The organism is Amycolatopsis sp. NPDC003861, from assembly GCF_053605405.1.
Window position 1 is genome coordinate 1 of sequence record NZ_JBSGJD010000050.1, and the last position, 43373, is coordinate 43373.

Genomic DNA, 43373 nt, shown 5'->3' on the forward strand with positions numbered 1-43373 from the left:
GCCGCAACGCCAGCCGCAACGCCAGCCGCAACGCCAGCCGCAACGCCAGCCGCAACGCCAGCCGCAACGCCAGCCGCAACGCCAGCTGCCGAGCCGACCGCCGAGCCGCCGCCGAATCAGCCGCAAAGCCACCCGAGCTGTCCCACTGTCCGGTTGCTCTGCGCGGTGCGCTCCTGGGCGAATTGCCCGGTACCTATCTTTTGTCCCATCCGACGAAAGTCGGTACCGCCTCACCGACCCGCCGCAGCACCCTCGATCCACCGCCGGCCACAACGCCGGCTGGGCCGGTGCCGCCACCCTGGGTGCCGGCTTCGTCCGCGATCGCGAAAGTGAGTTGCCGGCATGCGCAGAACGTCCCCGGGACACCACCTCCTCGCCCGCTCCGCCACCGCCCTCGTGGCCGCCGCCGCGGCCATCGGGTTCAGCGCCGCCGCGAACACCGCCGGCGCCGAGACCATCGAGGGCTACTCCGCCACCGTGCAGCAGGAAGCCGTCGCCTCCCTTGCCGCCGAGGCCGGGATCAGCGAATCCGCCGCCGTTGCCCTGCTGCGGACCCAAGCGACCAGCGTCGGCACCCTGCAGCGCGTCACCGCTTCCCTCGGGGCCCGCGCCGCCGATGGCTACCTCGACGACGCCGCCCAGCCTGTCGTCAACGTGCTCGACCAAGCCGCCGTCGACCAGGCGAAGCAAGCCGGCGCGCAGGCGAGGGTGGTCAAGCACTCCAGTGCCGCCCTGGCGAGCGCGCAGGATGCCCTGCAGACACTGCCCGCGGTGACGCACACCTCCATCGGGCTCGACCCGAAGGCCAACCAGGTCGTGCTGACCGTGGCCGACGCCGCCAAAGGCACCGATGCGCTGCTGAAGGCGGCCGCCTCGCTCGGTGACCGGGTGCGCGTGGAGCGGGTCTCCGGGGAGATGCACACCGCCATCTACAACGGCGAAGCCATCACCGGGGGCGGCACCCGCTGCTCGGCGGGCTTCAACACCAACCGCGGCGGGCAGAACTACCTCATCGATGCCGGGCACTGCACCCGCGCCGTCTCTCAGTGGAACGTCGGCCCGTCGCAGGGGGCGAGTTTCCCCACCAACGACTACGGCCTCATCCGCAACACCACCGGCAGCGCGCCCGGCGCCGTCACCCTGTGGAACGGCTCCACCCAGCGAATCAGCTCGGCCGGCACCGCGACCGTCGGGCAGCGGATCAGCAAGAGCGGCAGCACCACGCACCTGACCTCGGGCTCGGTGCAGCGGACCAACGTGACGGTGAACTACGCCGAAGGCTCGGTGTACCAGCTGATCCAGACCAACGCGCTGGTCAACCCCGGCGACTCCGGCGGCTGCCTGTTCGCCGGCAGCGTCGGCCTGGGCATCACGTCCGGCAAGGGCGGCGGGAGCTCGTACTTCCAGCCGGTCGGCGAGGCGCTGAGCGCGTACGGTGTCACGCTGAACTGAACCGCGGCCGGTGGGGGCGCCGGCCCGGCGCCCCCACCGGTGCGTCAGTCGCGGCGGTGGAAGATGAGCCGGTAGCCGGCCAGGATGACTAGCGCGCCCAGGATGGCCAGGCCCCACGTGCGCAGGTCGAAGAACGTGCCGAGCTGGGTGTGGAACAGCGTCTTGCCGATCCAGCCGCCGACGAACGCGCCGGCGATGCCGAGCAGGATCGTGATGATGCAGCCGCCCGGGTCCTTGCCCGGCATGAGGGCTTTCGCGATCACCCCGGCGATGAGACCCAGTACGATCCAGGCGATGATGCCCACGGGGTTGTCCTCTCGTCCGCTACCTGTTGACGGCACAGGATGGCAGGCAGCGGCCCCGCGGGCGCGCCGAGCCACGCCGACGTGATCCGGATCTCACCGCAACGGCGAACGGCCCGCCCGGGATGTCCCCGGACGGGCCTTTTCCGGCTGCTCAGCCACCGCCGTAGGTGGCCTGCGTGACCGCGAAGACGTTGCGGTTGCCCGCGCCCTCCTGCAGCGACCACAGCAGGTCGGCGGCGGTGTCGTCCTCCCAGTAGGAAAGGCTCTCGCCGCTGCCGACCCAGGCGAAGGTCTGCGAGGCGGCCGACGGCTTCCAGTAGTAGAGCTGCTTCGCACCGGACGACTGGAACCACCAGCGGCCGTTGTGCGAGGCGACGCCGTTGAGCTTGTACCAGGGCAGCTGCAGCGCCTGGCTCGCCGTCGTCGTCGCGGCGAACGTGCCGCCGGCGGCGAACGGGTAGCGGATCGCCCGCGGCGCCCGGTTCGGGTAATCGGTGCAGCCGGAGGAGCAGGTGTACTCGGTCATCACGATCGACTTGCTCACCCGGTCGAGGGAGATCGACGACCACGCGAGGTTCGTCCCCGACGTCGTCTTCGAGGAGATCGTGCCGACCTGCGGCAGGACGTAGGCGTAGTTGTGGGCGTAGTACGTGCTGCCGCTCTGGTGGCCGATCTGGTCGGCCGTGCCGCCGGTGTTCGTCTTGAGGATCTTGCGCATGTCGAACACGCGCATGCCCTTCCCGGTGTCGGCGACGTAGAGGTAGTCGCCGTACCAGGACATGCCGCCGGCGTGGATCGGGATGTCCTTGAAGTCCGGCGCGTCCGCGGTGCCGGTCGGCTCGACCAGCAGGATCTTGCGGTAGGCGTTCGGGTAGTCGGCGTCCCAGTCGACCAGGGTGATCCGGCTGCGCTGCTGGCCGCCGTCACACCCGTCCTTGGTGTACCAGCTGACGGCGACGAGCTGGTGCCCGTCGTAGTTGCCGCCGTTGGCCGTCCCGACGGCGTCGCGGCTGGTGGTGATGCCCTGCGGGTAGTTGGTGCAGTCGGAGTTGTCGCCGCTGTCGAACCGGAACCCGGTCTCGAGCCCGGCGACGGAGAACGACGACGGCAGGGCGGTGCGGTCGTGGTTCGCGTTGTCCATCACGGTGTGGACGGCCGCGGTGCCCAGCTTCGACACCAGGGCGCCGTTCACCGCGTCGAACTGGTTGTAGGTGGCGGTCAGGGTGTATTGGTCGGCGGGCAAGGTCGACGGCGCGGCCGCGGCGGCGGAGGCCGGCGCGGCCGCCAGGCCCGCCAGCACGCCGGCGGCCAGTGCGGCCTTGGCCAGACGGTGGAGTGACATGGGAGCCATCGTGGGACGCGGCCGTACAAGAGTCGTACAACCGCGGGTTAAGACTTTCTGCCTAGCTCATGACGTCCGAACTTCCGATGCGCGAGCCCGCCGGACCGGCGATCGTGGTGTGATCACCGAGTCCGAAGTGGAGTTCGCATGTCCGTGGCATCCGAGACGACGCAGGCCTGGATCCTGCTGGGCGTGGCCGGCGTCGCCGTGCTGGCCTTCGCCGTGCTGTTCCTGGCCGCGCTCGTCGGCATCCTGCGGTCCCCGCTGACCGGCGGGATGAAGCTCGTCTGGGTGGTCTTCGCCTTCTGCGCGCCGTTCCTGGGCAGCGTGCTGTGGTTCCTGTTCGGCCGCCGCGACGCCGCCGTGGCGATCCGGCGGTGATCGTCGCGGACGGACTCGGCAAGTCCTATCGGGACGGTGCCTTCGCGAGGCCGGCCGTGGTGCTGACGGCCGCCGCGGTCGGCGCGGGCCGTCACGGGAGCCTAGGCTGATCACGGTGAAGCGATGGCTGAGCTGGTGGGACGGCCGCCTCCTCCTGCTGGCGCTCGATGTCGCGGTGGCCGCCGCCGTCATCGTCGTGTCGCTGACCGGCGGTGACCCGCGGGACCCGCACCCCGCGCTCTACGTCCCCGCCGTCGTCGTCTCCGGGCTCGCCCTGCTGGCTCGGCGCCGGTGGCCCTTTCTCGTGCTGCTCGTCGCCGTCGCCTGCATGCCCGCCGGGGTGACGCTGATCCCGCTGGTGGTGGCGCAGTACTCGGTCGCCGCCCGGCACGGCGTGAGTGTCGTGACCGGGGTGGCCGTGGTCGTCGCCGGGGTCGCCGGGAACGTGGTGCCGGTGCTGCGGGACCCCGGCAGCTTCACCCTCGTCGTGATCGTGCTCGCCACCTTCGTGCTCGGGCCGGTGCTGGCCGGGCTGTGGATGCACCAGCGCGCGGCGCTGCTGGCCGTGCTGCGCGAACGCGCCGACGAAGCCGAGCGCACCCGGACCCTGCTGGCCGACCGGGCCGTCTTCGCCGAACGGCGGCGGATCGCCCGCGAGATGCACGACGTCGTCGCCCACCGGGTGACCGCGGTCGCGCTGCAGGCCGGCGCCCTTTCGATGCGGGCGCCGGACGAAGAAACCGAGCAGGCCGCCGAAACCATCCGTGCCACCAGCGCGCTCGCGCTCGACGAGCTGCGCGGGATCCTGCGGGTGCTGCGCGACGACGCCCCGGCCGGGGACGCCGGCCCCGGTGTCCTCGCCTCGCTGGAACGCCTCGTCGACGGGGTCGCCGCGAGCGGGGCGCGGGTCGAGCTGGCGCTGCCGGACCCGCTGCCGGTGGTGCCCGGCGACGTCGGCCGGGCCGTGTACCGGGTCGTGCAGGAATCGCTGACCAACGCGGGCAAGCACGCGCCGCACGCCGCCGTCGGGGTCCGGCTCGCGGTCACCGGCGGCCGGCTGGAGGTGGCGGTGACCAACCGGCTGACCCCGCGCGGCAGCGCCGTCCCGGGGTCCGGCTACGGTCTGGTCGGGATGCGCGAACGAGTGGAGCTGGCCGGCGGCGACCTGGAGACCGGGCCGACCGGCGACGGCCGGTTCCGGGTGCTGGCGCGGTTCCCGGTGGGAGGACGGCGGTGACGGTCAAGGTCGTGCTGCTGGAGGACGAGGAACTGGTCCGCAGCGGCATCCGGATGATCCTGGAGTCGGCGGGCGACGTCGAGGTGGTCGCCGAGGACACCGACGGCGTGCGGGCGGTCGAGCTGACCGACCGCCACCGGCCGGACGTCGTGCTGACCGACGTCCAGATGCCCGAGGTCGACGGGCTCGAAGTGGTCCGGCGGCTGGTGGAGCACCCGGCGGCCCCGGCGGTGGTGGTGCTGACGACGTTCGACGTCGACGAGTACGTCTACACGGCCCTGCGCCACGGCGCGGCCGGGTTCCTGCTGAAGGACACCCCGCCGCGCGAGCTGGTCGACGCGGTGCGCGTCGTGGCCCGCGGCGAGGCGATGCTGTCGCCGAAGATCACCAAGCGGCTGCTGGCCGAATTCGCCGCCGGCGGCGGCTCTTCGCGGGCCCGGGCGAAGCTCTCGGTGCTGACCCCGCGCGAACACGACGTGGCCGTCCACATCGGACGCGGGCTGAGCAACGCCGAGATCGGCACGGCGCTGGCGGTCAGCGCGTCCACCGTCAAAGTCCACATCGGACACATCATGGCGAAGCTCGAGGCGGCGAACCGGACCCAGGTGGCGATCCTAATCCACGACGCCGGCCTGAGCTGACCCGCGCCCGCGCCGGTCGAGCACCTTCAGCGACTGTTCGCACCACCGCAGGTTTTCGCGCTCGAACGACAGGCCCCGCATCAGCGTCAGGTACGGGCCGATCCGCTCGGCCTCGGCGAGGTAGTCGTCCTCGAAGCGCCCGTCCAGCAGCCGCGCGCGAAGCCGTTCGTAGCCCGCGATCTTGGCTTCCGCCCGGGCCATCCGCTCGGCCAGCGCCTGCCGGACCGCCCCTTCGTCGCCGACGTCCACCGCCTGCACCTGCACCAGGAGCTCGTCGCGGATCACGCCGGGGCGGGGCGGGCGCGCGGTGAACTCGTTCAGCGCCCGGTACCCGGCGTCGGTGAGCGAGAACAGCCGCTTGTCCGGGCGCCGCTCCTGGTGGACCAGCCGCGCCCGCACCAGGCCGTCGGCCGCCATGCGGTCCAGTTCCCGGTAGAGCTGCTGCGGGGTGGCCGCCCAGAAGTTCGCCACCGAGGCGTCGAACCCCTTCGCCAGGTCGTAGCCCGACGCCTCGCCTTCGAGCAGCGCCGCCATCAGCGCGTTGCGCAGTGCCATGCTCAACTAGTTGAGTGCTTCGCGCTGGATCTGCTCGAACTGCGCCGCCATCGCTTCCGCCAGCGCCTGCGCGGCCGAGAGCGGCCGGACCATCACGGTGAACTCGTCGATCAGGCCGTCTTCGTCGAGGTGCAGGAAGTCGCAGCCCTCGACCCGCACGTCCCCGATCCGGGCTTCGAAGACGAGCGCGTGATCCCGGCCTTCGCCGCCGGTCAGCTCGCGCACGTACCGGAAATCCTCGAACACGCGCAGCACTCCGCGCAGGATCGCGGCGGTGATCGCCTTGCCCGGGTACGGCTTGAACGCGACCGGGCTGCGGAAGACGACGTTCTCCGCCAGTGTCGCGGCCATGGCGTCGGGATCGCGGGCCTCGACGGCCTTGCGGAAGCTGCTCATGCGCACCTCACCTACTCAACTTTTTGACTACCAGGGACAGCGTACCCGTTCGCCTTGGGTGACCGCTCGGCAACGCACAGCTTCACCACAGCCCGGCCACAGCTGCCCTCGCCACGCTGGCCCAAGGCCGGGTCAGGCGGAAGTCAACCGGCCATTACCCACCACGAAGGGACAGGCATGGGAAACGATCACGAGGGACAGCGGGTCAGCCGGCGCCGGCTGCTCGCCGGCGTGAGTTCGGTCGGCTTGGGCGCGCTCGTCACGGCGTGCGCGGGCCAGAGCGCGGGCACGAGCGCCGTCACGACGACGTCCACCGGCGAGACGGTCGCCCTGGAGGCCGTCACCGACGCGGACCTCACCGCCCTGTTCACCGGCGCGCGGACGTGCACCCTCACCGCGTCCACCACGCAGGGGCCGTACTACTTCGACGCCGACAAGATCCGCAGTGACATCCGCGAGGACAAGCAGGGCACGAAGCTGCGGCTCGCCCTGCAGGTGCAGGACAGCGAGACCTGCAAGCCGATCCCGCACGCGGTGGTCGAGATCTGGCACTGCGACGCGGGCGGCCTGTACTCCGGCGCGGAGGCGGCGTCCGGCGGCGGCGGCGGGACCCCGCCGACCGGGACGCCGCCCACCGGAACCCCGCCCACCGGCTCGCCGCCGCCCGGCGGCGGGGACACCGATCTCGTCCCCACCGACGACAAGCGGTACCTGCGCGGCGCCCAGGTCACCAACCAGCGCGGGATCGTCGAGTTCACCACGATCTGGCCGGGCTGGTACCGCGGCCGGACCGTGCACGTCCACGTGATGGTGCACGTCGGCAACGAGAAGACGCTCACGACGCAGCTGATGTTCGACGAAACGCTGAACGCGCGGGTGTTCGCCACCCAGCCCTACGCGCAGCACACCGGCCGGGACACCTTCAACGACGGCGACTCGATCTACCAGCCGAGCATGCTGCTGAAGGTGACCCGGGCCCGGGACGGCTACGTGGGCTGCATCGTGCTCAACGCCGACCCGGACCACGACGGCGTATAACGTCTCACGCCCGCCCGAGCCACTCGGCGAGCGTCGTCCCGGCCAGCCGCGCGCCCGGTCCCGGCAGGAGATCCTCCGGCCCCGGCACCGCCCCGAAGTACGGTGCCCGCGGGTCGGTGACCACCTGCCGCGGATCGGAGCGCGCGGTCAGCACGGTGCGCACCCACTCGTCGAGGCCGAAGACTTCCGGCCCGGCGATCTCGGCGACCCCGCCGGTGGCCGGCCCGGCGGCGGCCCGGCCCACCGCGGCCGACACCTCGGCCGCGGCCATCGGCTGCACGCCGGCGCCGGGCAGGCGGACGACGCCGTCGGTGGTCGAGCCGTCCGCGATGCCGCCGGCGAACTCGAAGAACTGGGTGGCGCGGACGATCGAGAACGGCAGCCCCGATCCGGCGATCAGCTCCTCCTGCGCGACCTTGGCCCGGAAGTACCCGACGTCCGGCTGCCGGTCCGTGCCCACCACGGACAGCGCGACGTAGTGCCGGACGCCCGCCTCCTTCGCCGCGTCCACCAGGTTGGCGGTCGACGTGCGGAAGAAGGCCATCACGTCGTCGTCGGCGAACGACGGCGAGTTCGAGACGTCCACCACGACGTCGGCGCCCTGCAGCACCTCCTTCAGCCCCTCGCCGGTGATCGTGTCCACCCCGGTGCTCGGCGCCGCGGGCACCGCTTCGTGGCCCTGCTCGGCCAGCCAGGCCACCACGTTCCGGCCGATCAGCCCGGTCCCGCCGATGACGACGACCTTCATGTGTCCGTTCCCTCCGTCCGGCGCCGCCCGGTGGCCCCGGACGGCTGCGCATCCCGGAGACGAGATTGCGCGCCGGTCCGTGACAGCGCAGCGGGGTTCGCTCGAACGGAGGAGGGCGCTACACGCCGGCCCGGCGGGGCTCGTACTGCGCGCGCAGGGCCTTCTTGTCCGGCTTGCCCAGCCCGGTCATGGGCAGCGACTCCGCCACGATCACCTGCTTGGGCACGTGCACCGGGCCCTTGCGCTCGCGCACCGCGGCCTGGATCTCGGCGGTGAGCCGCTCGAGGTCGTGGCCGGCGTCCTCGCGCAGGACCACGACCGCCGTCACCGCTTCGCCCCACTTCTCGTCCGGGGTGCCGATCACGCCGACCTGGGCGACCGCCGGGTGCTCGGCCACGACGTCCTCGACCTCGCGGGGGAACACGTTGAACCCGCCGGTGACGATCATGTCCTTGACCCGGTCGACGATGAACCAGAAGCCGTCCTCGTCTTCGCGGGCGACGTCGCCGGTGTGCAGCCAGCCGTCGCGGAAGGTCTCGGCGGTGATCTCCGGCAGGTTCCAGTACCCGCCGGCCAGCAGCGGCCCGGCCACGCAGATCTCGCCCGGCTCGCCCGGGGCCACCGGGTTGCCGTCGGCGTCGAGCAGCGCGGTGCGCAGGAAGGCCGACGGACGGCCGCAGGAGGCGAGCCGGGCGTCGTCGTGGTCGCCCTTGGCGAGGTAGCTGATCGCCATCGGGGCCTCGGACTGGCCGTAGTACTGGGCGAAGATCGGGCCGAACCGGTCGATCGCCTCGCGCAGGCGCACCGGGTTGATCGACGCGGCCCCGTAGTAGACCGTCTGCAGCGAGGACAGGTCGCGGGTGCGCGAGTCGGGGTGGTCCATCAGCGCGTAGAGCATGGTGGGCACCAGCATGGTCGCGGTGATCCGCTGCTCTTCGATGATCCGCAGGGTGTCGGCGGGGTCGAACTTCGGCACGACGACCAGGGACCCGCCCTTGATCAGCGTCGGGGCGAAGAACGCGGCGCCGGCGTGCGAGAGCGGGGTGCAGATCAGGAACTTCGGCGCCTCGGGCCACTCCCATTCGGCCAGCTGGATCTGCGTCATCGTGGTCATCGCCTGCGCGGTGCCCATGACACCCTTGGGCTTGCCGGTGGTCCCGCCGGTGTAGGTGATCGAGACGACCTGGTCCGGCGGCAGCACGGCGGGCGCCAGCGGCCGGGGTTCGAACGTCGCGGCGGCCGCGGTGAGGTCCTTGCCGACGTGGGCCAGCGGCTCCGGCACCGGTCCGATGGTGAGCACCTGCGTCAGGCCGGGGACCTTGTCGAGCAGGCCGAGCGCGCGGTCGACGAAGGCGGGCACCGGGTCGATGATCAGCGTGGTGATGCCGGCGTCGCCGAGGATGTAGGCGTGGTCGTCGAGCGACCCGAGCGGGTGCAGCGCGGTCCGCCGCGAGCCCTGCAGCTGCCCGGCGGCGATGATGAGCAGCACTTCCGGCCGGTTCAGCGACAGCAGCGCGACCGGCGCGCCGGTGCCCGCGCCGAGCGCCTCGAAGGCCTGGGCGTACTGGCTGACCTGCTCGGCGGTCCGGCCCCCGGTCATCGTGGTCTCGCCCAGCACCATGACGGGCTTGTCCCGGTGCCGTTTCAGGGCGGAGACGACCAGGTGGCCGAGGTGGTTCGGATACCGCATCGCCTGCTCGTCCATCCCGGTCCCTTCCACGGCGCCAGACTAGAACACGTTACTGTTCTCGACAAGATACGGCGGTTGGGCGGGGTTTGTCAGCTCGGCGGTGCGGTGGAACAGGTTTCAGTGAGCCCGGAGGGCGCGCCGCAGGCTGCGACGCGCCCTCCGGACCGAACTCAGCCGCGCAGGCGGCCCAAATAGCCGCGGTCCACCGCGACCAGGGACACGCTCACGTACCCGTCGAGCAGGGCCTTCGCGTCACTGTCGGCCTCGTACGCCGGCGACGGCACCACGTCGTAGGACAGCTGGTACGTCCCGTCCGCGGCCGGGACGTACTTCACCCAGCCCGAAGCCACCCGGCTGACCTTCGTCCAGCGCACCGGCGACGCCCCCGCGCCCGGCGCCACGTCCGGCTGGTTGACGTTGACCAGCGCCATGTCCTGCACGAACTTCCACGTCCGGGGCGACGCCAGCAGACGGAGGGTGACGTCGGCCGCGGCCTGGTACGTCTCCGTCGACGGGGGCGTGGCGCCCGAACCCGCGCTGACCGCCAGTGCCGGCAGGCCCCGCTCGATCGCCACCGAAGCGGCGCCGACCGTGCCGGACATGCTGATCGGGAGGCCGGTGTTCTGGCCCGCGTTGATCCCGGAAAGGACCAGGTCCGGCCCGCTCGTCCAGCCGAGCCGCTGCGGCAGGATGCCGGTCAGCGCCAGCTCGGTCACGTCCGCCGGGGTGAGGGACGCGCTGCCCGGGCCGCACGGGGTGGCACCCTGGCACGCGCCCAGCACGAGCCCGTGCCCCGGCGCGCTCGCGCAGTCCGCGGCGAACTCCGCCGGCACCGCCGGTGGCGGCGCGACGGACGACGTGAACGACACGGCCGTGGACCGGCCCTTGCCGCCCTGGACCGCCCACGGGCCGACGATCGCCACGTCGGCTCCGGCCCGGCACAGCGCCTGCCGGAGCACGTAGATGCCCCGCCCGTCCGACCCGTCGGGCTTCCCCGCTTGCACCGAGTCGTCGTTGACCAGCAGAACCTTCTTGCCCCCCAGCGAAACCGGTTGATCGGGCCGCGGGCTGGCTTGGGCGGGCACGGCCAGCGACAGGGCAACCACCGCCGCGACCGCGACGCGCAAAGCCTTGAACCGCATCGCCACCTCCTCATTCGTTCGGAAAACTCAATCGTTCGGAATCGGCGGGGCCAGGGTAGCGAGAACGGCGGTGGCGAGGGGGTGTTTCGGCGGTTTCGCCGGCGAGCCCGCCCCGGACCGGGACGGGCTCGCCGTGGACACTCCTTTGTGGACGGTTACGGCACCGGGGCCGCCTGGGCCCGGGCCACGGCCTCGTCGCGGTCGGGTTGCAGCAGGTAGCCCGCGCGCAGGGCCCGGTCGGCCGCCGCGGTGAACTTGGCGACGTAGGTGGCGTGGTCCGGGTACAGCCGCCGGATCCGGGCCGGCGTCAGCGGCGTGGTCGTGCCCAGCAGCAGACACGCGCCCGGCACGTTGCCGCCACTGTTGTTGGGCGCGTAGGACGCTACCGGGACGTCCAGGTCGGGCAGCCGGACGCCGCCGAGGGCGTTCTGGTCGCCGTCGCGCAGGATGATCAGGTTGAGCAGCATCGAAATCGGTGCCGCCGCCGGCGGGGCCGCGCCACCGCGGGCCCACCGGTCCAGGTAGCGGAACGCCGCGTTTTCCGCATACCGGAAGGTCATGCTGTTGACCGGCTTGTCGCACGTCGTCGGGGCGCCGTCGTTGATGGACCCGTCCCGGGCGTTGGCCGCGTTGTACAGGTTCAGCCCGTACTGGTCGGCGTGCGCGGTGCCGGCCACCTCCCAGGTCCGCACCTGCGCGGTGTCCTGCCGGACCGAGGCCGACGCGATGACGTCGGTCTCCGACTGTAGGACGAACACCGGGACGCCGAGATCGGTGCGGATCTTCGCCGACAGCGGCCCGGCGACGCCGTCGCCGATCGGGGCCGCGAGCGCGGCCCGGCCGTGGATCAGGAAGCCCTGGTAGCTGCGCCGCACCGGCTGGATCGCGTTGGCGAAGGTGGTCAGCCGCAGCGCGGACTGCGAGTGTCCGCTGCCCAGCACGACGGCCGGCGTCCGCCCGCCCAGCAGCTGCGGGTTCGCCCGGACCGCCTGCGCGGCCTGCGAAAAGACATCGTAGGACAGCGCGTCCCCGCTGAGGTTCACCGCGGCGTACCGGGCGGGGTCGAGGCTCTTGAGCTTGTCGGCACCGGCTTTCTGGGTCGTCACGCCGACGTAGGCGTAGCCCTCGCGGATGAAGTGCTCGTAGGACTGTGAGAAGTCCACCGGGATGTCGACGCCGAAGCTGACGTTGAGCCATTCGACCACGACCGTTCCGGTGAACCGGGCGGCGTCGCGCGGCCGCACGACGACCATCCGGGTCGTGTACGGGGTGCCGGTGGAGGCCACGCGCGTGGCCCAGCGCCCGTCTTCGGTCCACAGTCCCACCTGGTCGAACGTGTCGGCCTGGCCGGACAGCAGGTACTCCTCTTCGACGTACCCGCGGGCGGCGAGGTCGAGGACGCCGTGGGCGCCGCTCACCGGCCAGCCCCGCCCGGCGTCCGCGGGCACCGCCGTCACGGTGGGCGCGGCAGTGGACGGTCCGGCTTGGGCGACCCCGGGAAGCACCAAGGACGGCAGGAGCACGGTCAGCAGCACGAGCAGGGCTCTGCGCATGGGTAAACCCTTCTGGTGGGCGACGGCCCGCGAAGCGGCTCCCGGCTCCCCGGACCGTCCACATCGGACACTGAGGCGGCGACCGGCCCGGTCACCGCCGTTGTCTTTACCCGCCGGTAATGGCCGGAGGCAACGTCCGGCCCGCGCACCGGGGGGAATCCACCCGGGATCGCTCAGGGATGTGACAACTCGACGGGCCCGGCACTCGGCGGAAAGCGAATTCACAGAATGTCCTTTCGGCGCCGCAACCTTGCGCATGGGTCGCTCGTTGCGCGACTATCTCGGGACGTTCTGCACGTGCATCCGCACGGCGAGGGGGTGTGGTGACCGAAGTGGCGCCGGCGGTGGCCGGGACGACGGACGTCCCTGGCGACGCGGCTTTGATCGCAGCGGTCCGTGGTGGCGACATCGCGGCCTACGGCGAGCTCTATGACCGGCACCTCGCCGCGGCCCGGCGGGTGGCGGCCGCGATCGCGGCCGATCCGGCGGAGCGGGACGACCTGGTCGCCGAGGGATTCACCCGCGTACTACGGATTCTGCGTTCCGGCGAAGGCCCGGACGAGGATTTCCGGCCGTACCTGCTGACGACCATCCGGAACACGATGATCAGCTGGCGCCGCCGCGACGCGGCCGTCTCGGTGGTGGCCGAGGTTCCGGATGTGACGCCGAGTGCGGGGAGTGACGAGCCGGTCGGCGACCGGCTGCACGCCAACGTCGCCGCGGACGCGTTCGCGAGCCTGCCCGAGCGGTGGCGGGCGGTGCTGTGGCGGACCGAGATCGTCGGGGAGTCGCCCGCGCAGATCGCCGAAGACCTCGGGATGACCCCGAACGGAGTAGCGGCGCTGGCCTACCGCGCCCGGGAGGGCCTGCGCCAGGCCTACCTGGACCAGCACGTCCCCGAAGCGCGGCGGCGCACCTGCAAGAACGTCTCCGCGCAGCTGGCCAAGTTCGTGCGCGACGGCATCTCCGACCATAAGGCGCACCGGATCGCCGCCCACCTCGACCGCTGTGCCGACTGCCGGAGCCTGGCCACCGGTCTCCGGGAGCTCAACGAGGAACTGCCGGCCTCCGTCGCCCCGCTCATCCTGGGTATCCCGGTCGCGACGCACTGGCTCACCGTGACAGCGACCGGGTCCGGCGCCGCCGGCACCGGCGCTTCCGTCCTGTCGTGGGCGACGGCGGCGAAGGTGGCCGCCGCGGGCGCGGCGCTGGTCACGACGGTGACGATCGGCGCGAGCACGTCCAGCGATGCTCCGCCGCCGCTGTCGGGCAGCGAGGGCACGACGACCCAGCCCGTGCGGACCGGGCCGCAGGACGGCCCCCGCGCCGGGCTCCCGCCCGGCGGCGTCGTGCCGACGTCGGGGGCACCGGGGACGTCGGTGCCCGGCGCCACGGACGTGCAGCCGACCGGCGCGCAACCGGGCGAGTCGGCGGGGGCCGCGGACTCCGGGGCCCCGGCCGTGACGAGCACGGACACCGGGAACGGCAACGGCAACAACGGGAACAACGGCAACGGCCTCGGGAACGATCCGGCCGCGAAGGAGTCCAAGAAGGCGGCCAAGGAGTCGTCGAAGGCCGCGAAGTCGTCCGCGAAAGAGTCGCGGAAGGCCGAGAAGACGAAGAACCCCGGGGAGTGACCCGGCGCCGCGTGGCGCCGGGTCATCCCGCTCAGCAGGGCTGCAGCAGCCAGCAGAGCCGGTAGTTCGCCTGGTACGTGGCGCCCGTCGCCGGCGCGACGACGTTCTGCGTCCGCGCCCCGCCGTGTGCCCAGCCGGTGAAGGCGTACTTCATGTTCAGCGGCGGCAGGTTCTGCGGGCTGTTCGCGCTGATCGAGTTGGTCGATCCGGCGATCACCGTCCGGGAGAACGGCGTCCGCTGCTGGGTCCCGCCGACGGTGAGCATCGCCTGGCTGGGACTCGAGGTGAAGTTCAGCGTCACTGTCTTCGGCTGCAGGTCGATCGTCTTGGACCCGGTCCGGCCGGTGGAGTCCGTCGCGGTCAGCGTCAGCTGCAGGTACGACGGGTACTCGTGGTCCGGCGCGACGAACGACCCCGAAGCGACGCCCGGGAAGTCCTGGACGTTGTGGGTGTGGCAGGTGCCGTTGGCCGCGCAGTGCCGGATGGCCAGCCGCCAGGACAGCGCCGAGGGCGGCAGCTCGCCGTCCTGGGCGTCGACGGCACGGCCGGAGAACGGCACCGTCTGCCCGACCGACCAGTTCAGCGTCGCGGCCGGGGTGTCGATGACCGGCACCGGGTCGAGCCCGGCCGGGGTTCCGACGGTCACCCGGACCGTCGTGGTCGCCGAAGCGCCGTGGGAGTCGGTCACCCGCAGCCCGGCGTCGACCGCCGCCGCGGTGGTGTAGGTCCAGGTGGGCTTCGGGGCCGCGGAGTCGTCGTAGGCGCCGTCCGCGTCGAGGTCCCACGCGTAGGACAACGTGTCACCGGCGTCCGGATCGGTCGAACCGGTGCCGTCGAACTGGACGGTCAGCGGCGCCGGGCCGCTGGACGGCGTCGCGGTGGCCGCGGCGACCGGCGGCCGGTTGCCGCTGCCCGCGTAGCTCACCCGGCGCAGTTCCCCGGCACCCAGCGCGACGTAGAAGAGGTCACCGCCGGGACCGGTGAGCACCTGCACCGGCGTGTTGACGCCGGTCACGAACGGCACCAGCTTGCTGGGACTCGGCTGGCCGGAGACCGTCTGCATCGCCCAGATGCAGCCGCGGGAGGAATCGGCGAAGAACAGCGCGCCGGCGTACTCGGCCGGGTAGTTGCTGCCGGATTCGAAGGCGATCCCGCTGATCGAGGAGCCGCCGGTGGGACACGGGTCGGTGGCCACCACCTTGGCGCTGTGGTTGTAGGCGTAGAACGGCGCGGTCTGGCCACCCGCCGAGTACAGCGATTCGCAGCGGTCGAGGTTCGCGCCGTCGTACCCGGCCTGACGGCCGGCGCCTTCGAAGCAGGGCCAGCCGAAGTTCTCGGCCACGGCGTCGCCGGCGTTGGCGACCCGGTTGATCTCCTCCCAGGTGTTCCAGCCGACGTCCCCGGCCCACAGTTCGCCGGTGCCGGGCCGGAACCCGAACCGGAACTGGTTGCGCGAGCCGTAGGCGATGACGCGCCGGGCGTTGGCGTCGGAACTGCTCGCGAACGGGTTGCCGGGCAGGCCGTCACCGGTGTCGGGGTCGATCCGCAGCAGCGCGCCGTTGAGCAGCACCGGCTGCCCGGCGGCGCGGCGCGGGGACTGCGACCGCAGCGCGCCGCCTTCGGCCGACGGCGGGCTGAGGTTCGTGCCGGCCGGCGACGGCGGGTCGGCGCAGGGGTTGCCGACCTGGCCGTAGTCGGCGAAGTTGAAGCTGGCGCCGTCGCCGCCGCCCGCGTACAGGGCGCCGTCCGGGCCGAAGGCGAGCGCGCCGACCGAGTGGCTCGGGTACTGCTGGCACCAGCCGGTGACCAGCGGTTTCTCGCTGACCGCCGTCCCGCCCGGGCCCATCGTGAGCTGGGAGACGCGGCCGGTCACGACGCACCCGGCGTCGGTCGCGCCCGGCGGCGTCGGGCAGGTGTCGCCCCACTTCGGTGCGGTGCCGCCTGGGAGGGCGTCAAGGGTGTAGGAGACGTAGACGTACGGCCGGGTGGGGAAGGCCGGGTCGACCGCGAGCCCGAGCAGGCCGCGGTCCCAGAAGTCCTGGGTCGGCGTGCGCAGGTCGGCGAACACGGTCGCGGTCGGATCGGCCAGGTTGTCGAACACCTTGACCAGACCGCTCTTCTCGGCGACGAACACCCGCCCGTCGGGGGCGAACGCGGCGGCGGTCGGCGAGCTGAGGCCACCGATGGCGAGCGTGTCGCTGAAGCCCGCGGGCACGGCCGCGGCGGCGGGTGCCGCGACGGCGAGCGCCACGGCGAGCGGCACGACCACCCCCGCGGCCAGCGCGCGTCTTGATCTTCGCGAAACCAGGGAACGACGTGGACCCATCACGAACTCCTCCTGCGGCGGGGACCGGACTGGCGCGAACGCCGTCCGGTATGGCGCCCGGCGTCCGAAAGTTGTTACGCCGACGCAAGAAAAACGCACGAACAGCTCAATCCCGTTAAGGGTCAACGACTTGCCGCCGTGCGGCCGTCTGGTTCCAGTGGTAACTCGATCATGGTATCACTGATGATAACGTGGTTAGTATCAGTGTGAACGTCGAGAAGGGGTACGCCATGATCGTCATCACCGGGGGCGCCGGCCAGCTCGGATCGCGCATCGCCGACCGGCTGCTCGCGCGGGTGCCCGCCGCCGAGATCGGGGTCAGCGTCCGCGATCCCCGCCGGGCCGGGGAGCTTGCCGCGCGGGGGGTCCGGGTCCGGCGCGGTGATTTCGCCGACCCGGAATCGCTAGCCGAGGCGTTCGAGGGGGCAACCCAGGTCCTCGTCGTGTCGACGGACAAGGCGGGCGCCGAAGCGGTGGCGCACCACGTCGCGGCGATCGAAGCCGCACGCGCTGCGGGGGCGAAGCGGGTCCTGTACACGAGCCACCAGGCCGCGGCGGCCGATTCGCGGTTCGCGCCGATGGCCGACCACGCCACGACGGAGGGCCGGCTCGAAGGGGCGCCGTTCACCGCGCTCCGCAACGGTTTCTACGCGAGCACGGTGCCGTTGCTGCTGGGTGGGGCGTTGGAGACCGGCGAGCTGGCGGCCCCGGCCGACGGCCCAGTCTCCTGGACGGCGCACGCCGACCTGGCCGAAGCCGCGGCGATCATCCTGGCGGAGGAGGGCCGGTTCGACGGGCCGACGCCGCCGCTGACCGCCCCGGTGGCCCTTGATCTCGAGGACGCCGCCGCGCTGCTGACCGAGCTGACCGGGCGTTCCGTCCGGCGGGTCGTGGTGTCCGATGACGCCTGGGCGGCCGGGTTGGTCGGGCACGGGGTTCCGGCGGAGCGGGCCGAGCTGTTGCTGGGAATGTTCCGGGCGGCTCGTCGTGGTGAGTTCGCCGCAGCCGGGCCGGACCTCGAAGCCCTCCTGGGCCGTCCGGCCACCCCGCTCCGGACCGTCCTCGCCGAGGCTCTCAAGCTATAAACCGGGTGTATAAACTCCGGCTATACACACCGTGTACAGTCGTCGCCATGTCGATCGGACTCACCCTGCTCGGGTTGCTGGAAAACGGCCCCCGGCACGGTTACGACCTGAAACGCGCCTACGACGACCGCTTCGGGCACGACCGGCAGGTGCACTACGGCCAGGTCTATTCGACGCTGGCGCGGCTGCTGAAGCAGGGGCTCGTCGAGGCCGACGGCGTCGAGGTGGACGGTGGCCCCGAGCGGAAGCGGTACGCCATCACCGATGCCGGCGTGGCCGACGTCGCCGGGTGGCTGGCCACGCCCGAAAAGCCCGATGCCTACCTGCACAACACGCTCTACACCAAGGTGGTGCTCGCGCTGCTGTCCGGGCGGCCCGCGGCGGACGTCCTCGACGTCCAGCGGGCCGCCCACCTCGACGCCATGCGCGCGCTCACCCGCCGCAAGACCGGCGGCGACCTCGTCGACCAGCTCGTCTGCGACCACGCGCTGTTCCACCTGGAAGCCGACCTCCGGTGGCTCGAACTCACCGCCGCCCGGCTCGACCGGCTGGCGGAGGCGATCCGATGAGCGAGCTGCTGCTGGAGGCCACCGACGTCCGCAAGGCGTTCGGCCCCACCGAGGCGCTGGCCGGGGCGAGCCTGCAGGTGCGCGCGGGGGAGATCGTCGCCCTGATGGGGCCGTCGGGAGCCGGCAAGTCGACCCTGCTGCACTGCCTGGCCGGGATCGTCCGGCCGGACGCCGGGACCGTCCGCTACCTCGGCGCGGACCTGGCCACCATCTCCGACCGGGCGCGCTCGGCGTTGCGCCGCACCGAGTTCGGGTTCGTCTTCCAGTTCGGGCAGCTCGTCCCGGAGCTCACCTGCCTGGAGAACGTGGCCCTGCCCCTGCGGCTGAACGGCGACCGCGGCCGCGCGGCCGGGCAGCGGGCGCGGGCGATGCTGGCCGAACTCGACCTGTCCGGTGTCGCCGGGAAGCGGCCGGGGGAGGTGTCCGGCGGGCAGGGGCAGCGGGTGGCGGTGGCCCGTGCGCTGGTGACCGCGCCGCGGGTCGTCTTCGCCGACGAGCCGACCGGCGCGCTGGACTCGCTCAACGGCGAGCAGGTGATGCGCCTGCTCACCACGGTCGCCCGCGAGCGGGACACCGCGGTCGTCCTGGTGACGCACGAGGCGCGCGTCGCGGCCTACTCCGACCGCGAGGTGGTCGTGCGCGACGGCCGGACGCGGCAGCTCGAGGTGACCCGGTGATCCGGCGCTGGGGGGCCGATCTGCTCCTCGGCGTACGGCTGGCGATCGGCGGCGGCGGAGCCCGGACCGCGCTGGTGCGGCTCACCCTGATCACCGTCGGCGTCGGCCTCGGCGTCGCCGTCCTGCTCACCGCGACGTCGCTGCCGCAGATGCTCACCGCCCGCGGCGAGCGGTCCGCCGAGCGCACGCCGCTCGCCGCGACCATCCCCGGTGTCGACGCCGTCCACGTCGTCGGCCGCGGCGACGAGTTCCGCGGGCGCGGGATCCAGGGGTACCTGGTGCAGCCGACCGGGCCGCACCCGCCCGCGGTGCCGGGTGTCGACCGGCTGCCGGGGCCCGGCGAGGCCGTGCTGTCCCCGGCCCTGCTGGACCTGCTGCGGTCACCGGAGGGGGAACTGCTCCGCCCGCGGTTCCCGCAGCGGGTGGCCGGCACCATCGGCGACGCCGGGCTGACCGGGCCGAACGAGCTGTACTTCTACCTCGGCTCCGACACCGTCGCCCGGCAGCCGCAAGCCGTTGCGGTGAGCGAATTCGGCCGCCCGCACCAGCGGCGCGCCCTCGAACCGATCGAGCTGCTGCTGGTCGTGCTGGGCGCGACGACGTGCCTGGTGCCGGTGTTCGTCTTCGTCGTCACGAGCACCCGGCTCGCCGCCGCGTCCCGCGACCGGCGGCTGGCCGCGCTGCGGCTGGTCGGCGCGGACCGCGGCCAGGTGCGCCGGATCGCCGCCGGGGAGGCTCTGCTCGCCTCGCTGGCCGGGCTCGTGGCCGGCGCGGGCCTCTTCCTGCTCGTGCGGGCGCTCGTCCCGCGGATCACCGTGTCCGCCTTCCGCGGCGGGATCTTCGCCGCCGACGTCGTACCCGACTGGCGCCTGGGCCTGCCGGCCTTGCTGGCGCTGCCGCTGCTGGCGTGCGCGACGGCCGTCTTCGCGCTGCGGGGAGTCGTCATCGAGCCGCTCGGGGTGGTGCGGCGGGGGACGCGGCTGCGGCGGAAGCTCTGGTGGCGCCTCGTGCCCCTGGTGGCCGGCGGGGCCTTGCTGGCCGGCAAGCCGGGCACCGAGGACATCCGGGACCCGCTGGTGGTCGGCGGGGTGGTGCTCGTCCTCGTGGCCGTGCCCCTGGTGCTGCCGTGGCTGGTCGAGCGCGTCGCGGGCGTGCTCGGCGGGGGTTCGCCCGCCTGGCTGCTGGCCGTGCGGCGGCTCCAGCTGGACAGCGCGACGGCCGCGCGCCTGGTCAGCGGGATTGCGGTGGTGCTGGCGGGATCCATTGCGCTGCAAGGTGTCTACGCCCGCGCCGAAAGCGACCGGCCGGTGGATCGGGACGTCCGGGTGCTGGCGACCGCCTTCGCCACCACGCTCGCCGACGTCCCGGCCTTCGCCACCGCCCTTCACGCCCTGCCCGGACTGGGCGGCATCCCCGTGCAGACCCGCGCCATCCTGTACGACGCCGCGGGCCGGAAAGTCTCCGCCGTCGTGGGCACGTGCGCCGAGCTCGAGGTCGCGGACTGCCGCGACGGTGACGTCTACGCGACGGGCACCGCGGCGCCCGGGGCCTACCGGCCCGCACCGGGGGACCGGCTGTGGTTCTACGACGCCCGGCGGACCGACCCGGCGGCACCTCCACAGTGGACGGTCCCGGCGGGCTACCACGTCACCGGCGGCGCCGGCGAGGCGCCGGCCCTGCTCGTCACGACGGCGGCCCTGCGCACGGCGACGAGCGTCGGGCTGAGCTCGACCGCGCGGATTCCCGCGGCCGGGCCGGACCTGGTGGAGCAGGTGCGCAACGCCGCGGGCTGGACCGGCGTCGTCAGCTCCCTGGGCACCGAACGGGACGGCACCTACGCGCTGATCACCCGGGTGCTGTCGGTGGGCTCGCTCGTGGTGCTGCTGCTCGCGGCGGCCGGCCTGCTGATCGCCGCGGCGGAGCAGCTGCGGGAACGGCGGCGCAGCCTCGCCGCGCTGAGGGCGGGCGGTGTCGGGCGCGGGGTGCTCGCCCGGTCGTTGTTGTGGCAGCTGGCGATCCCGGTGGCGGTGGCGGTGGTCGTCGCCGTGCTCGCCGGGCTCGGCCTCGATTGGCTGCTGCTCACGCTGGTCGTCCACCGCCCGATGGTGGTCGACGTGGCGACCATCGGGCTGCTCGCGGTGACCGCGGCCGCGGCGGTGCCGGCCGTGACCGCGGTGACGTTGCCGGCGCTGTGGCGGACGTCGAGCCTGGAGCACCTGCGGGAGGAGTGAGCCGGCGGTACAACCGCCGTACAAGGCCGGTGTACGGATTTTGGATTGCCGGCTGGCGTACTGCTCCCATGCGAACTCCGAAAGCGATTCTCCTCGCGCTGGCCGTGGCGGCCGGCGTGGTGGCGCTGCCCGGGACGGCGAGCGCCGCCTACAGCGACCCGTTGACGACGACCACCAAGCAGAACCTCGTGTGGCACGCCACGCCGGCCGCCGCGCTCACCGCGCTGGACAACGCGCTGCCGAACGTCAGCCTCAACACCGTGGTCAACGACCCCAGCTACAGCATGACCGGCTGCACCACGGCGGAGAAGGCGTCGCTGCCGAAGGCGCCGGTGGCCACCAAGGCGATGTGCTGGGACGCCGACCGCGCCGGGACGACGACGTGGGTCCCCCAGTCCATCACGACCTCCGGCGACGCCGACGACGACGGGAAGTGGGGCGACGACAAGGTCATCCTGTCCGGCTGGCACGGCACCGACGCACTCAGCACCGCCAACGAGAACCGGTACAACGACGCGCGGATCCAGGCGATCAACTACAACGATCCCGCCAAGCCGTCGTACCGGATGCTGTACCTGGCCGTGCCCAACAGCACCGGCAGCACCTTCGCCGCCGCCGAGGCGCACATGGGCGGGATGGCCTGGTACGGCGACAAGATCTACGTGACCGCCGTGGGCAGCACCTCGACCGCGATCCGGGTCTTCAGCACCAAGCACATCCTGCAGATGACCGACACGACGTCGAACGCGATCGGCAAGACGTCGTCCGGTTATGCGGCCTGGACGTACAAGTACGCGATGATGCAGATCGGCTACTACAGCTACGCCGGCGGCACCTGCACCATGGCTTCCGACACCGCGGTGCCGTGCTTCTCGTCGATGTCGCTGGACCGCAGCACCAGCCCGGCGAGCATCGTGACGTCGGAGTACTTCAAGGAGACGAACCTCCACGGCCGCCTCTACCGCTACCCGATGGGCGAGGACTTCCTGCTGGCGGCCTCGTCCGGCACGGTTCCCGCGACCGAGGCGTTCCGCAGCAACGTGGGCAACGTCCAGGGCGTCCTGTCCAACGCCGGCAAGTGGTACGTGGCCCACAGCTCGGCGACGATCAACGGCCAGCTCTGGGCCCAGACGACGGCGAAGAGCACCTCGGCGACGTGCGGCACCGGCACGACGGCCTGCTGGGCCATGCACCCGGAGGCGCTGACGTACGACTCGTCGACGGGCCTGGTGTGGTCCATGGCGGAGTGGTCCACGGCCGAGTGCGCGGCGAAGAGCCAGACCTGCGGCCGTTCGGTGTTCGCGGTGCCGCTGTCCTCGCTGCCCGCGTGATCCGGCCCTGAAATGCCGCCGCCCCGGGGGAATCACCCCGGGGCGGCCTTCACGCGCCGGGGTGGCCGCAGGCGTAGATGTTCGCCGAGGCCAGTTGTACGCAGGCGGGGCAGGTGTTGACCGGCCGGTCGCGGCGGCCGTAGTACGGGTGGGTGGCGCCGCACAGTGCCTTGATCACGTCCCCCGGGCGCGGGTCCGGGTGGCACCGGGGGCAGTAGGCGTGGGCGGCGCGTTCGACGTCGGCGCTCATGCCACCCGGTTACCCACCCGCCGCCACGTCCACACCGTCCGGCCGCCGGTGAAGCACCAGATCGCGATGACCGGGTCGCAGATCGCGCAGCCGAACGACGAATCGTGGGCGAACGGCAGGATCGGCTGGCCCTTGAGGTGGTGGACGACGTCCCAGCCGGTGTGCAGCAGCCAGCCGATGCCGATGAACGTCCACGAGTCCAGCCCGCGGAAGGCGACGTAGGTCAGCACCGCGCAGAACACCAGCTCCCACGGCCCGAGCGCGCCGCCGGAGAGGTAGGCCGCGCCCGCGCCGCCCACCACCACGGCGTTGAACCGCTGCCGGTGCCGCTCCGGGATCAGCGAGCTGAGCAGGACGTAGGCGAGGCCGATGAGGATCGGCGCCAGGATCTCGAGCACGGAACCCGACGTTAGGAACCGGCCGCCCGGGCGGCCAGTGGCTCGATGGCCAGGGGACGCCGGGATCTCGCCACCGACGATTAACTCAAGCGCTTGACTTAAATTGGGGTACGCTGCGGCCATGACCACGACCGAACCGCTCACCGCGGACAGCCCGATCGGCGACTGGGTCGCCCACCCCGACGGCGGCCCGCTCGTCCGCGCCCTGCTCGCGGAGGCGGGCGTGGACGAAACCGTCCTCGCGCCGGTCCGGCTGCTGCCGTTGCGGCAGCTGGTCGCCCTGAGCCGGGGACGGCTCGCCCAGGACGTCGTCGACGACCTGGTGACCCGGGCCAACCACGGGGTGACCCCGGCGCCCGGGGCCGGCCGGACGGGCTGGCGCGAGCGGATCGTGCCCGGCCGGTTCGAGGGCCGGACGGTCGTGGTGACCGGCGCCGCCTCCGGCATCGGCCGGGCCACCGCCTCGCGCATCGCCCGCGAAGGCGGCCGGGTCGTCGCGGTCGACGTCTCGGCCGGCCGGCTGGACGAGTTCGCCGCGGAGATCGGCTCGCCGGAGCTGGTCGCCGTGGCGGCCGACATCACCGACGAGGACGGCGTCGCGCGGATCCTCGCCGCCGCCGGGCCGCGCATCGACGGGCTGGCCAACGTCGCCGGCGTCGTCGACGACTTCTCCCCGGCCCACGAGGTGCGCGACGAGCTGTGGCGGCGCGTCTTCGCCGTGAACGTCGACGGGACGTTCCGGCTGATCCGCGCGGTCGTCCCGGCGATGCTGGAAGCGGGTTCGGGCGCCATCGTGAACGTCGCTTCGGAAGCCGCGCTGCGCGGTTCGGCCGCCGGGATCGCCTACACCGCCTCGAAACACGCCGTCGTCGGCATCACCCGCAGCTGCGCGTTCATGTACGGGCCGCACGGCATCCGCGTCAACGCCGTCGCGCCGGGCGGGGTCGCGACCGGGATGGGGATGCACGCGGAGCCGTCGGAGTTCGGGCAGGGCCGGGTCGGGCAGTTCCTGGGTCTCGTCCCGCCGATCGCCACGGCCGAGCAGCTCGCGGCGTCGATCACCTTCCTGCTCGCCGACGACGGCGTGAACGTCAACGGTGCCCTGCTGCCGTCCGACGGCGGCTGGTCGGTGCAGTGACCGCGCTGTCCGCGGTGGCGCCCGAACTGCGCGGCCGGGTCCGGCGGGTGCCGCGCCTGCCGCTGCACCGGGCCTGGGTGCGGCGCCTGGTGCGGGCGGGGACCGCGCGGATGCGGCCGCCGTCGCGGCCGGACGTCGCCGTCGAACTGCGTCCCGGCCTGCGCGTGTACCGGCCGCGGACCCCGCGGTCGGACCTCACGCTGCTGTGGATCCACGGCGGCGGCCTGGTCATCGGCGGCGCGGCCCAGGACGACCGGTTCTGCGCCGCGACGGCGGCCGAGCTCGGCATCACCGTCGTCTCGGCCGAATACCGGCTCGCCCCGGAAAACCCGTACCCGGCGGCGCTCGACGACTGCCACGCCGCCTGGACGTGGCTGCGGGGCGACGTCGCCGCGGACCGGGTGGTCGTCGGCGGCCAGAGCGCCGGCGGCGGGCTCGCCGCGGCCCTCGTGCAGCGCTTGCGCGACGAGGGGGAGCGGCCGCGGGCGCAGTGGCTGTTCTGCCCGATGCTCGACGACCGCACCGCCGCCCGGCGCGACCTCGACGGCGCCGGGCACCGGGTCTGGGACAACCGCCTCAACCGCTTCGGCTGGCGCTCCTACCTCGGGACCGAGCCCGGCGCGGCGGTGGTGCCGCTCTACGCCGTGCCCGCGCGCCGCGACGACGTCACCGGGCTGCCGGACACCTGGATCGGCGTCGGCGACATCGACCTGTTCCACGACGAGGCCGCCGAGTACGCCCGGCGCCTGCGGTCGGCCGGCGTGGCGACGACGTTCCACGTCGTGCCCGGCGGCCCGCACGGGTTCGAGGCCTGGGCGCCGTCGACCGGGTTCAGCCGCGGCTACCTGGCCACCGCGCGGGCGTGGCTGGGCCGGTTCCGGTGACGGCGTCCGTAAGGTGGGGGCCGGCAGAACGTCGGGGTGACCGGGTGGGTGGATGAACGTCAAGGCGGATCGCGCGAGTGCCACGCGGGAGAGCATCCTCGTGACGGCGGAGCGGTTGTTCGCCGAGAACGGCGTGCACGCGGTGTCCAACCGGCACATCAGCGAGGCGGCCGGGCAGGGCAACAACGCCGCGGTCAACTACCACTTCGGCACCAAAGTGGACCTGGTCCGCGCGATCGCCCGCAAGCACTTCGGCCGGATCGAGCGGCTGCGCGAGGAGCTGGTCGACGCCATCGAGGGCGACGGCGAGCTGCGCGACTGGGTGGCGTGCCTGGTCCGCCCGTCGACGAGCTACCTGCACGAACTGGGCGCGCCGACGTGGTTCGCGCGGTTCAGCGCCCAGGTGATGACCGACCCGGCGTTGCGCGTGATCGTCGTGGAGGAGTCCCTGTCCTCCCCGGCGCTGGCCCGCGCGGTCGAGGGCCTCGACCGCTGCCTGGACGGCCTCCCCCCGGAAGTCCGCGCCGAGCGCGGCGACATGGCCCGCCAGCTGATGATCCACATGACGGCCGAGCGCGAGCGAGCCCTGGCCGAGGGAACGCCGACCCCGAGGGCGAGCTGGAACGACGCGGGCACGGGCCTGATCGACGCGATCACCGGCCTCCTCCTCGCCCCGGTGACCCCCGCCTCTTAACCCAGCCGGCCGTGTCGTCCCTTCGATCACGCGTGTCGTCCGGTGCGGTTCGTCCGCGCGGATAATTCGGGCGGCCGGAGTTCGTGGCCGGGGACGAACGGCGAGTGCGGAAATCCTCCTAACGTCACCTCGATCGGGCGGTGACGAGGAGGCGGCGGGTGCGGACACTCTTGCGGGGCGGCCGGGTCGTCGATCCGGGGACCGGGTTCGACGGCGTCGCCGACGTGGTCCTGTCCGAGAACGGGATCGAGGCCGTCGGGGCCGGGCTGGAAGCGGACACCGAAGTCGACGTCACCGGGCTCGTCGTCGGGCCCGGGTTCGTCGACCTGCACAGTCACGTGCACTCCGTCGCCGGGCAGCGGCTGCAGGCGATGGACGGCGTCACCACCGCGCTCGACCTCGAAGCCGGCCTGATGCCCGTCGAGCGCGCCTACGCCGAGGCCGCCGCGGCCGGGCGGCCGCTGCACTACGGCTTCTCCGCCTCCTGGGGTGCCGCCCGGGCGCAGGTCCTGGCCGGGATCGAGCCCGACGCGAACATCGACAGCGGCCTGGCCGTCCTCGGCAACCCCGCCTGGCAGCGGTCCTCCACCCCCACCGAGCTGACCGCCTGGCTGTCCCTTTTGGACACCGAGCTGGCCGCGGGCGCCCTGGGCATCGGCGTCCTCATGGGGTACGCGCCGCAGTCCGCGCCCGCGGAGTTCCTCGCCGTCGCCCACCTCGCCGCGCGGGCCGGCGTGCCCACCTACACCCACGTGCGCGAACTCGTCGAGGTCGATCCCGCGATCCCGGTCGACGGCTCGGCCGAGATCGCCGCCGCCGCGGGGGAGACCGGTGCCGCGATGCACCACTGCCACGTCAACAGCACCTCCGGCCACCACGTCGACCGCGTCCTCGCCACGCTCGACGACGCCCGGCGCGCCGGTTCCCGCGTCACCGTCGAGGCCTACCCCTACGGCGCCGGCAGCACCGCGGTCGGTGCCGCCTTCATCGAGCCGGACCGCCTGCGGCTCAAGGGACTCCGGCCGTCCAGTGTGGTCATCCTCGAAACCGGCGAACGCGTGCGCGACGAAGCCCGCCTGCGTCAGCTGCGCCGGGACGACCCGGGTGCGCCGTGCCTCCTGGAGTTCCTCGACGAGGACAACCCCCGCGAACGCGCGCTGCTGCACCGGGCCCTGGCCTTCCCCGACGCCGTCGTCGCCAGCGACGCGATGCCCGTGTCCTGGCCGGACGGCCGCAGCGAGAGCACCGAGTGGCCGCTGCCGCCCGGCGGCCGGACGCACCCGCGCACCGCGGGCACCTTCGCCAAGACCCTGCGCCTGATGGTCCGCGAGACCGGCGCCTGGAGCTGGCTCGAGGCGTTCCGGCGCTGCTCCTACCTGCCGTCACGGCTCCTCGACGACGTCGCGCCCGACGCCCGCCGCAAGGGCCACCTGGGCGCCGGAGCCGACGCCGACGTCGTCGTCCTGGACCCGGACCGGATCACCGATGCCGCCACCTACGCCGACCCCACCCGGCCCTCCCACGGCGTCCGGCACCTGTACGTCGCCGGAGTTCCGGTGGTCCGCGACGGGACCCTGGACACCGGCGCACTGCCCGGCCGGCCGTTGCGGGGTGAGCCGCGGTGATCGACGACATCGAGACACTCGTCCGGTGCGAGTCACCGTCGGCCGACCACGAAGCCGTCGCGCGCAGCGCCGAGGTGGTCGCCGGGATCGGCGGCCGCGTGCTCGGCGTCGAACCCGAACGGACCGTCATCGGCGGCTGCACGCACCTGCGCTGGCGGTTCGGCGACGGCGAGCCGCGGGTCCTGCTGCTCGGCCACCACGACACCGTGTGGCCACTGGGATCCCTGCGCACGCACCCCTTCGAGGTCCGCGACGGGATCCTGCGCGGACCCGGCTGCTTCGACATGAAGGCCGGGGTCGTGATGGCCCTGCACGCCGCTGCCGCGCTGCCCGACCGCGACGGCCTCTCGATCCTCGTCACCGGCGACGAAGAAATCGGCTCGCCGCTGTCGCGCACCTTGATCGAAGAGGAAGCCAAGAGCTGCGACGCGGTCTTCGTGCTCGAAGCCTCAGCCGACGGCGGCGCGCTGAAGACACGCCGCAAAGGCGTTTCCCTCTACCGCGTCGAGGTCGACGGCCGGGCCGCGCACGCCGGGCTCGAACCGGAAAAGGGCGTCAACGCGGGGATCGAGATCGCCCACCAGATCCTCGCGATCGCCGCGCTTGCCGACGCCGACCGCGGCACCACCGTCGTGCCGACCGCGCTGACGGCCGGGACCACGACGAACACCGTGCCCGCCCAGGCGAGCGTCGCCGTCGACGTGCGGGTGTGGGACGCCGCCGAACAGGAGCGCGTCGACCGCGCCATCAGAAGCCTCGCCCCGGTGCACGAAGAGGCCCGGATCCACATCTCCGGCGGCATCAACCGCCCGCCTCTGGACGCGGGAGCGTCCGCGGAGCTGTTCGTGCTCGCGAACGAACTCGCGGGCGGGACGCTCACCGAGGCCGCGGTCGGCGGCGCCTCGGACGGCAATTTCACCGCCGGGCTGGGCATTCCGACGCTCGACGGCCTCGGCGCGGTCGGCGGGGGAGCGCACGCCGACGACGAACACGTCGTCGTCGCCGAACTGCCCCGGCGAACCGCGCTGCTCACCGCGCTCACCGAAGCCGTCCTGACCCGGCGGAGTTCGTCCGCGCCGACGAACACCGGCGACGAATCCCGTGCGGGACAACGGTGACCGGCGGCGAACGTCCGGAAAGGATGGTGGGCGTGACAGAAGTCGTGACGAACACAGCCCCGCCGCTGCGGGACGAGGCCACCGCCGCGGCGGCCGGCGCCGCGCTCGCCTCGGGCGTCCGGATCCGCACCCTGGCCGAGGTCGCCGACCTGGCCGCGGTGTCCCGGCTCTTCGAATCGATCTGGCGGCCCGCCCCGGGAAACCCCCTGGTGACGGCCGAGCTGCTGCGGGCCATGGTGTCGGCGGGCAACTACGTGGCCGGCGCGTTCGACGGGCCTGAGCTGCTCGGTGCCTGCTTCGGGTTCTTCGGCGAACCCGCGAAGGGAGGACTGCACAGCCACATCGCCGGCGTCGCGACGGCCGGGCACGGCCGCGGCATCGGCTTCGCGCTGAAGCTGCACCAGCGCGCGTGGGCCCTGCGCCAGGGCGTCGCGGAGATCTCCTGGACCTTCGACCCGCTGGTGCGCCGCAACGCCCACTTCAACCTGACCAAGCTCGCCGCCCGCCCGGCGCACTACCTTCCGGACTTCTACGGCCCGATGCAGGACGGCATCAACGGCACCGGCGACACCGACCGCCTCATGGTCACCTGGGACCTGGCGAGCCCGTCCGTGCGGACGGCCGCCGCCGGCCGGCCGGACCGGGTGGACGCGGCGACGCTGCGGGGCGCCGCGGTCGCCCTGGCGGCCGGTCCGGACGGAGGCCCGGTCATCGGGGCCGCGGACACGCCGGTGGTGCGGGTCGCCGTCCCGCCGGACATCGAGGCACTCCGGCGCACCGACCCGGACCAGGGCCGGGCCTGGCGGGTCGCGCTGCGCGACGTGCTCGGCGGCCTGCTCGCGCAGGGCGCTTCGGTCACCGGATTCGATCGAGCCGGCTGGTACGTGCTCACCAAGGAGTCCCGATGAAGCTCACCGGTGTGGAACTGCTGCGCGTGCGGATGCCCCTGGTCGCCCCGTTCCGGACGTCGTTCGGGACGCAGGCCGACCGCGAACTGCTGCTCCTGCGCGCGGTGACGTCCGAAGGCGAAGGCTGGGGCGAGTGCGGGGCGATGGCCGGCCCGCTCTACTCCTCGGAGTACATCGACGGCGTCGAGCACGTGCTGCAGGCCTTCCTCGTGCCCGCGCTCCTCGCCGCCGGCGACCTGACGGCGAACAAGGTCGCGCCGCTGCTGGCGAAGTTCAAGGGCCACCGGATGGCCAAGGCCGCGCTGGAAATGGCCGTGTTCGACGCCGAGCTGCGCGCGCACGGCATGTCCTTCGGCACCGCTTTGGGGTCCACAAAGGACTCCGTGCCGTGCGGGGTGTCGGTCGGGATCATGGACTCGATCCCGCAGCTGCTGGACGTCGTCGGCGGCTACCTCGACGCGGGCTACCTGCGCATCAAGCTGAAGATCGAACCCGGCTGGGACGTCGAGCCGGTGCGCGCGGTCCGCGAGCGCTTCGGCGACGACGTCCTGCTGCAGGTCGACGCGAACACGGCGTACACGCTCTCGGACGTGCCGCAGCTGCAGCGGCTGGACCCGTTCGGGCTGCTGCTGATCGAGCAGCCCCTGGAAGAGGAGGACGTGCTCGGCCACGCCGAACTGGCCAAGCACCTCCGGACGCCGATCTGCCTGGACGAAACCGTCGTGTCGGCGCGGTCGGCCGCCGACGCGATCCGGCTCGGCGCCTGCCGGATCGTCAACATCAAGCCCAGCCGGGTCGGCGGCTACCTGGAGGCGCGGCGGGTGCACGACGTCTGCGCCGCGCACGGCATTCCCGTCTGGTGCGGCGGGATGCTCGAAACCGGGCTGGGCCGGGCCGCCAACGTCGCGCTGGCGGCGCTGCCCGGGTTCACCCTGCCCGGCGACACCTCGGCGTCGGACCGGTTCTACCGCACCGACATCACCGAGCCGTTCGTGCTCGAAGCCGGACGGCTGCCGGTGCCGTCCGGGCCCGGCCTCGGCGTCACCCCGGTCCCCGGGCGGCTGGCCGAGGTGACCACCGCGAAGTCCTGGCTCGCCTAGCGAAACGAGAGGTCCCCATGTCGAAGCTCCCCGAACTCTCCGCCTGGCTGCAGACCCGGCTGCCCGCCCTGCTGGCCGAGCACCACGTCCCCGGCGCCGCCGTCGCCGTGTACGCCGGCGGCGAGATCGTCGACCACGCCGCCGGCGTGCTCAACAAGGCCACCGGGGTCGAAGCGGACGTCGACTCGCTGTTCCAGATCGGCTCGATCACCAAGGTCTGGACGGCCACCCTGGTGCTGCAGCTCGTCGACGACGGCGTCCTCAACCTCGACCGGCCGGTCCGGGAGTACCTGCCGGAGTTCGTGCTCGGCGACGAGGCGGCGGCCGCGCGGATCACCGTCCGGCAGCTGCTGTGCCACACCGCCGGCTTCGAAGGCGACATCTTCACCGACACCGGCCGCGGCGCCGACTGCGTCGAGAAGTACGTCGCCACCCTCGGCGACGTCCCGCAGCTGTTCGCCCCCGGCGAGATGTTCTCCTACAACAACGCCGGGTTCTGCGTGCTCGGCCGGCTCGTGGAAGTCCTGCGCGGCAAGACCTACGACGCCTGCCTGCAGGACCACCTGTTCACGCCGCTCGGCCTGACGCACGCGGCGCCGAGCCCGTACGAGGCGATCCGCTTCCGCGCCGCACTGGGACACCTGACGCCCTCGCCCGGCGCGGCGCCGGAACCCGCGAGCACCTGGGCGCTGGCGCCGTCGAACGCCCCGGCGGGCTCGATGCTCGCGATGCGCCCGCGGGACCTCGTCACGTTCGCCGCCATGCACCTGCGGGACGGCGAAGGCCCCGACGGCACCCGCGTGCTCGGCGCGGAGAGCGCCCGCGCGATGCGGGAGCGCCTGGTCGAGCTGCCCGATCTCGGTCTCTTCGGCGACGCGTGGGGCCTCGGCTGGTCGCTGTTCGACGCACCCGGCGGAGAGGTCGTCGGCCACGACGGCGGCACGATCGGCCAGTCCGCGTTCCTGCGCGTGGCCCCGGAGCACGACGTCGCGGTGGCCCTGCTGACCAACGGCGGCGACCCGATCGCCGTCTACACCGAGGTCGTCGGGCACGTCCTGCGCGAGCTGACCGGCATCGCCCTGCGGGTGCCGCCGGTGCCCGACCCGGCCGCGCCGCGGTTCGACGCCTCGCGGTACGTCGGCGAGTACTCGTCGTCGGTGGCGGACATCGTGGTCAGCCAGGACGACGACGGCCGGGTCTGGGTCGAGCGCATCCCAAAGGGGATCCTCGCGGAGCTGGCCAAGCCGGAGAAGACCGAGCTGGTCGCGCTGAACGGTGACACGCTGATCCTGGCCGAGCCGATGCAGGGCATGTACGTGCCGCACGCCTTCGTCGGCGACGACGGCACCGGCCGCGCGCTGTACCTGCACACCGGCCGCGCCGACCGGCGGGTCGACGCGTGAGCGCGGTGGAGGCGGAGATCGCCGACGTCTTCGCCCGGGCGGACGCGCGCGGGTTCCTGCACGCGCGGGAGATCGGCGGCGGCCCGTCGGTGGCCGTCGGCGCCGACGATCCGGTGGTGCTGGCGTCGGTGTTCAAGATCCCGGTCGCCGTCGCCTACGCGCGGGAAGCCGCGGCGGGACGGCTGGACGAGACGGCCCGGACCCGCGTCGGCCGCCGCTACCGCATCGGCGGCATCGGCACCGCGGGATGTGCGGACGACGTCGAGATGAGCTGGCGCGACCTCGCGCTGTTCATGCTGACCATGAGCGACAACGCCGCCACCGACGTCGTCTACCACCGGATCGGGCAGCAGGCCGTCGACCGCCTCCTGACCGACCTCGGCCTGCACCGCACCCGGCTGATCGGCTGCTGCGAGGACCTGTTCGCCTCCGCGCTCGCCGACGTCGGGGCGCCCGAAGACGCCGACATCGACGCCGTCTTCGCGGAGGCGACGCCCGAGCAGACGTGGAAGCTCGCGGTGCTGGACCCCGAGCGCACGACGTCGTCGACGCCGAGGGAGATCACCGAGCTGCTGGACGCGGTGTGGACCGACCGGGCGGGCGACCCGGCGGCCTGTGAGCGGGTGCGCTCGATGCTGGCGCGGCAGATCTGGCCGCACCGCCTGTCGTCCGGATTCCCCTCGGACGTCGGGGTCGCGGCCAAGACCGGCACGTTGCCCGCGGTGCGCAACGAAGCGGGTGTCGTGTCCTATCCGGACGGTCGCCGGTTTGCCGTCGCGGTGTTCACCCGCGCGAACTCCCTGGCCGAGCGCCAACCCGCCATCGACGCGGCGATCGGCCGGGCCGGCCGGCTCGCCGTGGACCACCTGCGGAAGGAGAAGCGATGACGCACCACCATTTCCTGCGGGGGTCCGGGTGGCGGAGCCCCCGGCCCGGGGCGAAGCCCCGGTTCGACACCGGAACGGTGGTGGTCCTGTTCGGCGCGCTTGCCCTCGCGGCCACCGCCTGCGCGGGACCGGGCGGCGGCAGCGCGGCCGGCGGCACCCTCGCCGACGGCAAGACCTTCACCCTCGGGCTGCCCTCCGACCCGGGCAACCTCGACCCGCACATGTCGGTGCTGGCGGTGACCGCGCAGGTCGACCGGTTCCTCTACGACTCCCTGCTCGACCTCACCCCCGACGGCAAGCCGCTCCCGAACCTCGCCGAAAAGTGGGACGCCACGAACACCACGGCGAAGTTCACCCTGCGGCCCGGCATCACCTGCGCGGACGGCGCCCCGCTGACCGCCGCCGACGTCGCCGCGAACATCGTCTTCGTCGGCGACCCGGCCAACAAGTCGCCGTTCGCCGGCCTGACGATCGCGCCCGGGACCAAGGCCAGTGCCGACGAAGCGACCCGGACGATCACCGTCACCAGCGGCGGACCGGACGCGTTCCTGCTCCGGAACGTCGGCGAACTGCCGATCGTCTGCGGCAAGGGGCTCGCCGACCGGAAGCTGCTGGCCACGGGCGGCAGCGGCACCGGCATGTTCGCCGTTTCCGAGATCGTGCCGAACGACCACTACACGTTCACCCGCCGCAAGGACTACGCGTGGGGGCCGGGGGACTGGAAAGCGCAGCAGCCGGGCCTGCCGGACAAGGTCGTCGCCCGGGTCGTCCCGAACACCGCGACGGCGGCGAACCTGCTGCTGTCCGGCGAGGTGAACGCCGGTCAGATCAACGGGCCGGACCGTCAGCGGCTGGAAGCGCGCAAACTCTTCCACGCGGACTACCTCGCCCCGCTCGGGGAGATCTTCTACAACCAGGCCCCCGGCCGCCCCGGCCAGGACGAGGCCGTGCGGCGCGCGCTCACCCAGGCGCTCGACCTCGCCCAGCTCGGCAAGGTGCTCACCAACGGCACCGGCAAACCGTCGCAGGGCCTGGTCACCGCCGAGCCGAAGGCGTGCTCGGGCGACACCGTCACCGGCCACCTGCCCAACCACGACCCGGCCGCCGCCGCGTCCGCTTTGGACGCCGCGGGCTGGAAGGCCGGCCCGGACGGCGTGCGCGTCAAGGGCGGCAAGCGGCTGACCCTCACCGTCCTGTACGGCACCCAGCTCGGCCCGACCATGGCGCCCACCGCCGAACTGGCCCAGCAGACGTGGAAGTCCCTCGGCGCCGAGGTCACGCTCAAGGCCGTCGACAGTCCCGGCCTGTCGCAGGTGCTGTTCGGCACCGGCGAGTGGGAGGTGTCCCTCGGGCCGCTCGGGCTCACCCTGCCCAGCCAGCTGGTGCCGTTCGTGTCCGGCCCGGCGGCGCCGGACGGGACCAACTTCGGCCACATCGCCAACCCCGGCTACGACCAGGGCGTGAAGCAGGCGGCCGCGATGAGCGGCGAGGCCAGCTGCCCGGCCTGGCAGGCCGCCGAGACCGCGTTGATCAAGCGCGTCGACGTCGTGCCCTACATCGACTCCGTCGTGCCGTACTACGCGAGCGCGTCGCGGTTCGAGGTCAGCCAGGGCGCCATCACGCCGTCGACGATCCGGATGTACGCGCGATGACCACGGCGGCGGCGCCCGCGCGGCTGCGCGGCGGACCGTGGCCGGCGTTCGCCGCCCGGCGGCTGACCCGGTTCGCCGTCTCGCTGTGGGCGCTGGTCACCGCGGCCTTCCTGATGATCCACCTGGTCCCCGGCGACCCCGTGCGGGCCGCGCTCGGGATGACCGCCCCGGCCGACCTGGTGCGGGCGAAGCGGCTGGAACTCGGCCTCGACGACCCGCTGTGGGTGCAGTACGGGCACTACCTGCGCGGCCTGGTCACCGGCGACTTCGGGACGTCGATGGCGAGCGGCCAGCCGGTCACGCAGGTGATCGGCGACCGGCTGCCGGCGACCCTGCAGCTGGCGGTGCCGGCCTTCGCGGTCGTCGTCGCCGTCGCGATCCCGGTCGGCGTGGTCTTCGCGGTGCTGACCCGCGGTGGCCGCCGCCGCGGCAGCGAATTGGTGTTCACCTCGGTGAGCGCCTTCCTCGCCGCCGTCCCGGAATTCCTGGTGGCGGTCGCGCTGGTGGCGCTGCTCGCGGTCGGCCTCGGCTGGTTCCCGGTGGCCGGAGGCGACGGCGCGAGCGCGTACGTGCTGCCGGTCGCGGCCCTGGCCACCGGGCCGTCGGCGGTGCTCGCCCGGATCGTCCGGGTGGAACTGCTTTCGGTGCTGGGCGCCGACTTCGTCCGCACTGCGCGGGCGAAACGGCTGCCCGCGCGGCTGGTCTACGTCCGGCACGCCCTGCCGAACGCGCTGACCGCGACCCTGACCCTGGGCGGGCTGATGCTGACCGGGATGGTCGCGGGCACGGTGCTGGTCGAGAACGTCTTCGCCTGGCCCGGTCTCGGCTCGACGATCGTGCAGTCGATCCTCCAGAAGGACTACCCGCTGGTGCAGGGGATCGTGCTCGTCTACGGCGTCGGCGTGCTGCTGGTGAACCTGCTGGTCGACGTCGTGCTCGGGCTGCTCGACCCGCGCTCGGCCATTCGGGAGGCGTGACATGGCGCGACGCGGTACCTGGGCGGCGGCCCTGCGCACCCCGGTGGGCGCGTGCTCGGCGGTGCTGCTGGCCCTGGTCGTCGTCCTGGCCGCGCTGGCCCCGCTCCTGTGGGGCGAGGGCGCGGCGGCGATCGACACCGACGCGATCGGCCAGGGCCCGTCCGGGGCGCACCCGTTCGGCACCGACTCCCTCGGCCGCGACCTGCTGCTGCGCACCCTGGTCGCGACCCGGCTCTCGGTCGGCCTGGCCGTGCTCGCCACCGCGATCGGCGCCGGCACCGGCGTCGTCCTCGGGACGCTGCCGTCGGTGCTGCCCCGGCGCGTGGGCCGGTTGCTGACGGCGGTCGTCGACATCGCCGTCGCGTTCCCCGGCCTGCTGCTGGCCCTGTTCCTCGCGGTGATCTTCGGCGTCGGCACGCAGGGCGCGGTGCTGGCGATCGGGTTCGCGACGGCGCCGGCGTTCGCGCGGCTCGTGCAGACGCTCTCGGCGTCGGTCAGCGGCCGCGATTTCGTCGCCGCGGCCCGGATCGCCGGCGTCGGCCGGATCCGGCTGCTGGCCCGGCACGTGCTGCCGAACATCGGCGAACCCCTGGTGGTCAACGCGACCATCGGGGCGGGCTCGGCGCTGCTGGCCTTCGCCGGGCTGTCGTTCCTCGGCATCGGCGTGCAGGCACCGGACTACGACTGGGGACGGCTGCTGCGCGAGGGCCTGGACGGCATCTACGTCACCCCGGTGGCCGCGCTCGCCCCGGCCGCGGCGGTGGTGCTCGCCGGGCTGGCGTTCAACCTGGTCGGGGAGACGGTCGCCGCGGTGGTCGGCGTCCGGACCCGGGCGACCCGGCGTGGGGCGCCGCCGCTGCCGGCGGCCCGGCCCGCGCCCGGCGAGCCGCCTGCGGACGCCGTGCTCGTGGTCGAGAACCTCCGGGTGGCGTTCCCCGGGCCGTCCGGCTGGACGGTCCCGGTGCGCGGAGTCAGCTTCAGCGTCCGCGCGGGCGAGGCGATCGGCGTGGTCGGCGAGTCCGGCTCCGGCAAGAGCCTGACCGCGCTGGCCGTGTCCCGGCTGGTCGAAGCGCCCGGCCTGGTCACCGCCGACCGGCTCGAATTCGCCGGGAAGGCCTTGTCCGAGGCGTCCGACCGGGAGCTCGGCACCGCGCTCGCCATGGTGTTCCAGGACCCGATGACGTCGTTCAACCCCGCCCGCCGCGTCGGCGGCCAGCTCGCCGAAGTGTCCGAGCAGCACCACGGCCTGTCGCGGCGCCAGGCGTTCGCCCGCGCGGTGGACCGGCTGGCCGCCGTGCGCGTCCCGGCCCCCGAGCGGCGGGCGCGGCAGTACCCGCACGAGTTCTCCGGCGGCATGCGGCAGCGGGCGATGATCGGCATGGGCCTGATGGGCCGGCCGAAGCTGATCGTGGCCGACGAGCCGACGACCGCGCTCGACGTCACCGTGCAGCGGCAGGTGCTGCGGCTGCTGGCCCGCACGCGCGAGGCCGAGGGCGCGGCGATCCTGCTGATCAGCCACGACATCGCCGTCGTGGCCCAGACCTGCGGACGGATGCTGGTGATGTACGCCGGCCGGATCGTCGAGGACCTCCCGAGCGGTGCCGCGGCCCGGCACCCGTACACGCGGGCGCTGCTGGCCACCACGGTCGACCTCGACACCGACCGCGACCGGCCCCTCGAGGTCATCCCCGGCCGCCCGCCGGAACCCGGCCAGGTGCCGGAAGGCTGCGCGTTCGCCGCCCGGTGCCCGGTGGCCTCGGACCGCTGCCGCACCGAAGACCCGGTGCTCGAACCGGCCGGGGACGGCCACCGGGTCGCCTGCTGGCACCCGCAGGTCACCGTCCTTTCCGGACAGTCGCACGAGGAGGGAGCCGCGTGAGCGCTCTGGAGTTCGACGCGGTGAGCGTCCGCTACGGCCGGCTGACCGCGGTCGACGGCGTCAGCCTGACCGTCCCGTCCGGGCAGGTCGTCGGCCTGGTCGGCGAGTCCGGCTCCGGCAAGTCGACCCTCGCCCGGGCGGCCGCCGGGCTCGCGCCGGTCAGCGCGGGCCGGGTCCGGCTCGGCGGCGTCGACGTGCGCCGGCTGCCGCGGCGGCGGCCGTTGCAGATGGTGTTCCAGGACCCGTATTCGTCGCTGGACCCGCGGATGGCGATCGGGGAGTCGATCGCCGAGGCGATGCCGCGTGGCGCCGGACGCCGGGCCGAGGTGGCCCGGCTGCTCGAACTGGTGAACCTCGACCCCGAGCGGGCGGACCTGCTGCCCGGCCGGCTTTCGGGCGGCCAACGGCAGCGCGTCGCGCTCGCCCGGGCGCTCGCGGGACGGCCGAAGGTGCTGATCGCCGACGAGATCACCTCGGCGCTCGACGTCTCGGTGCAGGGGGCCGTGCTCAACCTGGTCCGGGACGTGCAGCGGCGGCTCGCGCTGTCGATGCTGTTCATCTCGCACAACCTCGCCGTGGTGCGGTACGTCAGCGACGTCGTCGCGGTGATGTACCTCGGCCGGATCGTCGAGGCCGGGCCCGCCGCGCAGGTCCTCACCGATCCCCAGCACCCCTACACGCGGGACTTGCTGGCCGCCGCGCCCTCGGCCCACCGGAGCCTGCTCGACGACACCGGCGACGACCCGCTCGCCGACACCGAACCCGCCGATCCGCACCACCCGCCGTCCGGCTGCCGCTACCACCCGCGCTGCCCGATCGGGCCGCTCGCGCACCCGGACCGCACGGTCTGCATCACCACCGACCCGGCCGGCGAGGCCGCGGGCCGGTCCCACTCCGCGGCGTGCCACTTCGCCGCCGGTCATCCCACGAGGAGATCCGCATGACCCGACGTCCCGGCATCGACGACCTCGACGCCTTCGTCTCCCCCGAGCAGCCGGCGATGGCGCCGGACGGCCGCCGGATCGCGTACGTCCTGCGCACCGCCGACCGCGACGAGGACGAGGACGCCCGCTCGCTCTGGCTCGTCGGAACCGAGGGCGGCGAGCCGCGCCGGCTCACCCGCGGCCCGGCCGACCTGGCGCCGGCGTGGTCGCCGGACGGCACGCGCCTGGCGTTCCTGCGCGCCCAGGACGGCCCGGCCCAGCTCTGGCTGCTCCCGGCGGACGGCGGTGAGCCCGAACGGGTCACCACGCTGCCGCTCGGCGCGGGCACCCCGGTCTGGCGCCCGGACGGCGCCGAGATCGCCTTCGCCGCCCCGGTCGACCTCGCCGCGGACGAGGGTGAAGACGCCGCCGCCCGGGCCCGTCGTGCGGGCGCTCCCGTGGTCGCCGACCGGCTCGACTTCAAGGCCGACGGCGCCGGGCTGCTGCGGACGCTGCGCAAGCACGTCCACGTCCTCGACGTCGCCACCGGCGAGGTCCGGCAGGTGACGTCGGGGGACTGGCACGCGGGCGACCCCGCGTGGTCGCCGGACGGCGCGCTGCTGGCCTTCCCCGCGGGCCAGGACGCCGACGCCGATCTGACGTTCCGCTCCGGCGCGTACGTCGTCGAGCCGGGCGGCGAGCCGCGCCTGGTCGGTTCGGGCGAGGGGATGTGCGGCACGGTCACCTGGACCGCCGACGGCCGCGCGCTGCTGGTCGTCGGCCGCCGCGACACCGCACCCGGGCACCTCGGGCTGCTGCGGATCCCCTTGGACGGCGGGGAAACCACCGACCTGGCCGCGCCGCTGGACCGGAACGTCATGCCGGGGGCGCCCGGTTATCCCGGCGCGCTGCCGCAGCTCGCGGGCGACACCGTGCTGTTCTGCGCGCGCGACCGCGGCTACACCCACCTCTACGCCGTCGACCCCGACGGGGGCGAGCCGCGGCTCGTGCTCGGCGGCACCGGGAACGCCGTGGCGGCGATGTCGGTCGCCGGGAACACGGCGGCGATCGTGCTGGGCACGCCGACGTCCTACGGCGAGATCGCGACGGTCGACCTGCCCGGCGGCGAGATCGAGCTGCGCACCGCGCACGGGCCCGGCTTCGAGCCCTTCGCGGGCGAGGAACGGGAGTTCACCATCTCCGACGGCACGGTCGTGGCCGGCTGGCTGCTGCGCGACCAGGCCCGCACCGGCCCGCGGCCGCTGCTGCTGGACATCCACGGCGGCCCGCACAACGCGTGGAACGGCACCGCCGACGCCGTGCACCTCTACCACCAGGAACTCGTCGCGCGCGGCTGGGCGGTGCTGCTGCTCAACCCGCGCGGCAGCGACGGCTACGGCGAAGCGTTCTACACCGCCGCGGTCGGTGCCTGGGGCGTCGCCGACGCCCGGGACTTCCTCGAGCCCGTGGACACCCTGGTCGCCGAGGGCGTGGCCGACGCGCGGCGGCTCGCCGTGTCCGGCTACAGCTACGGCGGCTTCATGACCTGCTACCTCACCAGCCGGGACGACCGCTTCGCCGCGGCGATCGCGGGCGGGGTGGTCAGCGACGTCGTCAGCATGGCCGGCACATCCGACAGCGGGCACTACCTCGGCGTGGCCGAACTCGGCGCGATCCCGTGGGAGAACCGGGCCCACTACGCGGCGCTTTCCCCGCTGGCCCAGGTGGAAAAGGTGCGGACGCCGACCCTGGTGGTCCAGGGTGCCGCCGACGACCGGTGCCCGGCCGGGCAGGCCGAGCAGTGGTTCACCGCGCTGCGCGAGCAGGGCGTGCCGACCCGCCTGGTGCTCTACCCGGGCGCGTCCCACCTGTTCATCCTCGACGGGAAGCCGTCGCACCGGCGGGACTTCAACCGCCGCATCGTCGACTGGGTTTCGCAGTACGCGGGCGAGCCGGGCCGGCCGGCGCAGGTGCCGCTGGACGCCGCGCACTGGCAGCGGCGCCTGGCCGCGCTCGCGCGCAAGCACCGCGTCCCGGGCGCGTCCCTGGGCATCCTGCGCGGCGGCGAGCGGGTGCTCGCGAGCCACGGCGTGCTGAACACGGCGACCGGGGTCGAGGTCACCGACGACTCGGTGTTCCAGATCGGCTCGATCACCAAGGTCTGGACGGCCACGGTGGCGATGCAGCTGGTCGACGAGGGCCTGCTGAAGCTGGACGCGCCGATCGCCGACGTGCTGCCCGAGCTGCGGCTGGCCGACCCCGACGTCACCAAGCAGGTGACCCTGCGGCACCTGCTCACCCACACGAGTGGCATCGACGGCGACGTCTTCACCGACACCGGCCGCGGCGACGACTGCCTCGAGAAGTTCGTCGGCCTCCTCGACGAGGTCGCGCAGAACCACCCGCTCGGGGCGACGCTGTCCTACTGCAACTCGGGGTTCGTGCTGGTGGGCCGGGTGATCGAGAAGCTGACCGGGCAGACGTGGGACGCGGCCCTGCGCGAGCGGCTGTTCACCCCACTGGGTCTCACCCACACGGGGACACTGCCGGAGGAGGCGTTGCTGCACCGAGCGGCGATGGGCCACGTCGCGGCGGGCGACGGCGCGCCGGCACCGGCGCCGGCCTGGACCCTCCCGCGTTCGGCGGGCCCGGCCGGCCTGATCACGGCGACGGCGGCGGACGTCCTCGAGTTCGCCGGCCTGCACCTGGCGGGCGGTGGCGAGGTGCTGTCGGAGGCGTCGGCGGCGGCGATGACCGAGTGGCAGGCGGACATGCCGGACAAGCACACGCTGGGGGACTCGTGGGGCCTCGGCTGGATCCGCTTCGAGTGGGACGGCCACCGCGTGATCGGTCACGACGGCAACACGATCGGGCAGTCGGCGTTCCTGCGGTTGCTGCCCTCGCACGGCCTGGCGGTCACGCTGCTCACCAACGGCGGCAACACGCGCGACCTGTACGAGGAGCTCTACCGCGAGATCTTCGCTGCGCTGGGGGGAGTGGCGCTGCCGCGTCCGGTTGCGCCGGCCGCCGAGCCGCCGTCCGTGGAGGTGGCCGAGTTCGTCGGAGTGTACGAGCGGGCGTCGATGCGCATCGAGGTCTTCGAAGGGGAGACGGGCCTGCGGATGCGGCAGTCGATCACCGGCCCGATCGCCGAGCTGGTGCCGGAACCGACGACGGAACACGACCTGATCCCGTTGGGCGGCCCGCAGTTCGCGTTCCGCGAGCCGGGCACCCGGTCGTGGATCTCGGCGACGTTCTACACCTTGCCGACGGGGGAGCGTTACCTGCACAGCGGCGTCCGCGCGACGCCGAAGGTCGGGTAGCGGCGTCGGAGTCCCGCTTCCACTCGTCCGGTGGAAGCGGGACTCAGTGGTGCGAAGTGGTTTGCGGGACCGGGCTGCGCCGGATGAGCCAGGTGCCGGCGAAGGCGATGAGGCCGACGACCCCGGCGACGATGAAGGCCGCTCGCAGGCCGGAGGCGTCCGGGCTGGTCGCGGTCGTGTCGTGGCTGCCAATGGTCGCCACCGTGACGAACATCGCCGTGCCCAGGGCGCCGGCCACCTGCTGCAGCGTCGAAAGGATCGCGCTGCCGTGCGAATACAGGTGTTCGGGCAGCACCCCGAGCGACTCGGCGAACAGCGGCGTCATCATCAGGCCCAGCCCGGCCATCATCAGCACGTGGATCCCGATCACCGCGATCAGTGGCGAATCCGGCCCCAGCACCGCGAACAGCCACAGCGAAGCGGCCATCGCCGCCGCGCCGGGGATGACGAGCGGGCGGCTGCCGACCTTGTCGAACAGCGCGCCGACCGGGCGGCCCAGCAGGCCCAGCACCAGACCGCCGGGCAGCACCGCCAGCCCGCTGACGAACGTGCTCGTGTGCAGCACGGTCTGCAGGTAGAGCGGCAGCAGGATCGCCGCGGCGCCGATCAGGCACACGAACAGCAGGCCGGTCAGCACCAGCGCGACGACGAAGCTGCGGTGGGTGAACGGCCGCAGGTCGAGCAGCGCGCGGTCCCGGCGCTGCAGCCGCAGCTGCCGCCAGGTGAAGACCACCAGCGCCGCGACGCCGACGACGATCGGCACCCAGCCCGGCACCGCCGGCTCGGCCCCGGCCTGCTCGCCGCTGGAGGACAGGCCGTACAGCACCCCTCCGAACCCGATCGCCGACAGCAGCACCGACGGCACGTCCAGCGGTACCTGACGGCGCTCGCTGCCGATGCGCAGCAGCAGCCCGCCGGCCACCAGTGCGGCGATCGCCAGCGGCAGCACGATCCAGAACATCCAGCGCCAGCCGAGCGGCAGCACCGCGCCGCCGATGGTCGGCCCGATCGCCGGCGCGACCGCGATGACGATCGTGATCGTGCCCATGGTCGCGCCGCGCCGTTCCGGCGCCACCAGCCGCATGACCGTGGTCATCAGCAGCGGCAGCATCACGGCGGTGCCGCAGGCTTGCACGACGCGCCCGGCCATCAGCAGCCCGAACCCGGGCGCGAGCGCGCTCAGCAGCGTGCCCAGGCTGAACGCCGCCATCGAGAACAGGAAGACCTGCCGCGGCGAGAACCGTTCGAGCATGAACCCGGTGGTGGGGATGACGACGGCCATGGTCAGCAGGAACCCGCTGGTCAGCCACTGCACGGTCGTCGTCGGCACCCGCAGGTCGACGGTCAGGTCCCGCAGAGCGACGCTCAGGATGGTCTCGTTGAGGATCATCACGAACGCGGAGAGCACGAGAGTCCCGATGAGGAGTCCCGAGCGCGCCGGGGCACGGTTCACGTCGGCGGGCGGGGTGGACACGGTTTTGGTCATCGGGGTGGGACTCTCCTGGTCGGCCGGAGACGGCCGTGGCGAACAACGGACGTCCTTCGCAGTGTGCCCGTTTCGGGCCGCTTCTGTCAGGCGGATTTCGGGTCACCGGCCCCCCTGCGCGGCCGCCGGAGGCGTCCGATATGCTTCCGCCAGTACGAAGTTCCGCAGCGCGCGATTAGCTCAGCGGGAGAGCGCTTCCCTGACACGGAAGAGGTCACTGGTTCAATCCCAGTATCGCGCACCACGAGTCCACCCCCCGGATTTCGTGGAAGTTCGTACATGGGCGATTAGCTCAGGGGGAGAGCGCTTCGTTCACACCGAAGAGGTCACTGGTTCGATCCCAGTATCGCCCACTCCACAACGAAGAAGGCCCCGTCCGCGGACGGGGCCTT

At 73.2% G+C, this 43373-nt stretch carries 37 protein-coding genes and 2 tRNA genes; 27 read left to right on the top strand and 12 right to left on the bottom strand.

Annotated features, from left to right (window positions below; translation table 11 throughout):
• Positions 1–342 precede the first annotated feature (342 nt).
• A complete protein-coding gene (locus ACWEVN_RS15375) occupies positions 343–1452 on the top strand; it encodes a S1 family peptidase (RefSeq protein ID WP_452051657.1) in 1110 nt (369 codons plus the stop codon).
• Between the two features lie 44 nt (positions 1453–1496).
• On the opposite strand, the gene ACWEVN_RS15380 is transcribed toward ACWEVN_RS15375, so the two are convergent.
• Entirely contained in the window at positions 1497–1757 is a 261-nt protein-coding gene (locus ACWEVN_RS15380; protein ID WP_354809816.1) for a GlsB/YeaQ/YmgE family stress response membrane protein, read from the bottom strand.
• A 151-nt stretch (positions 1758–1908) separates the two neighbouring features.
• Entirely contained in the window at positions 1909–3099 is a 1191-nt protein-coding gene (locus ACWEVN_RS15385; RefSeq protein WP_452051658.1) for a hypothetical protein, read from the bottom strand.
• 147 nt (positions 3100–3246) lie between these two features.
• On the opposite strand from ACWEVN_RS15385, the gene ACWEVN_RS15390 reads away from it, so the two are divergent.
• From ACWEVN_RS15390 to ACWEVN_RS15400, 3 genes are all read left to right on the top strand, one after another.
• Complete coding sequence (locus tag ACWEVN_RS15390; RefSeq protein WP_452051659.1) at positions 3247–3480, top strand: PLD nuclease N-terminal domain-containing protein; 234 nt, start codon at positions 3247–3249, stop codon at positions 3478–3480.
• A 115-nt stretch (positions 3481–3595) separates the two neighbouring features.
• Positions 3596–4717 carry a sensor histidine kinase gene (locus tag ACWEVN_RS15395; RefSeq protein WP_452051660.1) on the top strand — a complete coding sequence of 374 codons (1122 nt, stop codon included), beginning with the start codon at positions 3596–3598 and terminating at the stop codon, positions 4715–4717.
• Positions 4714–5358, top strand: coding sequence for a response regulator (locus ACWEVN_RS15400; RefSeq protein WP_452051661.1), 645 nt, complete (start codon positions 4714–4716; stop codon positions 5356–5358). Before ACWEVN_RS15395 ends, ACWEVN_RS15400 begins: the two co-directional genes overlap by 4 nt.
• Here ACWEVN_RS15400 and ACWEVN_RS15405 read toward each other — a convergent pair.
• Together ACWEVN_RS15405 and ACWEVN_RS15410 are read right to left on the bottom strand one after the other, a co-directional pair.
• A complete protein-coding gene (locus ACWEVN_RS15405) occupies positions 5332–5913 on the bottom strand; it encodes a PadR family transcriptional regulator (protein WP_452051662.1) in 582 nt (193 codons plus the stop codon). The genes ACWEVN_RS15400 and ACWEVN_RS15405 overlap by 27 nt on opposite strands.
• 6 nt (positions 5914–5919) lie before the next feature.
• Positions 5920–6309, bottom strand: a complete 390-nt coding sequence (locus ACWEVN_RS15410) for a nuclear transport factor 2 family protein (RefSeq protein WP_452051663.1) — start codon at positions 6307–6309, stop codon at positions 5920–5922.
• Positions 6310–6486: 177 nt separating this feature from the next.
• On the opposite strand from ACWEVN_RS15410, the gene ACWEVN_RS15415 reads away from it, so the two are divergent.
• The gene (locus ACWEVN_RS15415) at positions 6487–7347 is read left to right on the top strand and encodes a dioxygenase family protein (RefSeq protein ID WP_452051664.1); all 861 of its coding nucleotides are present in this window, start codon (positions 6487–6489) and stop codon (positions 7345–7347) included.
• A gap of 4 nt (positions 7348–7351) precedes the next feature.
• Here ACWEVN_RS15415 and ACWEVN_RS15420 read toward each other — a convergent pair whose 3' ends face one another.
• The 4 genes from ACWEVN_RS15420 to ACWEVN_RS15435 all read right to left on the bottom strand — a co-directional run bounded on the left by ACWEVN_RS15420 (position 7352) and on the right by ACWEVN_RS15435 (position 12480).
• On the bottom strand, positions 7352–8095 hold the full coding sequence (locus ACWEVN_RS15420; protein WP_452051665.1) for an SDR family oxidoreductase: 744 nt from the start codon (positions 8093–8095) through the stop codon (positions 7352–7354).
• A gap of 118 nt (positions 8096–8213) precedes the next feature.
• A complete protein-coding gene (gene fadD8, locus ACWEVN_RS15425; protein ID WP_449685667.1) occupies positions 8214–9815 on the bottom strand; it encodes a fatty-acid--CoA ligase FadD8 in 1602 nt (533 codons plus the stop codon).
• Positions 9816–9955: 140 nt separating this feature from the next.
• Positions 9956–10927 carry a 5'/3'-nucleotidase SurE gene (gene surE, locus ACWEVN_RS15430; RefSeq protein WP_452051666.1) on the bottom strand — a complete coding sequence of 324 codons (972 nt, stop codon included), beginning with the start codon at positions 10925–10927 and terminating at the stop codon, positions 9956–9958.
• Between the two features lie 155 nt (positions 10928–11082).
• Entirely contained in the window at positions 11083–12480 is a 1398-nt protein-coding gene (locus ACWEVN_RS15435; protein WP_452051667.1) for an alpha/beta hydrolase domain-containing protein, read from the bottom strand.
• Between the two features lie 323 nt (positions 12481–12803).
• Between ACWEVN_RS15435 and ACWEVN_RS15440 the strand changes: the two genes are divergently transcribed.
• Positions 12804–14117 (top strand): sigma-70 family RNA polymerase sigma factor, encoded by a 1314-nt coding sequence (locus tag ACWEVN_RS15440; protein WP_452051668.1) that lies wholly within the window; start codon positions 12804–12806, stop codon positions 14115–14117.
• 31 nt (positions 14118–14148) lie between these two features.
• Here ACWEVN_RS15440 and ACWEVN_RS15445 read toward each other — a convergent pair whose 3' ends face one another.
• Positions 14149–16443: a PQQ-dependent sugar dehydrogenase gene (locus ACWEVN_RS15445; RefSeq protein WP_452051669.1), complete on the bottom strand. Its 2295-nt coding sequence runs from the start codon at positions 16441–16443 to the stop codon at positions 14149–14151.
• Between the two features lie 206 nt (positions 16444–16649).
• Here ACWEVN_RS15445 and ACWEVN_RS15450 point away from each other — a divergent pair, with 206 nt between their 5' ends.
• From ACWEVN_RS15450 to ACWEVN_RS15470, 5 genes are all read left to right on the top strand, one after another.
• Entirely contained in the window at positions 16650–17528 is an 879-nt protein-coding gene (locus tag ACWEVN_RS15450; protein ID WP_452051670.1) for an NmrA family NAD(P)-binding protein, read from the top strand.
• 47 nt (positions 17529–17575) lie between these two features.
• Entirely contained in the window at positions 17576–18097 is a 522-nt protein-coding gene (locus ACWEVN_RS15455) for a PadR family transcriptional regulator (RefSeq protein WP_310969988.1), read from the top strand.
• Entirely contained in the window at positions 18094–18774 is a 681-nt protein-coding gene (locus tag ACWEVN_RS15460) for an ABC transporter ATP-binding protein (protein WP_449685673.1), read from the top strand. The genes ACWEVN_RS15455 and ACWEVN_RS15460 overlap by 4 nt, the downstream gene beginning before the upstream one ends.
• Entirely contained in the window at positions 18771–21005 is a 2235-nt protein-coding gene (locus ACWEVN_RS15465) for an FtsX-like permease family protein (RefSeq protein ID WP_452051671.1), read from the top strand. Before ACWEVN_RS15460 ends, ACWEVN_RS15465 begins: the two co-directional genes overlap by 4 nt.
• A 68-nt stretch (positions 21006–21073) precedes the next feature.
• Positions 21074–22336, top strand: a complete 1263-nt coding sequence (locus ACWEVN_RS15470; protein WP_452051672.1) for a hypothetical protein — start codon at positions 21074–21076, stop codon at positions 22334–22336.
• 49 nt (positions 22337–22385) lie between these two features.
• Here ACWEVN_RS15470 and ACWEVN_RS15475 read toward each other — a convergent pair whose 3' ends face one another.
• Positions 22386–22586: a hypothetical protein gene (locus ACWEVN_RS15475; RefSeq protein WP_310969992.1), complete on the bottom strand. Its 201-nt coding sequence runs from the start codon at positions 22584–22586 to the stop codon at positions 22386–22388.
• Entirely contained in the window at positions 22583–22984 is a 402-nt protein-coding gene (locus tag ACWEVN_RS15480) for a DUF6010 family protein (protein ID WP_452051673.1), read from the bottom strand. The genes ACWEVN_RS15475 and ACWEVN_RS15480 overlap by 4 nt, the downstream gene beginning before the upstream one ends.
• A 121-nt stretch (positions 22985–23105) precedes the next feature.
• Here ACWEVN_RS15480 and ACWEVN_RS15485 point away from each other — a divergent pair, with 121 nt between their 5' ends.
• From ACWEVN_RS15485 to ACWEVN_RS15550, 14 genes are all read left to right on the top strand, one after another.
• Entirely contained in the window at positions 23106–24122 is a 1017-nt protein-coding gene (locus ACWEVN_RS15485; protein ID WP_449685678.1) for an SDR family NAD(P)-dependent oxidoreductase, read from the top strand.
• Positions 24119–25006 carry an alpha/beta hydrolase gene (locus ACWEVN_RS15490; RefSeq protein WP_449685679.1) on the top strand — a complete coding sequence of 296 codons (888 nt, stop codon included), beginning with the start codon at positions 24119–24121 and terminating at the stop codon, positions 25004–25006. The genes ACWEVN_RS15485 and ACWEVN_RS15490 overlap by 4 nt, the downstream gene beginning before the upstream one ends.
• A 52-nt stretch (positions 25007–25058) precedes the next feature.
• Positions 25059–25700, top strand: a complete 642-nt coding sequence (locus tag ACWEVN_RS15495; RefSeq protein WP_449685680.1) for a TetR/AcrR family transcriptional regulator — start codon at positions 25059–25061, stop codon at positions 25698–25700.
• Positions 25701–25840: 140 nt separating this feature from the next.
• On the top strand, positions 25841–27325 hold the full coding sequence (locus ACWEVN_RS15500; RefSeq protein WP_449685681.1) for an amidohydrolase family protein: 1485 nt from the start codon (positions 25841–25843) through the stop codon (positions 27323–27325).
• The gene (locus ACWEVN_RS15505; protein ID WP_452051674.1) at positions 27322–28443 is read left to right on the top strand and encodes a M20 family metallopeptidase; all 1122 of its coding nucleotides are present in this window, start codon (positions 27322–27324) and stop codon (positions 28441–28443) included. Before ACWEVN_RS15500 ends, ACWEVN_RS15505 begins: the two co-directional genes overlap by 4 nt.
• A gap of 23 nt (positions 28444–28466) precedes the next feature.
• Positions 28467–29351, top strand: a complete 885-nt coding sequence (locus ACWEVN_RS15510) for a GNAT family N-acetyltransferase (protein ID WP_452051675.1) — start codon at positions 28467–28469, stop codon at positions 29349–29351.
• Positions 29348–30451 carry an o-succinylbenzoate synthase gene (gene menC, locus ACWEVN_RS15515; protein ID WP_452051676.1) on the top strand — a complete coding sequence of 368 codons (1104 nt, stop codon included), beginning with the start codon at positions 29348–29350 and terminating at the stop codon, positions 30449–30451. Before ACWEVN_RS15510 ends, menC begins: the two co-directional genes overlap by 4 nt.
• 17 nt (positions 30452–30468) lie before the next feature.
• Positions 30469–31854: a serine hydrolase domain-containing protein gene (locus ACWEVN_RS15520; protein WP_452051677.1), complete on the top strand. Its 1386-nt coding sequence runs from the start codon at positions 30469–30471 to the stop codon at positions 31852–31854.
• Positions 31851–32741 (top strand): serine hydrolase, encoded by an 891-nt coding sequence (locus ACWEVN_RS15525; RefSeq protein ID WP_452051678.1) that lies wholly within the window; start codon positions 31851–31853, stop codon positions 32739–32741. Before ACWEVN_RS15520 ends, ACWEVN_RS15525 begins: the two co-directional genes overlap by 4 nt.
• Positions 32738–34393: an ABC transporter substrate-binding protein gene (locus ACWEVN_RS15530; RefSeq protein ID WP_449685687.1), complete on the top strand. Its 1656-nt coding sequence runs from the start codon at positions 32738–32740 to the stop codon at positions 34391–34393. Before ACWEVN_RS15525 ends, ACWEVN_RS15530 begins: the two co-directional genes overlap by 4 nt.
• Positions 34390–35370: an ABC transporter permease gene (locus ACWEVN_RS15535; RefSeq protein ID WP_449685688.1), complete on the top strand. Its 981-nt coding sequence runs from the start codon at positions 34390–34392 to the stop codon at positions 35368–35370. The genes ACWEVN_RS15530 and ACWEVN_RS15535 overlap by 4 nt, the downstream gene beginning before the upstream one ends.
• 1 nt (position 35371) lies before the next feature.
• On the top strand, positions 35372–37249 hold the full coding sequence (locus tag ACWEVN_RS15540) for a dipeptide/oligopeptide/nickel ABC transporter permease/ATP-binding protein (RefSeq protein WP_452051679.1): 1878 nt from the start codon (positions 35372–35374) through the stop codon (positions 37247–37249).
• Complete coding sequence (locus ACWEVN_RS15545; RefSeq protein ID WP_449685690.1) at positions 37246–38193, top strand: ABC transporter ATP-binding protein; 948 nt, start codon at positions 37246–37248, stop codon at positions 38191–38193. The genes ACWEVN_RS15540 and ACWEVN_RS15545 overlap by 4 nt, the downstream gene beginning before the upstream one ends.
• The gene (locus tag ACWEVN_RS15550) at positions 38190–41495 is read left to right on the top strand and encodes a serine hydrolase (RefSeq protein ID WP_452051680.1); all 3306 of its coding nucleotides are present in this window, start codon (positions 38190–38192) and stop codon (positions 41493–41495) included. Before ACWEVN_RS15545 ends, ACWEVN_RS15550 begins: the two co-directional genes overlap by 4 nt.
• 43 nt (positions 41496–41538) lie before the next feature.
• On the opposite strand, the gene ACWEVN_RS15555 is transcribed toward ACWEVN_RS15550, so the two are convergent.
• Positions 41539–42981 carry a DHA2 family efflux MFS transporter permease subunit gene (locus ACWEVN_RS15555; protein WP_452051681.1) on the bottom strand — a complete coding sequence of 481 codons (1443 nt, stop codon included), beginning with the start codon at positions 42979–42981 and terminating at the stop codon, positions 41539–41541.
• A 169-nt stretch (positions 42982–43150) separates the two neighbouring features.
• On the opposite strand from ACWEVN_RS15555, the gene ACWEVN_RS15560 reads away from it, so the two are divergent.
• Together ACWEVN_RS15560 and ACWEVN_RS15565 are read left to right on the top strand one after the other, a co-directional pair.
• A tRNA-Val gene (locus ACWEVN_RS15560) sits at positions 43151–43225 on the top strand.
• A 37-nt stretch (positions 43226–43262) separates the two neighbouring features.
• Positions 43263–43334, top strand: a tRNA-Val gene (locus ACWEVN_RS15565).
• The last annotated feature ends 39 nt before the right edge of the window (positions 43335–43373 follow it).

Excerpts from the sequence above, each read along its gene's own strand:
- ACWEVN_RS15555 (WP_452051681.1), bottom strand. The coding sequence starts at position 42,981 with ATGACCAAAACCGTGTCCACCCCGCCCGCCGACGTGAACCGTGCCCCG.
- ACWEVN_RS15550 (WP_452051680.1), top strand. The coding sequence starts at position 38,190 with ATGACCCGACGTCCCGGCATCGACGACCTCGACGCCTTCGTCTCCCCC.
- ACWEVN_RS15495 (WP_449685680.1), top strand. The coding sequence starts at position 25,059 with ATGAACGTCAAGGCGGATCGCGCGAGTGCCACGCGGGAGAGCATCCTC.
- ACWEVN_RS15420 (WP_452051665.1), bottom strand. The coding sequence starts at position 8,095 with ATGAAGGTCGTCGTCATCGGCGGGACCGGGCTGATCGGCCGGAACGTG.
- ACWEVN_RS15485 (WP_449685678.1), top strand. The coding sequence starts at position 23,106 with ATGACCACGACCGAACCGCTCACCGCGGACAGCCCGATCGGCGACTGG.
- ACWEVN_RS15520 (WP_452051677.1), top strand. The coding sequence starts at position 30,469 with ATGTCGAAGCTCCCCGAACTCTCCGCCTGGCTGCAGACCCGGCTGCCC.
- ACWEVN_RS15530 (WP_449685687.1), top strand. The coding sequence starts at position 32,738 with ATGACGCACCACCATTTCCTGCGGGGGTCCGGGTGGCGGAGCCCCCGG.
- ACWEVN_RS15410 (WP_452051663.1), bottom strand. The coding sequence starts at position 6,309 with ATGAGCAGCTTCCGCAAGGCCGTCGAGGCCCGCGATCCCGACGCCATG.
- ACWEVN_RS15455 (WP_310969988.1), top strand. The coding sequence starts at position 17,576 with ATGTCGATCGGACTCACCCTGCTCGGGTTGCTGGAAAACGGCCCCCGG.
- ACWEVN_RS15535 (WP_449685688.1), top strand. The coding sequence starts at position 34,390 with ATGACCACGGCGGCGGCGCCCGCGCGGCTGCGCGGCGGACCGTGGCCG.
- ACWEVN_RS15470 (WP_452051672.1), top strand. The coding sequence starts at position 21,074 with ATGCGAACTCCGAAAGCGATTCTCCTCGCGCTGGCCGTGGCGGCCGGC.
- ACWEVN_RS15405 (WP_452051662.1), bottom strand. The coding sequence starts at position 5,913 with ATGGCACTGCGCAACGCGCTGATGGCGGCGCTGCTCGAAGGCGAGGCG.
- menC (WP_452051676.1), top strand. The coding sequence starts at position 29,348 with ATGAAGCTCACCGGTGTGGAACTGCTGCGCGTGCGGATGCCCCTGGTC.
- surE (WP_452051666.1), bottom strand. The coding sequence starts at position 10,927 with ATGCGGTTCAAGGCTTTGCGCGTCGCGGTCGCGGCGGTGGTTGCCCTG.
- ACWEVN_RS15375 (WP_452051657.1), top strand. The coding sequence starts at position 343 with ATGCGCAGAACGTCCCCGGGACACCACCTCCTCGCCCGCTCCGCCACC.
- ACWEVN_RS15510 (WP_452051675.1), top strand. The coding sequence starts at position 28,467 with ATGGTGGGCGTGACAGAAGTCGTGACGAACACAGCCCCGCCGCTGCGG.
- ACWEVN_RS15385 (WP_452051658.1), bottom strand. The coding sequence starts at position 3,099 with ATGTCACTCCACCGTCTGGCCAAGGCCGCACTGGCCGCCGGCGTGCTG.
- ACWEVN_RS15390 (WP_452051659.1), top strand. The coding sequence starts at position 3,247 with ATGTCCGTGGCATCCGAGACGACGCAGGCCTGGATCCTGCTGGGCGTG.
- ACWEVN_RS15540 (WP_452051679.1), top strand. The coding sequence starts at position 35,372 with ATGGCGCGACGCGGTACCTGGGCGGCGGCCCTGCGCACCCCGGTGGGC.
- ACWEVN_RS15415 (WP_452051664.1), top strand. The coding sequence starts at position 6,487 with ATGGGAAACGATCACGAGGGACAGCGGGTCAGCCGGCGCCGGCTGCTC.
- ACWEVN_RS15435 (WP_452051667.1), bottom strand. The coding sequence starts at position 12,480 with ATGCGCAGAGCCCTGCTCGTGCTGCTGACCGTGCTCCTGCCGTCCTTG.
- ACWEVN_RS15475 (WP_310969992.1), bottom strand. The coding sequence starts at position 22,586 with ATGAGCGCCGACGTCGAACGCGCCGCCCACGCCTACTGCCCCCGGTGC.
- ACWEVN_RS15460 (WP_449685673.1), top strand. The coding sequence starts at position 18,094 with ATGAGCGAGCTGCTGCTGGAGGCCACCGACGTCCGCAAGGCGTTCGGC.
- ACWEVN_RS15445 (WP_452051669.1), bottom strand. The coding sequence starts at position 16,443 with ATGGGTCCACGTCGTTCCCTGGTTTCGCGAAGATCAAGACGCGCGCTG.